At 70.8% G+C, this 57671-nt stretch carries 50 protein-coding genes and 1 riboswitch; of the genes, 17 read left to right on the plus strand and 33 right to left on the minus strand.

Features of this window, described 5'->3' with window-relative positions:
- The 5 genes from ACZ562_RS34140 to ACZ562_RS34160 all read left to right on the plus strand — a co-directional run.
- A partial coding sequence (locus ACZ562_RS34140; RefSeq protein ID WP_471187455.1) for an amino acid adenylation domain-containing protein occupies positions 1-2629 on the plus strand: 2629 nt, incomplete at its 5' end.
- Between the two features lie 22 nt (positions 2630-2651).
- Positions 2652-2777 (plus strand): FAD-dependent oxidoreductase, encoded by a 126-nt coding sequence (locus ACZ562_RS34145; protein ID WP_471187458.1) that lies wholly within the window; start codon positions 2652-2654, stop codon positions 2775-2777.
- Positions 2778-2932: 155 nt separating this feature from the next.
- Entirely contained in the window at positions 2933-4006 is a 1074-nt protein-coding gene (gene sbnB, locus ACZ562_RS34150; protein ID WP_471187461.1) for a 2,3-diaminopropionate biosynthesis protein SbnB, read from the plus strand.
- A gap of 5 nt (positions 4007-4011) precedes the next feature.
- A complete protein-coding gene (gene sbnA, locus ACZ562_RS34155) occupies positions 4012-5001 on the plus strand; it encodes a 2,3-diaminopropionate biosynthesis protein SbnA (RefSeq protein ID WP_471187464.1) in 990 nt (329 codons plus the stop codon).
- Between the two features lie 246 nt (positions 5002-5247).
- Positions 5248-5487, plus strand: coding sequence for a DUF6191 domain-containing protein (locus tag ACZ562_RS34160; RefSeq protein WP_471187467.1), 240 nt, complete (start codon positions 5248-5250; stop codon positions 5485-5487).
- Between the two features lie 207 nt (positions 5488-5694).
- Here the strand turns inward: ACZ562_RS34160 and ACZ562_RS34165 are convergent, their stop codons facing one another.
- The 9 genes from ACZ562_RS34165 to ACZ562_RS34205 all read right to left on the minus strand — a co-directional run bounded on the left by ACZ562_RS34165 (position 5695) and on the right by ACZ562_RS34205 (position 19367).
- Positions 5695-7023 (minus strand): hypothetical protein, encoded by a 1329-nt coding sequence (locus tag ACZ562_RS34165; protein WP_471187472.1) that lies wholly within the window; start codon positions 7021-7023, stop codon positions 5695-5697.
- 30 nt (positions 7024-7053) lie between these two features.
- Entirely contained in the window at positions 7054-8904 is a 1851-nt protein-coding gene (locus tag ACZ562_RS34170; RefSeq protein ID WP_471187475.1) for a caspase family protein, read from the minus strand.
- A gap of 38 nt (positions 8905-8942) precedes the next feature.
- Positions 8943-11333, minus strand: coding sequence for a CHAT domain-containing protein (locus tag ACZ562_RS34175; RefSeq protein WP_471187477.1), 2391 nt, complete (start codon positions 11331-11333; stop codon positions 8943-8945).
- Between the two features lie 25 nt (positions 11334-11358).
- Complete coding sequence (locus ACZ562_RS34180; protein WP_471187480.1) at positions 11359-12597, minus strand: hypothetical protein; 1239 nt, start codon at positions 12595-12597, stop codon at positions 11359-11361.
- Positions 12594-13367 (minus strand): hypothetical protein, encoded by a 774-nt coding sequence (locus tag ACZ562_RS34185; RefSeq protein ID WP_471187482.1) that lies wholly within the window; start codon positions 13365-13367, stop codon positions 12594-12596. The genes ACZ562_RS34180 and ACZ562_RS34185 overlap by 4 nt, the downstream gene beginning before the upstream one ends.
- A complete protein-coding gene (locus ACZ562_RS34190; RefSeq protein ID WP_471187485.1) occupies positions 13364-14527 on the minus strand; it encodes a TRAFAC clade GTPase domain-containing protein in 1164 nt (387 codons plus the stop codon). The genes ACZ562_RS34185 and ACZ562_RS34190 overlap by 4 nt, the downstream gene beginning before the upstream one ends.
- A gap of 210 nt (positions 14528-14737) precedes the next feature.
- Positions 14738-15499, minus strand: a complete 762-nt coding sequence (locus tag ACZ562_RS34195; RefSeq protein ID WP_471187488.1) for a Crp/Fnr family transcriptional regulator — start codon at positions 15497-15499, stop codon at positions 14738-14740.
- Positions 15500-15899: 400 nt separating this feature from the next.
- Positions 15900-17243 (minus strand): class I SAM-dependent RNA methyltransferase, encoded by a 1344-nt coding sequence (locus ACZ562_RS34200; protein ID WP_471187491.1) that lies wholly within the window; start codon positions 17241-17243, stop codon positions 15900-15902.
- Positions 17244-17318: 75 nt separating this feature from the next.
- Positions 17319-19367, minus strand: a complete 2049-nt coding sequence (locus tag ACZ562_RS34205) for an APC family permease (protein ID WP_471187494.1) — start codon at positions 19365-19367, stop codon at positions 17319-17321.
- A 408-nt stretch (positions 19368-19775) separates the two neighbouring features.
- Between ACZ562_RS34205 and ACZ562_RS34210 the strand changes: the two genes are divergently transcribed.
- Positions 19776-20447 (plus strand): potassium channel family protein, encoded by a 672-nt coding sequence (locus ACZ562_RS34210; RefSeq protein ID WP_471187497.1) that lies wholly within the window; start codon positions 19776-19778, stop codon positions 20445-20447.
- Entirely contained in the window at positions 20447-21124 is a 678-nt protein-coding gene (locus tag ACZ562_RS34215; RefSeq protein ID WP_150952693.1) for a potassium channel family protein, read from the plus strand. Before ACZ562_RS34210 ends, ACZ562_RS34215 begins: the two co-directional genes overlap by 1 nt.
- Before the next feature lie 210 nt (positions 21125-21334).
- Here the strand turns inward: ACZ562_RS34215 and ACZ562_RS34220 are convergent, their stop codons facing one another.
- From ACZ562_RS34220 to ACZ562_RS34255, 8 genes are all read right to left on the minus strand, one after another.
- The gene (locus tag ACZ562_RS34220) at positions 21335-22087 is read right to left on the minus strand and encodes a DUF3159 domain-containing protein (RefSeq protein ID WP_471187501.1); all 753 of its coding nucleotides are present in this window, start codon (positions 22085-22087) and stop codon (positions 21335-21337) included.
- A 3-nt stretch (positions 22088-22090) separates the two neighbouring features.
- Positions 22091-22489, minus strand: a complete 399-nt coding sequence (locus tag ACZ562_RS34225; protein ID WP_471187504.1) for an OB-fold nucleic acid binding domain-containing protein — start codon at positions 22487-22489, stop codon at positions 22091-22093.
- Positions 22490-22621: 132 nt separating this feature from the next.
- On the minus strand, positions 22622-23305 hold the full coding sequence (locus ACZ562_RS34230; protein ID WP_471187507.1) for a response regulator: 684 nt from the start codon (positions 23303-23305) through the stop codon (positions 22622-22624).
- Positions 23302-25842 carry an ATP-binding protein gene (locus tag ACZ562_RS34235; RefSeq protein WP_471187509.1) on the minus strand — a complete coding sequence of 847 codons (2541 nt, stop codon included), beginning with the start codon at positions 25840-25842 and terminating at the stop codon, positions 23302-23304. Before ACZ562_RS34235 ends, ACZ562_RS34230 begins: the two co-directional genes overlap by 4 nt.
- Before the next feature lie 18 nt (positions 25843-25860).
- Complete coding sequence (locus tag ACZ562_RS34240; protein ID WP_471187512.1) at positions 25861-26331, minus strand: hypothetical protein; 471 nt, start codon at positions 26329-26331, stop codon at positions 25861-25863.
- A gap of 392 nt (positions 26332-26723) precedes the next feature.
- Positions 26724-27482 (minus strand): DUF3710 domain-containing protein, encoded by a 759-nt coding sequence (locus ACZ562_RS34245; RefSeq protein WP_471187514.1) that lies wholly within the window; start codon positions 27480-27482, stop codon positions 26724-26726.
- A gap of 1 nt (position 27483) precedes the next feature.
- Positions 27484-28035 carry a dUTP diphosphatase gene (gene dut, locus ACZ562_RS34250; RefSeq protein ID WP_471187517.1) on the minus strand — a complete coding sequence of 184 codons (552 nt, stop codon included), beginning with the start codon at positions 28033-28035 and terminating at the stop codon, positions 27484-27486.
- Positions 28032-28616, minus strand: coding sequence for a PaaI family thioesterase (locus ACZ562_RS34255; protein ID WP_471187519.1), 585 nt, complete (start codon positions 28614-28616; stop codon positions 28032-28034). The genes dut and ACZ562_RS34255 overlap by 4 nt, the downstream gene beginning before the upstream one ends.
- A gap of 58 nt (positions 28617-28674) precedes the next feature.
- On the opposite strand from ACZ562_RS34255, the gene ACZ562_RS34260 reads away from it, so the two are divergent.
- A complete protein-coding gene (locus ACZ562_RS34260) occupies positions 28675-29136 on the plus strand; it encodes a DUF3093 domain-containing protein (protein WP_471187522.1) in 462 nt (153 codons plus the stop codon).
- 40 nt (positions 29137-29176) lie between these two features.
- On the opposite strand, the gene ACZ562_RS34265 is transcribed toward ACZ562_RS34260, so the two are convergent.
- From ACZ562_RS34265 to ACZ562_RS34280, 4 genes are all read right to left on the minus strand, one after another.
- Positions 29177-30103, minus strand: a complete 927-nt coding sequence (locus tag ACZ562_RS34265) for a hypothetical protein (RefSeq protein ID WP_471187525.1) — start codon at positions 30101-30103, stop codon at positions 29177-29179.
- Positions 30104-30116: 13 nt separating this feature from the next.
- Positions 30117-30413, minus strand: coding sequence for a DUF4193 domain-containing protein (locus ACZ562_RS34270; RefSeq protein ID WP_003997302.1), 297 nt, complete (start codon positions 30411-30413; stop codon positions 30117-30119).
- Between the two features lie 393 nt (positions 30414-30806).
- Positions 30807-32039 carry a sensor histidine kinase gene (locus tag ACZ562_RS34275; RefSeq protein WP_471187528.1) on the minus strand — a complete coding sequence of 411 codons (1233 nt, stop codon included), beginning with the start codon at positions 32037-32039 and terminating at the stop codon, positions 30807-30809.
- 5 nt (positions 32040-32044) lie between these two features.
- Entirely contained in the window at positions 32045-32698 is a 654-nt protein-coding gene (locus ACZ562_RS34280) for a response regulator transcription factor (protein WP_250071180.1), read from the minus strand.
- Positions 32699-33115: 417 nt separating this feature from the next.
- Here ACZ562_RS34280 and ACZ562_RS34285 point away from each other — a divergent pair, with 417 nt between their 5' ends.
- Entirely contained in the window at positions 33116-33283 is a 168-nt protein-coding gene (locus ACZ562_RS34285) for a hypothetical protein (protein WP_471187532.1), read from the plus strand.
- Between the two features lie 180 nt (positions 33284-33463).
- On the opposite strand, the gene ACZ562_RS34290 is transcribed toward ACZ562_RS34285, so the two are convergent.
- Positions 33464-34279, minus strand: a complete 816-nt coding sequence (locus ACZ562_RS34290; RefSeq protein ID WP_471187535.1) for an inositol monophosphatase family protein — start codon at positions 34277-34279, stop codon at positions 33464-33466.
- Between the two features lie 8 nt (positions 34280-34287).
- On the minus strand, positions 34288-35415 hold the full coding sequence (locus ACZ562_RS34295) for a ferrochelatase (protein ID WP_471187538.1): 1128 nt from the start codon (positions 35413-35415) through the stop codon (positions 34288-34290).
- 174 nt (positions 35416-35589) lie between these two features.
- On the opposite strand from ACZ562_RS34295, the gene ACZ562_RS34300 reads away from it, so the two are divergent.
- The 3 genes from ACZ562_RS34300 (at position 35590) to sepH (ending at position 39552) form a co-directional block, all read left to right on the plus strand.
- Complete coding sequence (locus ACZ562_RS34300) at positions 35590-36828, plus strand: MFS transporter (protein ID WP_471187540.1); 1239 nt, start codon at positions 35590-35592, stop codon at positions 36826-36828.
- Positions 36788-38116 carry a D-arabinono-1,4-lactone oxidase gene (locus ACZ562_RS34305; RefSeq protein WP_471187542.1) on the plus strand — a complete coding sequence of 443 codons (1329 nt, stop codon included), beginning with the start codon at positions 36788-36790 and terminating at the stop codon, positions 38114-38116. The genes ACZ562_RS34300 and ACZ562_RS34305 overlap by 41 nt, the downstream gene beginning before the upstream one ends.
- Positions 38117-38511: 395 nt before the next feature.
- On the plus strand, positions 38512-39552 hold the full coding sequence (sepH, locus tag ACZ562_RS34310; protein WP_471187545.1) for a septation protein SepH: 1041 nt from the start codon (positions 38512-38514) through the stop codon (positions 39550-39552).
- A 61-nt stretch (positions 39553-39613) separates the two neighbouring features.
- Here the strand turns inward: sepH and ACZ562_RS34315 are convergent, their stop codons facing one another.
- Positions 39614-40465, minus strand: coding sequence for a sulfurtransferase (locus ACZ562_RS34315; RefSeq protein ID WP_471187548.1), 852 nt, complete (start codon positions 40463-40465; stop codon positions 39614-39616).
- Between the two features lie 298 nt (positions 40466-40763).
- Between ACZ562_RS34315 and ACZ562_RS34320 the strand changes: the two genes are divergently transcribed.
- Positions 40764-41567, plus strand: a complete 804-nt coding sequence (locus ACZ562_RS34320; RefSeq protein ID WP_471187551.1) for a VOC family protein — start codon at positions 40764-40766, stop codon at positions 41565-41567.
- A 47-nt stretch (positions 41568-41614) separates the two neighbouring features.
- On the opposite strand, the gene ACZ562_RS34325 is transcribed toward ACZ562_RS34320, so the two are convergent.
- The 4 genes from ACZ562_RS34325 to ACZ562_RS34340 all read right to left on the minus strand — a co-directional run bounded on the left by ACZ562_RS34325 (position 41615) and on the right by ACZ562_RS34340 (position 47046).
- Complete coding sequence (locus ACZ562_RS34325; protein WP_471187554.1) at positions 41615-42262, minus strand: thymidine kinase; 648 nt, start codon at positions 42260-42262, stop codon at positions 41615-41617.
- A gap of 43 nt (positions 42263-42305) precedes the next feature.
- Positions 42306-43499 (minus strand): alkaline phosphatase family protein, encoded by a 1194-nt coding sequence (locus ACZ562_RS34330; protein ID WP_471187557.1) that lies wholly within the window; start codon positions 43497-43499, stop codon positions 42306-42308.
- Positions 43499-44095 (minus strand): DUF5998 family protein, encoded by a 597-nt coding sequence (locus ACZ562_RS34335; protein WP_471187627.1) that lies wholly within the window; start codon positions 44093-44095, stop codon positions 43499-43501. The genes ACZ562_RS34330 and ACZ562_RS34335 overlap by 1 nt, the downstream gene beginning before the upstream one ends.
- 65 nt (positions 44096-44160) lie before the next feature.
- The gene (locus ACZ562_RS34340) at positions 44161-47046 is read right to left on the minus strand and encodes a bifunctional acetate--CoA ligase family protein/GNAT family N-acetyltransferase (RefSeq protein ID WP_471187560.1); all 2886 of its coding nucleotides are present in this window, start codon (positions 47044-47046) and stop codon (positions 44161-44163) included.
- A 176-nt stretch (positions 47047-47222) separates the two neighbouring features.
- Between ACZ562_RS34340 and ACZ562_RS34345 the strand changes: the two genes are divergently transcribed.
- Positions 47223-47504 (plus strand): HPr family phosphocarrier protein, encoded by a 282-nt coding sequence (locus ACZ562_RS34345; RefSeq protein WP_067441040.1) that lies wholly within the window; start codon positions 47223-47225, stop codon positions 47502-47504.
- Between the two features lie 147 nt (positions 47505-47651).
- Here ACZ562_RS34345 and ACZ562_RS34350 read toward each other — a convergent pair whose 3' ends face one another.
- The 4 genes from ACZ562_RS34350 to ACZ562_RS34365 form a co-directional block, all read right to left on the minus strand.
- Entirely contained in the window at positions 47652-48347 is a 696-nt protein-coding gene (locus ACZ562_RS34350) for a GntR family transcriptional regulator (protein WP_471187564.1), read from the minus strand.
- 188 nt (positions 48348-48535) lie between these two features.
- Positions 48536-49342, minus strand: coding sequence for a M23 family metallopeptidase (locus ACZ562_RS34355; protein ID WP_471187567.1), 807 nt, complete (start codon positions 49340-49342; stop codon positions 48536-48538).
- 13 nt (positions 49343-49355) lie between these two features.
- Positions 49356-49518, minus strand: a riboswitch (cyclic di-AMP (ydaO/yuaA leader).
- A gap of 191 nt (positions 49519-49709) precedes the next feature.
- Positions 49710-51098: a M16 family metallopeptidase gene (locus ACZ562_RS34360; RefSeq protein ID WP_471187570.1), complete on the minus strand. Its 1389-nt coding sequence runs from the start codon at positions 51096-51098 to the stop codon at positions 49710-49712.
- Entirely contained in the window at positions 51095-52456 is a 1362-nt protein-coding gene (locus tag ACZ562_RS34365) for a M16 family metallopeptidase (RefSeq protein ID WP_471187573.1), read from the minus strand. The genes ACZ562_RS34360 and ACZ562_RS34365 overlap by 4 nt, the downstream gene beginning before the upstream one ends.
- 296 nt (positions 52457-52752) lie before the next feature.
- On the opposite strand from ACZ562_RS34365, the gene ACZ562_RS34370 reads away from it, so the two are divergent.
- The gene (locus ACZ562_RS34370) at positions 52753-55209 is read left to right on the plus strand and encodes a DNA gyrase/topoisomerase IV subunit A (RefSeq protein WP_471187576.1); all 2457 of its coding nucleotides are present in this window, start codon (positions 52753-52755) and stop codon (positions 55207-55209) included.
- On the opposite strand, the gene ACZ562_RS34375 is transcribed toward ACZ562_RS34370, so the two are convergent.
- Entirely contained in the window at positions 55206-56267 is a 1062-nt protein-coding gene (locus ACZ562_RS34375; protein WP_471187579.1) for a CobW family GTP-binding protein, read from the minus strand. The genes ACZ562_RS34370 and ACZ562_RS34375 overlap by 4 nt on opposite strands.
- Before the next feature lie 336 nt (positions 56268-56603).
- Between ACZ562_RS34375 and ACZ562_RS34380 the strand changes: the two genes are divergently transcribed.
- Together ACZ562_RS34380 and ACZ562_RS34385 are read left to right on the plus strand one after the other, a co-directional pair.
- Complete coding sequence (locus ACZ562_RS34380) at positions 56604-57140, plus strand: DUF6082 family protein (protein ID WP_471187581.1); 537 nt, start codon at positions 56604-56606, stop codon at positions 57138-57140.
- Between the two features lie 166 nt (positions 57141-57306).
- Positions 57307-57543: a hypothetical protein gene (locus tag ACZ562_RS34385; RefSeq protein WP_471187584.1), complete on the plus strand. Its 237-nt coding sequence runs from the start codon at positions 57307-57309 to the stop codon at positions 57541-57543.
- The last annotated feature ends 128 nt before the right edge of the window (positions 57544-57671 follow it).

Consider the following 57671-nt stretch of genomic DNA (forward strand, 5'->3'; position numbering starts at 1 on the left):
CCTCCTCCACACCCTCACCACCCACCCCGACCAGCACATCAACACCCTCGACATCCTCCAACCCGACGAACGACACCAGGTACTGGAGGAGTGGAGCACCGGGCACACCGTCGAGCCCGCCCCGCACACCCTGAGCCACCTGTTCGAGGCGCAGGCCGCCCGGACCCCCGACGCCGTCGCCGTGTCCTTCGAAGCGGAGGAGCTCACATACGACGAGCTCAACATGCGCGCCAATCGTCTGGCCCGGTGGTTGATCGGGCGTGGTGTCGGTCCTGAACAGCGGGTGGCGTTGGTGCTGCCGCGTTCGATCGAGCTGATCGTCGCGGTCCTCGGCGTGGCGAAGGCGGGGGCGGCGTTCGTCCCGGTCGATCCGGACTATCCGGCGGAGCGGATCGCCTTGATGCTGGATGACGCCGCCGCCGCCGTGGTGCTCGACCGCCCGGAGACGGTGGCGAAGGAGGCCGGGGAGAGGGCGGGTGACGTCACCGACGCCGAGCGGGTCAGGCCGCTGCGTGTGACGCATCCCGCGTATGTGATCTACACGTCGGGTTCGACCGGCCGGCCCAAGGGGGTCGTGGTCACGCACACCGGTCTGGCCAATCTCGCCTTCGGTCAGATCGAGCGTCTGGCGGTGACAGCCGGCAGCCGGGTCCTGCAGTTCGCCCCGACCAGTTTCGATGCCGCCGTCTCCGAGATCTGCATGGCCCTCTTCAGCGGTGCGGCCTTGGTGCTGGCGCCGACGCGGCGGCTGCGTGATCCCGGGCAGCTGCCCGAGGTCCTGGCGGGACGGGGCATCACGCATGTCACGCTGCCGCCGGCGTTGCTGGCCGCGCTGCCCGACGGTGCGCTGCCCGAGGGCATGACGCTGAACACCGCCGGGGAGGCGCTGCCCGTCCAGGCCGTGCGGCGCTGGGCGCCCGGACGGATGATGATCAACGCCTATGGGCCCACCGAAACGACGGTCTGCGCCACCATGAGCGATCCTCTGTGCGCGGATACGACCGGCGTGCCGCCCATCGGCCGTGCCCTGGGCGCGTCCCGCCTGTATGTGCTCGACGGCGCGCTGCGGCCGGTCCCGCCGGGTGTGGCCGGGGAGCTCTATGTGGCCGGTCCCGGTCTGGCCCGTGGCTACCTCAACCGTCCGGACCTGACCGCCGAGCGGTTCCTGGCCTGTCCGTTCACCGGTCCGGGCGAGCGCATGTACCGCACCGGCGACCTGGTGCGCTGGCGCGCGCAGGGCACCTTGGAGTTCCTCGGCCGGGCGGACGACCAGGTCAAGGTGCGCGGCTTCCGGATCGAGCCGGCCGAGGTCGAGGCCGCGCTCACCCGCCACGCTCCGGTCGACCAGGCCGTCGTCGTCGTCCGGGAGGACCAGCCCGGTGACCGACGTCTGGTCGCCTACGTCACCGCCCGCGCCGTGATCGACCCGGCGGGCACACGCCGCGACCTGGCCCGTGTTCTCCCGGACCACATGGTCCCTTCCGCCGTGGTCGTCCTGGACGAGCTGCCCCTGAGCCCTGCCGGGAAGGTGGACCGGCGGGCCCTGCCCGCCCCCGACCTGACCGCCCTGACCACCCACCGCTCCCCCCGTACCCCGCGCGAAGAGGTCCTCTGTGGCCTCTTCGCCGAGACCCTCGGCATCGAGCGCATCGGCATCGACGACAACTTCTTCGACCTCGGAGGCCACTCACTCCTGGCGATGCGCCTGGCGGCCCGAGTCGAGGAGATGCTGGGGATCGAACTGCGCGTCGCGGATGTGTTCGGCGCGCCAACCGTCGCGGAACTGGCGGAACGGCTCGGGATCGGTGACTCCCTGGCGGCACTGGAGGTGTTGCTGCCGCTGCGTACCGGCGGCACCCGGCCCCCGCTGTTCTGTCTGCACCCCGCGACCGGCCTGAGCTGGGCCTATGCCGGCCTGTTGCCGCATCTGAGCAAGGACCAGCCGGTCTACGGGCTGCAGGCCCGCGGTATCGCGCGCCCCGAGGAGTTCCCCTCCTCCGTGGAAGCGATGGCTGCGGACTACGTCGAGCAGATCCGCGCGGTCCAGCCGTCGGGTCCCTACCACCTCCTGGGGTGGTCCTCAGGAGGCTGTACGGCCCAGGAGATGGCCGCCCAACTGCGTGCGGCCGGGGAGGAGGTGGCGTTGCTGGCGCTGCTGGACACCTACCCGCCGGGGGACGAGACCGAGAAGGCCCGGACCATGCGCGACGCCTTCGCTCCGCTCCTGACGTCCATGGGCTTCGACCTCGGTCCGGACGAGGACGCGCCGCTCGACATTCCTCGTGTCCACGCCTTCCTCAAGCAGAGCGGGCACCCGCTGTCCAGCCTCGACGAGCGGGGACTCGAAGCGCTCGGGCTCGTCTACGAGCGACAGGCCGTGCTCCTCAAGGAGCAGCACGGCAAGCGCGCCGACGTGGACCTGTTGTTCTTCATGGCAACGCTCAGCCATCGCGACGACCCCGATTTCGCGCGGCGCTGGGAGTCGTGGACCGACGGGCGGATCGATGTACGGCGTGTTGACTGCACGCACGAACAGATGCTGGACCCCGGCCCGTTGAGCGAGATCGGCTCGATGGTCGAGAAGGAGCTGACACGGCTCGAAGAGCAGCGCCGTTCGGCGACGCGATGAGTGGGAGAGGAACGAACAGAGGATGCCCATGACCACGGAGGAGTTCGATGTCGTCGTCGCGGGGGGTGGGCCCGCCGGCTCCACCACCGCGGCCTTCGTCGCCAAGCAGGGACACCGCGTTCTCCTGCTGGAGAACTCGGCCTCCTGAGCACCGCGTTGTACTCCGGCCCGGCGGTGACGGCACTCGTGACGATCATCCTTCCGGCCGTGCCGGCCAACCCACGGGTGCGCGAACACCGGACCCGGCGGACACACGCGCCCACCCCGCCGCCCCGCTCCTCCGTCTCACCGCAAGGACAAGAAGTGACTTCCAAGGCTCAGATCCCGTCGTTCGCCGTGATCTCCGGTGCCCAGGTGCACCGCGCGCTGTCAGGGAACGAACAGCAGACCGTCGACCTGGTGGAAGCGGCCTACCGTGCGCACGGTACCGCCCAGACGGTGAATCCGCCGTCGTACTTCCTGCGCTTCCCGGACCGTCCCGACTCCCGGATCATCGCGCTGCCCGCCTCGATCGGCGGTACGACCCATATCGACGGCCTGAAGTGGATCTCCAGCTTCCCCGGCAACGTGGCCACCGGTCTCCCCCGCGCCTCGGCGGTGCTGCTGCTCAACGACCAGACGACCGGCTATCCCCTGGCATGTCTGGAGAGTTCCATCATCAGTGCCGCACGCACCGCGGCCTCGGCCGCGCTGGCCGCCGACCGGCTCACCCGGGCACGGCCGGAACGCCCGCGCAGGGTCGGCTTCGTCGGAACCGGCCTGATCGCGCGGTACATCCACACGTATCTCACCGGCACGGGCTGGACGTTCGACGAAGTGGGCCTGCACGACCTGTCCGCCGATCACGCCGACGGCTACCGCGACTACCTGGAGCGCTCCGGCGCGCAGGGCCGCGTCACGGTGCACGAGCGGGCCGAGGACCTGATCCGCTCCAGTGACCTGGTGGTCTTCGCGACCGTCGCCGCCGCCCCCCACGTCACCGACGCCTCCTGGTTCGCGCACAACCCCGTGGTGCTCAACGTCTCGCTGCGCGACCTTGCCCCCGAGGTACTGCTCGCCTCCGCCAACTTCCTGGACGACATCGAGCACTGCCTGAAAGCCGACACCTCCCCGCACCTGACCGAACAGGTCACCGGCGACCGTGAGTTCATCGACGGAACCCTCTTCGACGTGCTCACCGGACGCGTGCCGGTGCCGGCGGACCGTCCCGTGGTCTTCTCACCGTTCGGACTCGGGGTGCTTGATCTGGCGGTCGGCAAGTACGTGTACGACAAGGTCCGCGACGGCGGTGAACTGGTCGTCATCGACGGCTTCTTCCACGAGGTGGAGCGCTACGGCGCGGCTACGCCCCCGGCGACCGTCCCTGAAACGAGGTAACCACTGTGCCCGTGTTCCGTGCGCCGGAGGAGTTCCACGCCGATGACGTCTACCTGGACCTCCGGTCGTCCCTCGGCATCCCGCTGTACCTGAAGTGCGAGGGCTTCAACTTCGCCGGCTCGATCAAGCTGAAGGCGGCCGCGGCCATGGTTGCCGATGCGGAGCGCAGAGGGCTGCTCACCCAGGACTCGATTCTCGTGGAGTCCTCGTCGGGGAACCTCGGCGTGGCGCTGAGTACCATCGCCGCCGGGAAGGGCTACCGGTTCCTGTGCGTGACGGACACCCGGTGCAATCTGGCCACCCGGCGCCTCATGGAGGCCATGGGCGCGCAGGTGCACACAGTGACCGAACCGGACCCGCAGGGCGGCTTTCTCGGGGCGCGGCTCGCGTACGTGCGCAGCCTCTGCGAGTCCGACGACCGCCACGTATGGCTCAACCAGTACAGGAACCCCAACAACTGGAGAGCGCACTACGACACCACGGCCCCCACCATCGCCCGGCAGTTCCCGGACCTCGACGTGCTGTTCGTGGGCACCGGTACCGCCGGAACCCTCATGGGCTGCGCCCGCTACTTCAAGGAGGCGAGGCACCCGCCCACCATCGTGGCCGTCGACGCGGTGGGGTCGGTCACCTTCGGCGGTACGTCGGCCCCCAGGATGATTCCCGGGCTGGGCTCCGGCGTGCGGCCGCAGCTTCTGGACATCTCGTATGTGGACGACGTGGTCCATGTACCGGAGCCGGACACGGTCCGTGCCTGTCACCAGCTGGCCGCCAAGGGCTTCCTGCTCGGCGGTTCGACCGGCACGGTGGTCGCGGGCGCGACCGCCTGGCTCGCCGAGCGGGGGCTGGCGGAGGAGGTCACCGCCGTGGCGATCTCTCCGGACCTGGGAGAGCGGTATCTGGACTCCCTCTACCAGAGCACGTGGGTGGCCGACATATACGGCCCGGGTGTGATGCGCCAGAGCCCCGCCCAGCCCTCCCTAAGCCGTCCGTGACCGGCGGCCGGTCGGCATTGCCCGCCTGACGGGCTCCGGAGAGAATTCGGACGGTTCCGGCCGTCGGGCCGGACAGCACGCACACTTGGTGCCGACCGGCCCCGTCCGGGCGTCATCCAGAAAGGACAGAATGTCGTGGAAACGATATTTGCTGCATCGTTCCCCGTCCTCGTCTGTGCCTTGATCGCACTCGCCGTCACTGAGTGTGCTTTCAACTGGTTCACCGGGCTCGGCCTGATTCCCAGGATGAGAAGGCGGACGGGCCGGAGCCTGTCCGCCTCGGTGTTCGACGACTTCACCACGGTCATGCACGGTTCCAAGGCGGTGGAGCTGGAACACCGGCAGAGCATGACGATGCTGCGGGACGACGAGGGCGACGGTGCTCCCCCCATCAGCAGGATCGACCTCGACGGCGGGACCGCCCACATCGTCCTGCCGGAGCCCACCAGCGAGGCCCGCCACGAGCGGCACGACCCACGGCAGTGACCTGGCGGCTTCCGAAGGCGAGCGCCTCCGGTCCTCACCGGGCAACCGCCGGGCGGCGTCGCGCAGTCGACTGCACACTGGGGGACGCGCCTCCTCGCGCCCGCGCCTCCAAGTCCGAAAGAAGATCGTCGAGTACTGCCTCTTCCTCGACACGAACACGGTGTTCCCACCGCGGCGATGCTGCGGGCGCCGGGCCGCGGAGCGGATTCAGGGAGTCCCAGCGTGGTCGTGGAGAGCGGGGCCGATGTGTCCCTGCGACCTGATCCAGGCGACACCCGCGAACTGCTTGACCCTCACCTCCGTACGCACGAATCCGACGGGTGACAGGCCCTCGTACCCCTGCGCCACCAAATCCTGGTACGTCCGGTCGGAGAAGGCGACCACGAGATCCGTGGACTGGTCGTCGGCCAGGAGTGCGCGCAAGGGGCCGCAGTCCAGCATGCGGAAGAGCTCCACAACCGCGGAACCCGCGTAGCCGCTGTCCGCTTCGTGGACGATCCCGTGATGGAAGGCCGCCCGCATGCGGGTGCGCACGTGCGACCGGGAGTCGCTGCTCCCGTGCAGCTCCCGGTTCACCGCGGCCAGGGCCTCGGCGAGGCCGGCCAGCAGACGGGGGACGGCACGGGTGTCGTCGGTGTCCGGCGGCAGCACCAGCAGATAGCCGTCCCCCTGCGCCTGGCGGCCGCAGGCGTACCAGTCGACTGCCGCCCGTGCGCAGGCGGCGCGCACGACGCGCAGCAGTGCGCGCTGCAGCCGGATCATGTCCGCGTTGCCGCGGGTGCTGTACTTCTCGATGTCGATGGCCAGGCACAAGCGGCGCCGCCCGGGAGGCAGTTGGTCGTCCGGTGGGCCGGCACTCTCGAATCCGGTGAGTGCCCAGGCACCCGGCCGCGGTGTCTGTTGCGCGAGGGGCGCCCCGGTCCAGACGTCCGCACGGGACAGGAGGAAGGGCACGTCGTCACGGGTCTGCACCTCGCCCTCCGACCGGGTTCCGCTCAGCAGCGGGTGCTCGATCACCCCCCGTACCTGGATGTGGCCCGACAACTCAGTGAACGGCGACGGCGACGCGAGGACGGCCTGGGTCCAGCGGCCGTCCGGAGACAGCGTTCCGTCGGCGTGAGGCGCCTGGAAGATCCAGCGCAGCCGGTTGCGGCCGAGCCCGAAGGCGGTCACCCGCGCTCCGTCGGGGCCGGCCCACCCGGGTCCGGGTTGCAGGTCCAGGGCCCTCAGGTGCTCGTCGTCGAAGGTGACCGCCAGCTCGATCTTCCGGTAGCCGCACCCGGCCGGCATTTCCTCCAGGTCGAACGGGAAGCACAGCAGCAGCGTCGTCGTGTCGGCCGTCGGAAGGGTCCCCGCGGCGGCGGGGAGGGCGTAGGCCAGGGGGCGGGCGAGTGCAACCCCGGGGCGCAGTCGCCGGTCCCTGGCCTTCAGTGCGCCGCCGGCCACCAGGGCGGTGGTGGACAGCAGGTCATGCGGCACCTGGCTGCGGGAGATTTCGTGTCGTACAGGCGGGTTGGCGCCCACTGGCTCGCCCATGCCCTGCGCTCCTCGGCTCTCGTACACGCTTCAAGATGACGGCGGCTCGACGGTGGTGTGCCAGCCGAACACCCGGTACCGCAGCCCTTCCGCGGTGATCGACAGGCGTGGGTCCCTGACGCCCTCGCAGACCCCGTCCAGCAACGCGCTCAAAGAGGCGGGCTCCGACCGGCGACGGCGTGCGGCACCGCCCAGCGGGCTCAGGTCCAGTTCACGGTCGCCGACCAGCAACAGCACACTCTCGGGACGGCTGCCCACAGCCGGTACCTCCTCGGGCCACCAGACGTCCACCGGCGCGGACTGCCATACGAACTCGCCGTCATGCCCGCCCGCCGGTTCCACGGGGATGCCACTGGGCTGGTCGTGGGTCACCACATAGGTGCGGCCGCTCAGTCCCACACCCAACAGCCAGACGTACAGCGGCGTGCGGGTGTGGCCGGCGACGAAGACCCGGTAACGGTCCCCCGCACGCAGCCCGTCACCGTTCCGGAACTCACGGAAGTCATGGCTGCCCGGCCTGGTCTCCACCTCCATCCGGGCCCGAATGTTCCTTGAGGGGAAGCCGTCCGGCCCTGGGTCCGCGAGTCCGCGCAACCGCTCACCCCGGGCGATCGTCTCCAGCAGGCCGACGATCTTCCGGGCGGTGGACGGTGTCTCCGCCGGGCCGGGCGTCTCCTCCGGAATGCGGTAGGGACGCCCTGCGCTGTCGGCCACCTCAAGCCTTCCCCGCCCGATTCGGACCAGGCTCCGGACCTCGTCGTCGGCCTCCGTCAGCCGTGGGGACGACGCCAGCCGGTTGCGGAGGGCACCGGCCAGGGGACCGCCCACCTCGACGCGTACGGGATGACGCGTGTGGACCTGTACCGGAAGCGCGTACGAGCCGGGCGGCAGCGGGGACACGGGCGCGCCCGGCGGCGGGTCCAGCAGGGCGTCCGCCGCGTCGACCGTCGTCACCCTCGCCTCTGCCTCGCAGCGGGGACGGGCTCCGTCAGCGGGGAACACCAGCCGCACGCGATCCATGGTTTCCAGCCCGAACAAGGCACCTCCGAGCACGCGCAGTTCACCGCCGTGTGCCCGGAGCGGCAGCCGCTCGGGCTGTGGGGGCACCTCGAGCGAGAAGGGCAGACGGCCTGACGGCCCGCCCGCGTGGGGGCGTTGGAGCACCTCCGACATCTGGACGCGGTCGCGGATCCGCGCGATCAGCACCGACCAGGGCACAGGCTGTGAGCGAAAGTCCTCCAACGTCCGCGCCAGCGCGGCTGTGAACAGGCCCTGTCGCTCGTTCTCGTATGCGAAGCCCAGCCGCTGGCACGCGACCAGCCGCACCACGTCCGGATCGGGCAGGCGGGGTGCGGTGGCGAGTCGGGCCGACCGCTCCACACCTGCCTCGACGGGTACGTGGCACCTCACGGACTTGATCCGCCATCTGCCCGGGGCCCGAACCATCCCGCCGGAGTGGCAGCAGTCCAGGATGCAGGTGACGTTCGGGGTGATCCTCGTCAGACGCCGCAGTACCGCGGTGAGTTCCTCGGCCAGGTAGCCGCGGAAGTCGGTGGCAGTGCCGGCCTCGTGGTCGCTGGGCACCAGATACTGTAGGTGGGCGGGTCGGCCGGGATGGTGCTTGCGCAGGGCCGGGGGCAGTGGGAGGAGCGCACCGTGGCCCGAGTAGTAGACGACGACCGCGTCGCCCGTCTCCGTCTCCTCGGCCAGTTTCGTCAACGCCTCGTTCATGCTGTGGTAGCCCGTATCCGCGGCCTCCCGGCAGACACGCAGGTCCGTGAAGCCGCGGTCGGCCAGAAGCCGTTCCATGACGGACACGTCCTCGGCCACGCCGGTCAGGTCGTAGGACTGGGCTCCTATCAGCAGGGCACGCATCGTCATGCCGGTTTCCTCACCTCTCTGCCGCGGGTTGCCGCTCCTCATGTGCCCACGTGGATGAAGGGCGCCCAGTGGAACGGGTGGTGCGGGTCGGTCCCGGCCTGAGCGGGCCGGGGGCCGCTGTCGCGGGCCCGTATCCGTCGGGCGGTGGGATCCGGGGTCACGTCGGCACGCTCGGCGAGCCGGGCGTACTCCTCCTCCCGCTCGTCCGGGGAAGCCCTCATGACCTCGCGCTGGGCGCGGGCCAGCGCGGTCCCCACCGGCGGGCGGTCCGCCGACGTGAGGTGCCGGTACATCCGCGTGATCACCAGACACGCCGTCACGTCGTCGACCGGCCAGAGCGACACCACCGCGTGCCGGGCCCCGCTGATGACGGCCGTACGGGTCAGCCCGAGGACGTCACCACCGGCGGTCGCGGTGCCCCGTCCGGTCTCACAGGCGGACAAGACGAGGAGTTCGGGAGTGAGTTCCGGGCTCAACAGGTCGTCCACGCCGAGGTGGTCCTGCCCGGCGAGCGCCAGGCGGCTGAGGTAGGGAGTCAGCTCCTGGACGTCGCCGTGAGTCGCCAGATGCAGCACGGAGCAGCCCGCGGCCTGTTCCAGGATCCTCTCCCGGTCGGCGTCCGGCCCGGTGAGCACCCGGCACCTGGGGAGCAGCCGTTCGACGGTGGCGACCTCCGTCACGGTGCCGGGCAGACAGGCCAGGCGACGCTCGGGAGCGGTGGCGGGCGCGCCGACCAGCAGCGCCGTCGCCTCCCTCCAGTCAGGCTCCGGCGAGCTGTGACCGGACCGGGTGAGCAGGGACACCGCGGGCAGGTAGGAGACGTCGTGGGTCAGGCCGAGGACCGCATCGCCCATGGGCAGGGCGTGGAACGGCACAAGGGAGAGCCGAGCGGGAGGTACGACCACGATCCTGCGGTAGCGGGACAGGAGCGGCGCCCAGAAACCGAGCAGGGCGTCGGACAGTACCCGTCCGGCCTCCGTCCCGTCGGCGCCCGACGCGCACGCGGCGTGGAAGCGGCGGGCCGTTGCCACCAGGTCGTCCGCCGGCCGCTGACGACGGTCGGCGAGCAGTCCTTCGCGGGTCACCGCCCAGCTGACCAGGTCCTGGTCGAGGAGGTGGTACTGGAGGAGCACGGCGTCCGGTGGCAGTGCGCGTGCCACGGCGGCAGCGTCGGGCACCGCGCCGGGCTCCCGCCGGGCGGTGAGCGCACCTGGAGCGAGCCGGCGCACGTCGGCCTCGGCCGCGCCGAGGGTCCGTTCGGCCTCGGTGAGGCAGCGCCGCACGGAACGCTCATCGGCCGCGCCCGCCGGCTCCGCGGGCTGCTGCCCGGCCCAGGCCGGATCCCCGCCCCGCAGAGCGGCTGCCGCCTCCTCGAACCGCGCGGCCCACCGGGCTTCCGCCTGGAGCCAGCCCCGGACCGCTCGTCGCGCGGAGGGCCGTCCTCCGGCGCTGTCGAGGGCATGGACGGTGTCGAGGAAACCGGACCGGGCGCGCTCCGCGGTGGCGAACGTCATGGCCTTCCCACCGGGCAACTCCCACTGGGCCAGCACGGCGGTGTGATAGGCGCGGGCCACCACCGGGTCGTCGGCCGACGCCGCCCGCAGGGAGTCCCGTCCCATCCTCGACCGGTGTTCCTCGTAGGCGGTGACCGCTTCCAGAGCCCGCTCGGCGGCGCCCCGTGGGTCGCCGAGGGCGAGCAATGCCTCCGCCGCGATCGCGGGCCTGTCCCAGGGCTTCTCCGGCTCCGCGCCGTCCGCCCCGATACGTCGTTCCGCCTCGGCGGCCCGCTCGGGCTGTCGCAGTCGTAACCGGAGCGCCGCCGACTGCAGTTCCGTCAGCGCGCCTCGTGCCTCCAGCCCGTCGGCCTCTGTCTGCGCCTCCTCGATGCGGCCCAGCTCCACCAGGAGCGCACAACGCGCGACGGAGGGCGGTGCGCCTCGCTCGACGAGCGCCTCAGCCTCCCTTGCCGCCCGTTCCGCCAGGGCCGACAGACCTGCCGACCTGTGCCGACGCAGCCGGTGCAGTTTCTCGACGACGTGTGTGGAGTGCAGTCCGGCCTGCATCCCCTCCAGAAAATCACGCAGGACATGCGCCGCGGCCGCGGATCCGCCCTGGCCCCGCAGCAGTCGCTCACCGAGACCGATCACTCGCGCAAGCCGGGGCCGTGCGGCGGCGACGAGTTCCGGATCACCCAGCCCCACCGCCTCGTTGAGGAAGAGCTCGGCCGCGACCGCCGTGGACAGCCAGGTATTGACCATCTCGACCGTCACCTGCGACCGAACGGAACCGGGCCCCGTGGCCTGCCCGTCAGCAGCCTCCCGGCACTGGTCCTCCAGCTGTCGCTCCCGGGTGCGCAGTTCGATGTCGGCGAGTACGAGGGAGGCCAGCCGGTGGCGGGCGTGGTGGTACGCCCCCTCCGGGCTCGTCATCGGTCCGGTCGTCACGTGAACGGCATCAGGCACGGGCGCTCCCGTCGGCCGGTGCGACCGGTTCCGCGAGCCGCTGTGCCAGGTCGCCCGCCTCCCGGCCACGAACGATGTGGCTCTGCCGGGTCCAGTCGCCGGCCCGCACGGCGGCGAGGTGGGCCATGCCCCGAAGCCAGGAACCGCTGCCCAGGGTCGCCGCCCAGCGGCGGACCTCCTCCACATCGTCAAGGGGCAGTGGTCGGCCGTCCTCCACCGTGTCCAGCATGCGGTGCACCTTGAGCAGCGCCACGCACGCCCGGTCATCGGCGGCTGTGGCCAGAGCCAGCGCGCGGTCAACGCATGTGGCGCGGTCGGCCGGTTTCCGGCGGAGCCGGGCGACATGAGCCAGGCGCAGCACTGCCGCTGACCGGCCCCGGGCCGCGCCGGCCTTCCGGAACAGCGCATCGGCCGCCGCGTAGTGCTTCGCGGCGCGATCGAGTGTCCTCCGCCCGGCGAGGAGGGGCAGACAGCGTTCCGCGGCGCCGGGCGTCCCGAGTTCCGCGTCACCCGCCAGCAACGACGACATCGCGGCGAAGACCGGGTCCCCGGGCACGAGCCGCAGCGCTTCCCGGCGCAGCGCCTCACCCCGGCGTCGGTCCCCCACCCGCGCCCGCACGTCTCCCGCAACGAGCAGGTGGTAGGCGACCGGGGCCGCGAGGCCGCCCTCGGCGATCTCCCGTGGCACGTCGTCGAACCGCCGCACGGCCTCACCGACCTCCCCGGCTCCCCCGACCGCCGCGATCACATCGGGCGGCTGAGCGTTGAGGATCTCCCCGCTTCCCAGCACGGCACGGGCGACGAGCAGGTCGGGGAGGTACCGGGCGGCGAGGAAGGCCGCGAGCCGCAAACCGGGGTCCACGGCCAAGATGGTCAGGCGGGCGTGCGTTCCGTCCATGGCCTTCAGCAGGGCCGACTCGTCCTGGGCCGGCAGGGCCCAGCCGACCAGGCCGCCTGGACTCCAGTTGACGTCCATGGCGGTGGCCGCGGTGCGCAGGGTACGCGTCACCAGGTCGTCGTATGTCTCCTCTGGTTCGGGATCGTCCAGTACGGCCAGCGCCCGTCTGGGCTCACCGGCGGCGAGGGCGGCCCCCGCCGCCAGCCAGCCGCGCACGGGCTCGGCCCAGAGGTCCGGACTGACGGCGACGGGATCGACGCCCCGCAGGTCGGTCATCAGGAGATGCACGAGCAGACGGATGCCGTCCACCGTGTGCCGGCCTTCGTGGGTCACTTGAGCTTCCTGATGACCAGGACCACCAGGACGGTCAGCACGATCGCTCCGGCGGCTCGCGCCAGTCGCCGGGGCCGGCCTGGTGCGGGATGTCCCGTTCCGCCGCCGCGAGCCGGCTCAGGAGATACAAGAGCCTGTCCGCCCTCTCCCAGTACGGTTCCAGCTTGTCGACCAGTGCGCACACCGAGGGCCGACCGGACAGCGGACAGGGCCGCTGTGGCGAGTCGTCGGAGGCACGATGGGTGACGACCCTGGCGGGTCGTCGGAGTGCTCCCTTCCGTGAGGTACGGGTCGAGGTCCACAACCCGTACGCTCTCGCCGGTCTCCGGAGCGCCGAACGACGGGAAGGGGCTCACCGGACGGGTGGTCGTGTCGGCCTCGAAGAAGGCTCGTATGTCCGCTCCACATCGGCGATGCACTTCGGCGAAGAGCTCCTGTGTGGCGGGCGGCTCGGGAGACGTCCGGCAGACGACTCCCTCGATCAGGGGTGTGCGCCGGGGCCCGCTCATCGCGTATTCGCCGTCCAGGCCGACGTCGGAGGCCTTGAGGTAGACGACCCGGTACAGCAGGCACAACGACTCGGACCCACGCACCCGGTACTCGCGTCGGTAGACGGCGTCATCGGTGGGGTCGCCCGCAGTCACGTCGTGGAGCAGGGAATACCTGCCCTCGTCGATGAGGAAGTCCGGGGCGGCCACGATCCGGAAACCGGTGTTGACGGACCGAGTGAGAGCGAACGGCCATACCTGTGCGGGCGAGGAGTCTTTCATGCCGTGGTCCACGACGATTCCCCCTTGATGAGCCGCGAGCCCGGATGCTCGGCCTCGAACTCGGCGAGCTTGGCGTGGAACATTGCGACCAAACCGTTGAGCGCCTCCTTCTCGGACGTGGCCCGCAGCATGCGGTCCCGCAGCTGGGTGATGTCCTGTTCGACCCGGTCGCTGTAGGCGGACACCTGTGTCTCCACGAACTGGAGAAAGGCCTCGGCCATGTGGTCCCGCACCAGCCGCATCACGGGCGACGTCGTTGCGGCCGTGCGCAGGAACACCCGTACCAGCGGCATCCTGTCCTTGACCATGCGCACCCATGCAAGTCGCTGGCTGCTCTTCTCGATCTGCTGGGATTCGGGTGCGGCCTGCCGTGCCATCTCCTTCAGCTGGGCTTCGAAGAGGTCCATCAGCACCGCCATGAACGGGATCTCCACGTTCAACGGTGCGGGGAATCCGCCCTTTTTGACCATCGTCATGCCGTCGGGTCCGAGAGCGGCGAAGTCCAGCCCCACGGAACTGACCGGAATGAAGCGCACCCCCTTTGCACCGCCCGGGGACCGCAGCAGGGTCTCGACCGCGTCCCTGAAGTCCGGGTGCCGCAACAGGCAGTCCATGACCGCCTGGACGGTGTGCCCCGCCGCCGCGAGGACGTCCCACTTGGTGATGACGAAGTGCACGATCCCCCGGCTCTTCATCATGTGGCTGAAGATGGCGACGAGATCCTCAGTCAGCCGCGGGTCTCCGTCCAGGAAGCGCAGCACCTTGACTCCGTCCAGCAGGATGAGGAGGAACTCGGACTCCTCGATCCGGCTGAGGACCCGGTTGCCTGCTTCCACCCGCCCGTCCGGCTCGGTGAGATGCTCACCGGAGTAGTCCAGGTAGGTGATGGAGAAGGGGCTGTAGGTCTCGTTGCGCGCGGTGCGGACGGAGCACGCGAACTCCCACTCCGATATCTCGGACCGGCGTTGGGGGTCCGGCCAGGCGTCGGGGCTCGTGATCTGCTGGTAGATCCTGTTCAGCCTGGTCGACTGCTCCGGTGGCAGCTGGACGTGGAACCCCAGGTCCGGTCGCGGGATCGCGAGTCTGCGGAACAGACTGGCGAGGTAGACGGTCTTGCCGGACTCGGCGGGGCCGAGCACGGTGACGGGAATGGTCGGCATGCAGTGCCTCGCAGTGGCTTCACATGGTGGTCTCGCCTGACGCACAAGCGAGTACGGCGAACCGTGCGCGGCGCTCCCCCGTACCCCTGCCGGTAGTCAAGCGTTCCGATGGCCGTCCGAACCGGTCGCAGTGCGGGTTCGGGAGAACATCGGCCAAAGAAACGTTCCGGCCACACGCACCCGAGGGACTCGTCGCCGGCCGGCCCCCGGTCAGTGAGCGGCAGCGATCCTCCGCAGTGCCGGAACCGAGTGGACGGTGAGGCGGCAGCGTCCGTAGCTGACGGCTCGCACGGCCCTCAACTCCTGCAGCGCGTGCTGCACACGCCGCTCCCGCGCTCCTATGAACTCGCCCCATTCGGCGTGGGTCAGCCCGGGCCTGACGGACAGACCTTCTGGTGTCCGGGCACCGTACTGCTCTGTCAGATCCAGTACTGCGCGACACAGACGCGCGATGACGGGGCCACGTGTGAACTGGGTGCGGCGACGGACCGCGGTACGGCTGCGATGGGCCAAGCTCCGGCTGGCAGCCAGACCGGCGGCCCGGTACCGGGCCAGCCAGCCCAGCCACTCGTCCTGCGACACCCGCCGGACGGACACCCGTTCGGCTGCCGTCACCGTGGCCGAACGGGGCTCGTTGTCGAAGGCCGCGGTCTCCCCGATGACGTCACCGGCGGCACGGATGTCCACGAGGGCGGTCGTGCCCTGATCATCGGCCGTCGTCACTTTGGCGAAGCCATCCAGCAGTACGAGCACGAACGTGTCCGTGGCACCTTCGAGCAGCATGATCTCGCCGGCCTCGTACGTGCGCGCGGTGCCGGCCTGCAGCAGGGCCGACCGCGCATGGTCGGCGGATACCGGGTCCGTCCCGGCCACGCCGTTCAGCTCCCACAGCAGGGTGCCTCGCGGATAGTCGGTCCGTGCCGGACGAATCTCCGACTCGTGCCCCCCACCTGGTTCCCGCGCACTGAGCACACCGTCCCCCTCCCGGATGTCCAGCCTGCGCGAAACCTACCCAGACAGAGGGACATACGACTCAAGGTGTGAACTTGCCTATGAATTGGTGGGGTTCTGTCTACACGTGGCTACGACGTCGACCGATACTGATCACCTCGTGGCGGTCACCGCCAGCGCTCCGTCCCTGTTTCGCATGGGCCCCCGGTACCCCGGGCCGGCGGCGCGGGCGTCGTCGCCGTGCGCTCTGCCGGCCCTCACGACCGTTCCACCCACGGCGTCATCGGAGAAGGCCGTGGCGGTCGCCCACGCCCGCCAGGCAGCCGCCGACGCGCTGAGCGTCAAGACGCCGCGGCAGTTCCCGACCGCCCCAGCCCGCACACCCGCTTCGCTGAGACGCGTCGACCGCCGAAAACGCGGCTCACACCCGCTTCGCGACCGGCTCAAGAATCGCCACGCACTCCACATGATGCGTCATCGGGAACAGGTCGAACGCCCGCAGCGTCCGCACCCGGTATCCCCCGTCCCGGAAGTACGCCAGGTCACGCGCCAGCGCAGCGGGGTCGCACGCCACGTACGCGATCCTCCGTGCCCCGAGGGACGACAGGTGCTCGACCGTCCTGCGGCCCGCGCCGGCCCGCGGCGGGTCCAGGACGATCAGGTCGACCTCGGTGATGCCGGTGCGCGGGAGGACTGACTCGACCTTGCCGTGCTCGATGCGGACTCGTTCGAAGTCGGCGAGGTTGTGCCGGGCGTCCTCCACGGCGCGCTTGCCGGACTCGACGCCGAGCACCGCGCCCTTGTCGCCGAGCCGGTCTGCGAGCGCGCCCGCGAAGAGGCCGACGCCGCAGTACAGGTCCAGCGCCATCTCGCCCTTGCGCGGCAGCAGGCCCTGCATGACCGCTGTGACCAGGGTGTCCGCCGCCTTCGGGTGGACCTGCCAGAAGCCGCCGCTGGCGACCCGGTGGGTGCGGCCGTCGGCGCGCTCGCGGACGAAGGGGCGGCCGTGGACGCGGTGGATGCCGCCGTCCTTCTCCTCGACGCGCATGACGGAGACGGGCCTGTCGAGTTCGACGAGGGGCAGGCGGGCGCCGGGCCGGGGCTCGAGGATCACCATGCGGTCCTGCGAGCCCGTCGCCGCGATCGCCTCGACGGACGCCATGCCCGTCCAGTCCCGCTTCTCGATGCCCAGCTCGCTGACGCCCTCCGCCGCGATCATGCAGTGGTCGATCGGCTCCACCTCGTGCGAGCGATGACGGCGCAGGCCCGCCCGGCCGGTCGAGGCGTCGACCGCGTACTGCACGCGCGTCCGCCACGGCGGCACCTGGCCAGCCGGCAGCTTGTCGCCCTCGGCCGGCATCACGGTTCCGTCCCAGCCGGCCTCTTCGGGAGTGAGGCCCGCGAGCCGCTGGAGCTGTTCGGCGATCACCTCGCCCTTCAGGCGGCGCTGGGCGCCCGGCTTGGCGTGCTGCCAGTCGCAGCCGCCGCAGCGGCCGGGGCCGGCGTACGGGCACGGCGCCTCGACCCGGTCCTTGGACGCCGACAGCACGGTCACCGCGTCCGCGCGCAGGAACCGGGCACCCTCCTCGCCCTCGGTCACCCGCGCCACGACCCGCTCACCGGGCAGCGTGTGCCGCACGAACAGCACCTGCCCGGTGGACGTACGGGCGATGCAGTGCCCGCCGTGGGCGACGGGGCCGACCTCGACCTCGTACTCCTCCCCCACGAGCGACCCCGCCTGCGACTTCTTCGGTTCTGCCTGCATGGCGGGGTGACTCCACAACATCAAGAGGGATACGGCCGGACAACAGCCCACCAGTCTACGTGCTGGCGGGGCACGTCAGTTCTTCGCGCTGGGCTCCTTCGGCCGCTCCTGGGCGGGCCCCCGCCGCACCGAACCCGGCGCGTTCCAGTCCTGCCGCTTGCGGGCCCGGTTCTTCGCCGCCTCGGAGGACTGCAGCTGGTAGGGCACCGAGGTCACCATCACACCGGGCGTGAAGAGCAGCCGGCCCTTCAGGCGCAGTGCGCTCTGGTTGTGCAGCAGATGCTCGTACCAGCGGCCGACCACGTACTCGGGGATGATCACGGACACCGCGTCGCGCGGCGACTCCTTGCGCAGACCCTTCACGTACTCGATGATCGGCCGCGTGATCTCGCGGTACGGCGAGTCGAGCACCTTCAGCGGTACGTCGATGCTCCGCCGCTCCCACTCCTCGCGCAGCGCCTTGGTCTCCGCCGGGTCGACGTTGACGCTGAGCGCCTCCAGCGTGTCCGAGCGCATCAGCTTGGCGTAGGCCAGTGCCCGCAGCGTGGGGCGGTGGATCTTCGAGATCAGTACGACGGAGTGGACGCGGGACGGCCTTACGCTGTCGTCGCTCGGGCCCTCGGGGGCCGCGATCTCCTCGGCCACCCGGTCGTAGTGGCGCCGGATCGCCGTCATCGTCGCGTAGAAGATCACCATGCCGAGCAGCGCGACCCAGGCGCCGTGTGTGAACTTCGTGCCGAGGACGACGACCAGCACCAGTCCGGTGAAGAAGGCACCGAAGGTGTTGATGGCGCGCGAGCGGACCATGTGGCGGCGCTTGGCCTGGTCCTTCTCCGTCCTCAGGTGGCGGTTCCAGTGGCGGACCATGCCGGTCTGGCTGAGCGTGAACGACACGAACACGCCGACGATGTAGAGCTGGATCAGCCGGGTCGAGTCGGCGCCGTAGATCCACACGAGGAGTACGGCCGCACCCGCGAGCAGCACGATGCCGTTGGAGAAGGCGAGGCGGTCGCCGCGGGTGTGCAGCTGGCGCGGGAGGTAACGGTCCTGCGCGAGGATCGAGCCGAGCAGCGGGAAGCCGTTGTACGCGGTGTTCGCGGCCAGGAACAGCACCAGCGCGGTGGCCGCGGCCAGCACGATGAACAGGAAGCTGTCCTTGCCGAAGACGGCTTCGGCGACCTGGGAGATCACCGGGTTCTGGACGTAGTCGGCGCCGACCGCGACGCCGTTGTGGATCAGGTCGACGGCCGGGTTCTCGGCCATGCGCACCTTGGTCACCATGGCCAGCACGATGATGCCGCAGAACATGGTGACGGCGAGCAGGCCCATCATCGCGAGCGTGGTCGCCGCGTTCTTCGACTTGGGCTTGCGGAAGGCCGGGACGCCGTTGGAGATCGCCTCGACGCCGGTGAGCGCGGCACAGCCGGAGGAGAAGGCGCGCAGCAGCAGGAAGACAAGCGCGAAACCGGCCAGCCCCTGGTGCTCGGCCTTGATCTCGTACGACGCGGTGGGCGCCCGCATGGTGTCGTCGAGGACGAGCCCGCGGAACGCGCCCCACGCGACCATGATGAAGACGCCGGCGACGAAGACGTAGGTCGGAATCGCGAACAGCGAACCCGACTCCTTGACCCCACGCAGGTTCATCAGCGTGAGCAGCACGATCACGGCGACCGCGCAGAACACCTTGTGCTCGACCACGAAGGGGACCGCGGAGCCGAGGTTCTCGATGCCGGAGGAGATCGAGACGGCGACGGTGAGGACGTAGTCGACGAGCAGCGCGCTGGCGACCGTGAGGCCCGCCTTGGGGCCGAGGTTGGTGTTCGCCACCTCGTAGTCGCCGCCGCCGCTCGGATAGGCGTGGACGTTCTGCCGGTAGGAGGCGACCACTGTGAACATCAGCACGACGACCGCGGCGGCGATCCAGGGGCTGAAGTGGTACGCCGACACGCCCGCGATGGACAGGACCAGCAGCACCTCTCCCGGCGCGTACGCCACGGAGGAAAGCGGGTCGGAGGCGAAGACAGGCAGTGCGATGCGCTTCGGCAGGAGCGTTTCCCCGAGCCGGTCACTGCGCAGTGCGCGCCCGATCAGGATCCGTTTGGGCACGTCGGTCAGTTTGGACACAACAGAGGATCGTAGGCCTTCGAACAGGGGAGCGCCCACCCGCCACCCTGCATCTGCCCTTCCTCTGCCTGAAGAGTGAATTAACCGACGGTCCTCGCTGCGGATTCCGCAGGTGCGCGGGCGCCCATGCCTATATGACAAACCCCGCCTCTACCCCGCCCTTCGCCGCCCCTCGGAGGTTCCATGCACACGACCGCAGAGCTGATCGGCGCCACCGCCACCCTCGTCGGCCTCGGAATCCTGACTCTGGCCAGCGTCCGCAGCATCAGCCGCCGCTGACCACCCCGAACGGATCCGGGAGCAACCGTGCACGGGGGTGCCGTCGTCCTACCGCGCGTGTGTAGCTTGGGCGTCGGTCTGAGACCCTGATGTGGCTGAGCAGTAACTCTTGACACCGGAAGGACGGTCGTGCACATCGTCATCATGGGCTGCGGAAGAGTGGGTTCCGCTCTTGCCCAGACCCTGGAGCAACAGGGGCACACGGTCGCCGTGATCGACCAGGACCCCACCGCCTTCCGACGACTGGGCTCCGGGTTCGGAGGCCGTCGCGTCACCGGCGTCGGCTTCGACCAGGACACCCTGCGCGAGGCGGGCATCGAGGAGGCCGGCGCCTTCGCCGCCGTCTCCAGCGGTGACAACTCGAACATCATCGCCGCACGCGTGGCCCGCGAGATGTTCGGCATCGAGAACGTCGCGGCCCGCATCTACGACCCCCGGCGCGCCGAGGTCTACCAGCGCCTGGGCATCCCCACCGTCGCGACCGTCCGCTGGACGGCCGACCAGATGCTGCGCAGGCTGCTCCCCTCGGGCGCCGAGCCGCTGTGGCGCGATCCCACCGGTGGCGTCCAGCTCGCCGAGGTGCACGCCTCCGCGTCCTGGGTCGGCCACAAGATCAGCAAGCTGCAGGAGGAGACGGGCGTCCGGGTCGCGTTCCTGACCCGGCTCGGCGAGGCGATCCTGCCCACCTCGCAGACCGTGCTGCAGGAGGGCGACCTGGTGCACGTGATGATGCGCACCGACGAGATCGACAAGGTCGAGGCGGCGTTCGCCAAGGGTCCCGAAGAGGAGGGCGGTCACTGATGAGGGTCGCCATTGCCGGTGCCGGCGCGGTCGGCCGCTCGATCGCGGGCGAGCTGCTGGAGAACGGCCACGAGGTCCTGCTGGTCGACAAGGCGCCGACCGCCATCTCGGTCGAGCGCGTCCCGCAGGCGGAGTGGCTGCTGGCCGACGCCTGCGAGATCACGTCCCTGGACGAGGCGGCGCTCCAGCGCTGCAACGTCGTGATCGCCGCGACCGGCGACGACAAGGTCAACCTGGTCGTCTCGCTCCTGGCGAAGACGGAGTACGGCGTTCCGCGCGTCGTCGCCCGTGTGAACAACCCGAAGAACGAGTGGCTGTTCAACGAGTCGTGGGGCGTGGACGTGGCGGTCTCCACTCCCCGCCTGATGTCGGCCCTGGTCGAGGAGGCGGTGAGCGTCGGCGACCTGGTCCGTCTGCTCCGCTTCAGCCACGGCGACGCCAACCTCGTCGAACTGACCCTGCCCGAGGAGTCGGCCCTGGCCGGCACCCAGGTCGGCGACGTCGAGTGGCCCGAGGACACGTCCCTGGTCACCATCATCCGCGGCACGCGTGTCCTCACCCCGTCCCAGGAGGACTCCCTGGAGGCGGGCGACGAACTCCTCTTCGTGGCCGCCCAGGCCCGCGAGGAACAGCTCGAGGACCTGCTGTCGGTGCGCCGGGAGGATGCGGCGGGCTGATCCGGCCGGGGATACGACGGCGAAGGGCGCCCCGAAATCCTGGGGCGCCCTTTCCTGTCAGTCCGGCGTTCCTGTCCAGCCCGTACGGCGTTGGGGGAACAGGCCCGTTCAGGGCCGAAGCGGGGTCCGGGGGCGGCAGCCCCCAGGGACGGGAAGGGCAACCGGGGGACTGGCGCGAGGTGACCCGAAGCCCCACGCGCGCGCCGGGTCCTACGCCTCCCGACGGTGACGCCCGCCCGCCGCCTCGCGTCCCTCGGCCGCAGCCTTCCGCTCCTCCTCGGCCGTCTCCCGCGCCTCCATCTCCGCGAAGACGTCGATCGGCGGCGGCGCCTTCGCCAGGAAGACCCAGGTGAGCCAGACGGCGAGCAGGAACGGCGGGATCTTCAGGGTGACCAGCACCCAGCCCAGCTGCGCGGTGTTCGCCCACCAGTACAGCGGGAAGAGGATCGCGCACTTGGCGAGCAGGATCAGGCCCCAGGCCCAACTGGCCTTTGCGTACGCCTTCTTGCGGCCCGGGTTTCGCTTGCGCCAGGAGAGGTTCTCCTTGAAGACGGGCCCGAGGATCAGGCCGATCAGCGGTACGCCGCACAGGGTCGTGATGATGTACGCCAGCGCCAGGCCCAGCGTGTAGAGCATGCCGGGCAGGTAGAAGTCCTTGGCGTTGCCGGTCATCATCGCGAAGACCACACCGAAGGCGACGCCGAAGACCCCGCTGAAGGCGTGCTTGACGGTGTCCTTCCGCACCAGCCGGACCACGACCAGGACCAGCGACACGGCGAGCGCTGCGATGGCCGACCAGTGCAGGTCCTTGTTGATCGTGTAGATGGTGACGAAGAGGAGACCGGGCAGCACCGTCTCGACCATGCCCCGCACTCCGCCGAACGCCTCGAACAACGCGGCCTCGGTCACCGCCCGGGCGTCATGCTGCTGAGTGTCTTCGGTCGGCTTGTCGAGCGACGTCACCGGCTACTCCCGTCCGAGGGGTCTCAGTTCGTACTTCGGATTGAACAGCACCCGGCGGCCCCGGCTCATCGAGACCCGGCCCGATGCGATCAGCTTGCGCCCGGGCTCTATCCCCACGATGGAGCGTCTGCCGAGCCACACCACGTCCAGGGCGGCGGAGCCGTCGAACAGCTCGGCCTCCAGGGCCGGGACCCCGGCCCGCGGCCGCAGGGTGACGGTGCGCAAGGTACCAGTAACCGTCACGACCTGCCGGTCATGACAGTCGCCGATGCGTGTACAGCCCGCGGTTTCGGCGTCCTCCCGCAGCTCCTCCGACTCCAGGTCCTCCTGCGACGAGGAAAGCCGGTCGAGCATGCGCCGGAACCGGCCCGCCGGCTTTTCGGAACGAGGAACAGCACTCATGTCTGAAGCGTACCGGGGTGCACTGTCAGCAACGTACCCGTGGGCCCCGCGCCCGAACCGGGCGGCCCCAGGCCCTGTCCCCACCTGCCCCGCCCTCCGGGCGGACGACGGGAACGGGCCGAGTACACCGGGCTAGCGCTCGAACCGGTAGCCCATTCCCGGCTCGGTGATGAAGTGCTTCGGGTGCGAGGGGTCCGCCTCGAGCTTGCGCCGCAGTTGGGCCATGTACACGCGCAGGTAGTTCGTCTCCGTACCGTACGACGGCCCCCACACCTCCTGCAGCAGCTGCTTCTGGCCGACCAGCCGGCCGGTGTTGCGCACCAGCACCTCCAGCAGGTGCCACTCCGTGGGGGTGAGCCGTACATCCTTGCCGTCCCGGCTGACCTTCTTGGCGGCCAGGTCGACGGAGAACCCCTCGGTCTCGACCACCACGTCGTCCTCGCCGCCCCCGGTGGGCTCGGCGCGGCGGACGGCGGCCCGCAGCCGGGCCAGCAGTTCGTCCATGCCGAAGGGCTTGGTGACGTAGTCGTCGGCGCCCGCGTCCAGCGCCTCTACCTTCTCGTCGGAGGAGTGCCGGGCGGACAGCACCAGGATCGGCACCCGGGTCCAGCCGCGCAGGCCCCGGATCACCTCGACGCCGTCCATGTCCGGCAGGCCCAGGTCGAGGACGACCACGTCGGGGTGGCGGGCGGCGGCGAGCCGGAGGGCGGTGGTGCCGTCGTGGGCCGCGTCGACCTCGTACGCGCGCGCCTTGAGGTTGATCACGAGGGCGCGCACGATCTGCGGCTCGTCGTCGATCACGAGCACCCGGGTCATGAAGCCTGCCTTTCCGGTTCAGCCGGGGAAAGCTCCGGCCGCGTTCCTGCCGCCCGGAGGGTGAGGACCATGGTGAGGCCGCCGCCGGGCGTGTCCTCGGCGGTGAGGGTGCCGCCCATGGCCTCGGCGAAGCCGCGGGCGACCGCGAGGCCGAGTCCGACGCCCGCTCCGCGCGGGGCGTCCCCGTAGCGCTGGAAGGGCTCGAAGATGCGTTCCTTGGCCTCGTCGGGGACGCCCGGCCCGCGGTCGACCACTCGTACCTCGACCCGGTCCGCGATCGCGCTGGCGGACACCAGGACGGCCTTGCCGGACCGGTTGTACTTCACGGCGTTCTCGACCAGGTTGGCCGCCGCCCGCTCCAGGAGTCCGGCGTCCACCCGGACCATGGGCAGGGCCTCCGGGATGTCCAGGTGCACGCTGTCCTCGGGGACCCCGCCGAGCGCCATCGGCACCACCTCGTCGAGGTCGGTCTCGCGGATCAGCGGGGTGACCGTGCCGGTCTGCAGCCGGGACATGTCGAGCAGGTTGCCCACCAGGTGGTCGAGGCGGTCGGCGCCCTCCTCGATGCCCGCCAGCAGTTCCGCCTGGTCCTCCGCGGACCACGCCACGTCGTCGGAACGCAGGCTGGAGACGGCCGCCTTGATCCCGGCCAGCGGTGTGCGCAGGTCATGGCTGACCGCGGCCAGCAGGGCCGTGCGGATGCGGTTGCCCTCGGCCAGCTTTCGCGCCCGGTCGGCCTCCTCCTGAAGGCGGCTGCGGTCCAGGACCACCGCGGCCTGGGCGGCGAAGGCGGCCAGCACCCGGCGATCCTCCGCGGGCAGTACCCGGCCGGTCAGCGCGAGCGCCATGTGGTCCCCGACCGGCATGTCCACGTCCGCGTCCTCCGGCCGCTCCACCGGCCGCCCCGGTCCCACCCGCGCGGCGCAGGTCCAGGGCGCGACGTCGCTCTCCCGCTCCAGCAGGGCCGCCGACTCCATGCCGAAGGTCTCGCGCACCCGTTCCAGCAGCTCCTCCAGGCCGGTTTCACCGCGCAGCACGTTGCCGGCGAGGAAGGAGAGGATCTCCGACTCGGCGCGCAGCCGGGCCGCCTGGTGGGTGCGGCGGGCGGCCAGGTCGACCACGGACGCCACAGACACGCCCACCGCGACGAAGATCGCGATGGCGACGATGTTCTTCGGGTCGGCGATCGTCCAATGGTGCAGCGGCGGTGTGTAGAAGTAGTTCAGCAGCAGGGAGCCGGCCGCCGCCGAGGCCAGCGCCGGGAAGAGCCCGCCGAGCAGCGCCGCCGCCACCGTCACCGTCAGGAACAGCAGCATGTCGTTGGCGAGGCCGAGGTGGACGGTGTTCAGCAGCACCGCCAGGACCACCGGCCCCACCACGCCCACCAGCCAGCCCCACACGAGCCGGGACCGGCCGAGCCGAGCGCCCCGCACCACCGGCAGTCCGTGCCCCTTGGCGACCTCGTCGTGGGTGACGATGTGCACGTCGAGGTCGGGCCCCGACTCGCGGGCGACCGTGGCGCCGACGCCCGGTCCGAAGACGTACTGCCAGGCCTTGCGGCGCGAGGAGCCGAGCACGATCTGGGTGGCGTTGACACCGCGCGCGAAGTCCAGCAGCGCGGCCGGTATGTCGTCGCCGACGACGTGGTGGAAGGTGCCGCCCAGGTCCTCCACCAGCGTGCGCTGCACGGCCAGTTCCTTGGGCGAGGCCGAGGTCAGAGCGTCGCTGCGGGCTATGTAGACCGCAAGCACCTCGCCCCCGGCGCCCTTCTCCGCGAGGCGCGCGGCCCGGCGGATCAGCGTGCGTCCCTCCGGACCGCCGGTCAGCCCGACCACGATCCGCTCGCGCGAGCCCCAGATCTTCGACACCCGGTGGTCGCTGCGGTACTGCTTCAGGTGCTCGTCGACCCGGTCGGCCACCCACAGCAGCGCCAGCTCGCGCAGCGCGGTGAGGTTGCCGGGCCGGAAGTGGTGGGACAGGGCGGCGTCGACCTTGTCCGGCTGGTAGACGTTGCCGTGCGCCATCCGGCGACGCAGCGCCTGCGGCGACATGTCGACCAGCTCGATCTGGTCCGCCCGCCGCACGACCTCGTCCGGTACGGTCTCCCGCTGCCGTACGCCCGTGATCGACTCGACGACGTCACCCAGTGACTCCAGGTGCTGGATGTTCACCGTCGAGACCACGTCGATGCCGGCCGCCAGCAGCTCCTCCACGTCCTGCCAGCGCTTGGCGTTGCGGGATCCGGGGATGTTGGTGTGGGCGAGCTCGTCCACCAGGGCGACGGCCGGGGCGCGCCGCAGCACGGAGTCCACGTCCATCTCACGGAAGGCTGCGCCGCGGTACTCCAGTTCCCTGCGGGGTGTCTGCTCCAGACCGTGCACCATCACCTCGGTGCGCGGCCGGTCGTGGTGCTCCACGAAGGCGACGACGCAGTCGGTGCCCCGCTCGACACGGCGGTGCGCCTCGGACAGCATCGCGTACGTCTTGCCGACGCCCGGTGCCGCACCCAGGTAGATCCGTAGCTTGCCGCGTCCCATGGCCCCATTGTCTTCCGGTCACTCCTGCCTACGCAGCGTCGACCTTACGGCCGGCATTCGCGGCAAAAGGCTGCCTGGCGCGGCGTCACCGCCGTCTTTGACGCAACTCTGACGCCCGGGACCGTCACCGCGGGAGGATCTCCCCTCACTCGGCTCCAGCACCCGGTCGGCCAGGTCGAGCAGGGTCGCGTCGTGCGGGGCGACCAGCGCGGTGACACGTTCACCGGGTACGACCGCGCACAGCGGCTCCATCACGGAGTGACCGGTTTCCGCGTCGAGCCGGCCCGTCGGCTCGACGGCGACGAGGAGGGCGGGGAGGGCGGGGAGCTCCAGCAGCACCTTGAGGGCGACGAGTGCACCGCGCGGGACCTGGCAGGAGACACCGCGCAGCGCGTGGACCGCGGCGGTCAGCGACCGTACGCCTTGCGGACGTTCTCTTCGCTGCCGGCCGGTCGGTTCCGGTTCGGTCGGCGCCTGGGTGTTGGTCATGGCGATGCCGAGGCGGTTCTGCAGGGCGTCGCAGCCGACCCGGGTAACGGGTCCGGGACCCGGTCCCAGCGACCCGCCGCACACCGGAAGCGCCTTTATGAACAGACGCGTCGGGCGGTGACCGCAGGTACAGACCAATACGCCGTCAAGGGGTCGTGTACGCAAGCAGCCGCACCCGTCGGGGTGCGGCTGTCAAACGGTTCTCCCGGCGCAGCGCCCAGGCCCTGTCGCACATTCCCGCCCGCTCGCGACGCCGATAACACACACTCGCCGCACCTGGCCCTTGCCCGCGTACAACCGGTACGAGGGCCAGGGCCCGGCACGCCGAGAGCACGCACCTGACGCCGCGGGGCCCGCCCTCCGGGCGGACGACGGGGATGTGACGACAGGACCTAGCGGACCTCGGTGATCTCCGGTCCGCGCTGGAGCTGTCCCATGCCGCCGGAGAAGCGGGAACCCTCCTCCTGCTGGACACCCTCGGGCACCATCTGCGCGTCGTTCGGCAGCTTCAGGACGATCGGGTCGCGGGGCGCCATCGGGCCTTCCCCGCGGACCACGACCGTGTCCCGGAAGATCTGCTCCAGCAGGCCGGCGGCCTGCGGCTGCACCGCGCCCTGGCCGGAGATCACCCCGCGCAGGAACCAGCGGGGACCGTCCACGCCGATGAACCGCACGACCTGGAAGCCGCCCGTGCCGTCCGGCAGCTGCACCGGCACCTGAGCCCTGAGCTCCCAGCCCAGCGGACCCTCGACCTCGTCGACGATGCCGCCCTGCTGGGTGATGCCGGAGCCGATCTCCTCGCGGACCTCGCCCCAGATGCCCTCGCGCTTGGGGGCGGCGAAGGCCTGCAGCTGAACGGCGCTGTCGCGCAGCACCACGGTCGCCGCGACGATCGCGTCGCCCGCTACCTCGACCCGCAGTTCCATGCCGTCGACGCCCGGCACGAACAGACCGCCCAGGTCCACCCGGCCCTCGGCCGGGTCACGGACCTCGGTGCTGTCCCAGGGCCCGTCGGGCCGCGGCTCCGGCTCGAGCCGCACGCGCTCACGCGTCCCGTCCACGTCCGCCTCAGTGTCGACGCTGTCGACGACCTGCTCGGCCTCGCCGGCCGCGCCCTCGGCGGCATCCGTCTTCTTGCGACGTCCGAACACGTCACTGTCCTTCCCGGTCGGATACGACCGAAGCGTATCGATTCCCACCCACCCCGCCGCCCGCGGCGGCCGGGCCACTTGTGCCGCTTGCGCCGTCCACCGCGGCATGCCCGCCGGTGGACCCGAAGCCCCCCTCGGCCCGTGCCGAGCCGGGAAGCTCCGCGACCTCCTGGAAGCGGACCCTCTCGACCTGCTGGACGACCAGTTGGGCAATCCGGTCGAAGCGCTCGAACCGCACGGACTCGCGCGGGTCGAGATTCACCACGATCACCTTGATCTCCCCACGGTACCCGGCATCAACCGTCCCCGGGGCATTGACGAGAGCGACACCGCAGCGCGCGGCAAGACCGGATCTTGGGTGCACGAAGGCCGCGTACCCCTCCGGGAGCGCCACAGACACCCCCGTGGGCAGCACGGCCCGCTCGCCCGGCTTCAGTTCACAGCTCTCGGTGGTCCGCAGATCGGCTCCCGCGTCGCCGGGATGCTCGTACGCCGGAAGCGGTACGTCCGGGTCGACGCGCCGGATCAGCACGTTCAGGGGGGCACCGCTCACGGGTTCACCTCGAAGGCCCGGGCACGCCGGAGCTGGTCCGGGTCACTCATGGCCGCCTGGATCTCCTCCTGACGGCCGTTGTCGATGAAGTGGTCGACCTTCACCTCGACGAAGAGCGCGTCGGCGCGGACGGCGACGGGCCCGTCGGGGCCGCCGATGCGTCCGGTGGCGGTCGAGTAGATCTTCCGCCGGGCCACCGCCGTCACCTCGGCCTCCAGGTAGAGGAGGGTGTCCACGGGCACCGGCAGCACGAAGTCGGTTTCCAGCCGCCCGGTCACGGCGATCGTCCGCAACAGCCAGTTCAGGGAGCCGAGGGTCTCGTCGAGAGCGGTCGCGAGCACACCTCCGTGCGCGAGGCCCGGAGCGCCCTGGTGGGCGGGCCGGACGGTGAACTCGGCGGTGAGCGACACGCCCTCCCCGGCCCGTGCTTCCAGGTGCAGCCCGTGGGGCTGCTCGCCGCCACAGCCGAAACACTGGCCGTAGTGCGCACCGAGAAGCTCACCGGGCGCGGGAGCGTCGGGGTGTCGCACCGGTTTCACGGCGTCGGCGGGAGGCTGAAGAGCGGCGGAAGTACGACTCACAGCCGCAGACCTTACCCGCGCGTCGGCAACATCCGGACACCGTGCCAAGCTTGGCTTCATGCAGCTCTCCGCCACCCCGTACGAAGAACGTCTCACCGCCCCCCGTTCCTGGTGGCTGATCTCGTTCCTGGTCGGGGTCTCCATGGCCCTGATCCTGCTGCCCTTCGGCACCCTGCCCCTCCTCGGCGGCCTGGTCGGCGGCACCGCGGCCGCGGCGGTCGTCGCCAGCGCCTACGGCTCGCCGCGCATCCGGGTCGTCGGCGGTTTCCTGATCGCGGGCGACGCGAAGATCCCGGTGACGGCGCTCGGCGACGCGGAGGTGCTGGACGCGGAGGAGGCCCGCGCCTGGCGGACGTACAAGGCCGACACCCGCGCCTTCCTGCTGCTGCGCGCCTACATCCCCCGGGCCCTGCGCGTGGAGGTCACCGACCCGGACGACCCGACGCCGTACCTGTACCTCTCGACGCGGGAGCCGGAGCAGCTCGCCGAGGCACTGGAGAAGGCCCGGACGACGCCGTAGACCGTGCACGTGGGCGTCGCCCGGCGGGCCCGCGGCCGGGTCAGTGCCCGAGGTCCTTGGGCCCGGGTCCGAGTTCCTTGGCGATGTCGCCCAACTGCAGCGGGTCCGCCGGACGTTCCAGTGGCGGAAGTTCGGGAAGGGCGTCCCACGGCACCTGGATCCGGCGCAGATCGGCGCGGATCCGCGCCGCGAGTTTCCTGGTGTCCCGGCGGTTCATCACCGCCCCGACGGCGGCACCCACCAGGAAGGGCATCAGGTTCGGCAGGTTCCGTACCGTCCGCTTCATGATCTGCTGGCGCAGTTCGCGCTTCATGTGGCCGTTCAGCGCCGCGCTCACCGTCGACGGCTTGGTCACGTCGATCCCGCGCTCCCCCGACCAGGAGTTCAGGTACGCGGTGCTGCGCTCCTTCAGATTGCCCGGCGGCCGCACGCCGTAGACCTCGTAAAGCTCGGCGATCAGCTTCAGCTCGATCGCGGCCACGCCGGTGATCTCGGCGGCCAGTTCCGTCGGCATCGCGGGCGGCACGGGAAGCATCGCCGCCGCCCCGATCCCCGCTCCGACCGTCGACGTCGCGTTCGCCGCGCCCGCCACGAGCTTGTCCGCAAGGTGCTCGGGGCCGAGGCCCGGGAACTGCCGGCGGAGCGTCGCGAGGTCCCGGACGGGGACGCGCGGGGCTATCTCGATGATCCGGTCGGCAAGGTACGCCAGGCCCTCCCTGGCGCGGCTGCCGCCCTTGCGGACGCCTTCCCTGACCTTGTCCCGGATCACCGCCGCCCGTCGTCCGGCGACGGGCGCGGGGGCCGATGACGGGAGCTCGCCCCGGCCGGCCGCCGGTTCGAGCGAGGCCGCTCCGGTACCGGATGAGCCCCGCTCGTCGTCACGCGCGCCGTGAGAGCCGTCGGACGGCCCTTGGTCCGCCTTCCGCAGGGGAAAGCGGCGCTTCCGAGGAGGGGTCGAGCCAATCACGGCCGACCCGTCCTCAGTCGCAGTCGCGGCAGATCGGCTGGCCGTTCTTCTCCCGGGCCAGCTGGCTGCGGTGGTGCACCAGGAAGCAGCTCATGCAGGTGAACTCGTCCTGCTGCTTCGGCAGCACCCGGACGGCCAGCTCCTCGTTGGACAGGTCGGCACCGGGCAGTTCGAGACCCTCGGCGGCCTCGAACTCGTCGACGTCCACCGAGGAGGTCGACTTGTCGTTCCGCCGGGCCTTCAGTTCTTCAAGACTGTCCGAGTCGACGTCGTCGTCGGTCTTGCGTGGGGTGTCGTAATCCGTTGCCATGTCGCTCTCCCCCTCTGGGTGTCTGCGGTGTCTCCAGCGCACGTAACGCGTGAGAGGCCGGACTTGTGCCCGACCCGAGGCGGAGATTTTGCCTCACATCAAGGTCTGTTACTCAATCGACACCCAACCGGACTCCTCAAGAGTGATCGGCTTGGATGGCGAACGGGACCGTACACGGTCCCTGTGCCGCTCTTCAAAGGCGTCTCACCCTGTACTTCCCGTGATCAGGACCCCCGAAAACCCGGATTTTCCCGGCTTTCCGACCGCTCGCATGATCACGGAGAGTGGATGGCTGGAAAATCGCCCTTGTGATCGATCACACACGGAGTGCCCATTTCGGCAGACTGAAAATTCCGCGCAAAGCGAACATCCCCGTATGTCGGGGCAATGATCTCAGATGGGCAGGGTGACCCTCATCAGGAGCCCACCCCCTTCGCGCGGCTGGGCCGAGATGTGCCCGCCGTGCGCCCGGGCCACGGACCGGACGATGGACAGACCGAGTCCGACGCCCTTGTCGCTGCCCGTGCGCTCCGTTCGCAGCCGCCTGAACGGCTCGAAGAGATTGTCGATCTCGTACGCCGGCACGACCGGCCCCGTGTTGGCCACCACGAGCACCGCCTGACCGTGCTGGACGTCCGTGTTCACCTCGACCCAGCCGTCCTCGGGCACGTTGTACCGCACGGCGTTCTGCACGAGGTTCAGCGCGATCCGCTCCAGGAGCACGCCGTTGCCCTGCACGACCGCGGGCTTCTGCTCGCCGCGGATGACCACGCCCTTGGCCTCCGCCTCGGCGTGCACCTGGTCGACGGCCTGCTCCGCCACCTCGGCGAGATCGACCGGCTTGCGCTCGACGATCTGGTTGTCGCTGCGGGCGAGCAGCAGCAGGCCCTCGACAAGCTGCTCGCTGCGCTCGTTGGTGGCCAGCAGCGTCTTGCCGAGCTGCTGCAGTTCCACCGGCGCGGTCGGGTCCGACAGGTGCACCTCCAGAAGCGTCCGGTTGATCGCCAGCGGTGTTCTCAGCTCGTGCGAGGCGTTGCCGACGAAGCGCTGCTGGGCGGTGAAGGCGCGCTGCAGCCGCTCCAGCATGTCGTCGAACGTGTCGGCCAGCTCCTTGATCTCGTCGTCCGGGCCGTCCAGCTCGATACGGCGGGACAGGTCCGAGCCCGCCACCGCGCGCGCGGTGCGGAGAATCCGGCCGAGCGGGGCCAGCACGCGGCCGGCCATGGCGTAGCCGAAGGCGAAGGCGATGATCGCGAGGCCGAGCAGGGCCAGCAGCGAGCGGCTGAGCAGGTTGTCCAGGGCGTGCTGGCGCTGCTCGTTGACGCACTCGCTCATCGCGCGGTTGAACACGTCGGGCGAGGCCTGGGAGGGCAGGTCGCAGACCTGGCTGGTGACCTTGCCCTCCGTGATCTTGAAGGGCAGGTCACTGCCCACGTTCAACGCCTGCGCGGCCAGCAGATAGATGATCGACAGCAGCAGGATGCCGGCGATCAGGAACATGCCGCCGTACAGCAGGGTGAGCCGTATGCGGATGGTCGGGCGCAGCCACGGGAAGGGCTGCTCCGGCCTCCGGGGGTCCCAGGTGGGCTTCGGGGGTGCCTGGGGAGGCGCGGGTGTCGTGGCCACGGCGGTCAGATCCGGTAGCCCGAGCCGGGCACAGTGACGATCACCGGGGGCTCGCCCAGCTTGCGGCGCAGCGTCATGACGGTGACCCGCACGACGTTCGTGAACGGGTCGGTGTTCTCGTCCCACGCCTTCTCCAGGAGCTGCTCCGCGGAGACGACCGCGCCTTCACTGCGCATCAGCACCTCCAGCACGGCGAACTCCTTGGGCGCGAGCTGGACCTCCTTGCCGTCCCGGAAGACCTCGCGGCGGTTGGGGTCCAGCTTGATGCCGGCGCGCTCCAGGACCGGCGGCAGCGGCACGCTGGTGCGTCGGCCGAGTGCACGCACGCGTGCCGTCAGCTCGCTGAACGCGAAGGGCTTGGGCAGATAGTCGTCGGCGCCGATCTCCAGGCCCTCGACACGGTCGCTGACGTCACCGGACGCCGTGAGCATCAGCACGCGCGTGGGCATGCCGAGCTCGACGACCTTGCGGCAGACGTCGTCGCCGTGCACCAGCGGGAGGTCACGGTCGAGGACGACCACGTCGTAGTCGTTGACGCCGATGCGCTCCAGGGCGGCCGCACCGTCGTACACGACGTCGACGGCCATGGCCTCCCGGCGCAGTCCGGTGGCCACCGCATCGGCGAGCAGCTGCTCGTCCTCGACGACGAGTACGCGCACGTCGCTTGTCCTTCCTGTGTCCACCCGCGTAGCGCTCTCGGGCATGCGCGGGCAGGGGTCTTTGGTGAGTGTGTAGACCTCCATCCTGCCCTTTTCGGCCATAAGTCGGCTGTAAGACGGGTGAGCGGGCCAGGAAGGACGGGTGTGAGGCCCGGGAATGCGAGATTTTCTCGTGCGGTTGAGGTTTCCGTGGAAGGGACCGGGGGGAGGACGGCTTTACACCCCGCGATCACGCTCTGCATGTACCGCACCACCATGCGGTACACCGCGATCTGCTTCCCGCAGAGTGGGCGTGGGTGTCCGGCACCGTCGCCGCCCGGCAGGGCGGCGCTGGGCACCTACTGGAGACGTGATCGCCTCTTCCGAACGGCACACCCCCGTGCCACCGACCCACGACCCAGGACGAGGGGGCGCAGCATGGACGCATTCACCACAGGACTTCTGCAGCGCATAAGGGCGACCGAGTCCGACCTGACGCGGGCTCGCGACGAGGGCGACGACTTCCTCGTCGAGGTGGAGCAGGGCGAGCTCGACGACCTGCACCGCCTCGCCGCCGAGCACGGTGTGGAGGTCGGCGCGTTCTAGCGTCTGTTCAGCTTGCTCGCATGGCAGCGGGGCCCGGCGAATCCAGCGCCGGGCCCCGCTGTTTTGCTCGTTCGCCGGCGGGGGCGCACGAGCGGCCGACTCGTGGGGACAACGGGCCTTGGCGGGCCCTCACCGTCACCGCCGGACCGTCACCGCCGGTCAGGCGGTGTCCGGTCGGCGTCAGTCGTGCCAGGCACCGAAATCCTCCAGGAGGCGCTGGAGGGGCTCGAAGACGCCGGGGGTGGCCGCGACCGCCAGATCGCGTGCCGGGCGCTCTCCGGGGCGTCCACCGGTCAGTGCGCCCGCCTCCCGGGCGATCAGGTCGCCCGCGGCGAGGTCCCAGGCGTTCAGGCCGCGCTCGTAGTAGCCGTCGAGGCGGCCGGCAGCGACGTCGCACAGGTCGACGGCGGCCGAGCCGCTGCGCCGGATGTCACGGAGGAGGGGAATCAGTCTGCGGGCGACCTCGGCCTGGTGGGCGCGGACCTCCGAGACGTAGTTGAAGCCGGTCGAGACCAGGGCCTGGTCCAGGGGTGGTGCGGGACGGCAGGCCAGTCTGCGTTCGCCGTCCCGGGCTCCGGTGACCCAGGCGCCCTCACCCCGGACCGCGTGGTACGTCTCGCCGCGCATCGGGGCCGCGACGACGCCGACGACGGTCTCGCCGTCCTGCTCGGCGGCGATGGAGACGGCCCAGGTGGGCAGCCCGTACAGGTAGTTGACCGTGCCGTCGAGCGGGTCGATCACCCAGCGGACCCCGCTCGTGCCCTCCGTGGAGGCGCCCTCCTCGCCGAGGAAGCCGTCGTCCGGGCGGTGCCCGGAGATCAGGTCGGTGATCAGCTTCTCCGCCGCGATGTCCATCTCGGTGACGACGTCGATCGGGCTGGACTTGGTGGCGGCGACCGCGAGGTCGCCCGGGCGGCCGTCCCTCAGCAGTTCGCCCGCGTGGCGGGCGGCGTCCCGGGCCAGCTTGAGCAGGTCCGTGTGCAGGGTGTCGGTCACTTGGGTCCTCACGCGTAGGGGCTGTCGGCGCCCGCGGCGGCGGGCCGGGGGGCGCGGGCCGGGCAGCAGCCAACGGGGCAGAGGTTGTGGCCGGCGCCCAGCGCGCCCAGGGCACACGGCGTGACCTGCTGCCCGCGCTCGACGGCGGCGCGCTCCAGGACGAGGTCGCGGATCGCGGCGGCGAACCGCGGGTCGGCGCCGACGGTGGCCGAGCGGCGTACCGGCAGACCGAGCTCCTCGGCCCTGGCTCTGGCCTCCGTGTCGAGGTCGTAGAGGACCTCCATGTGGTCGGAGACGAAGCCGATCGGGGCCATCACGACGGCGGGGGCCCCGGCGGCGTGCCGCTCCTCCAGGTGGTCGCAGATGTCGGGCTCCAGCCACGGGATGTGCGGGGCTCCGGAGCGGGACTGGTAGACGAGCTGCCAGGGGTGGTCGACGCCGGTGCGCTCACGGACGGTGTCGGCGATCAGCTGCGCGACGCCCAGGTGCTGCTTCACGTACGCGCCGCCGTCGCCGTGGTCCTCGACCGGGCCGGAGGTGTCCGCGGAGGCGTTCGGGATCGAGTGGGTGGAGAAGGCGATGTGCGCGCCGTCGCGGACGTCCTCGGGGAGGTCGGCGAGGGACTGGAGGACGCCCTCGGCCATGGGCTCCACGAAGCCCGGATGGTTGAAGTAGTGACGGAGCTTGTCGGTCTTCGGCAGCTCCAGGCCCTCGGCCTCCAGGGCCGCTAGCGAGTCGGCGAGGTTCTCGCGGTACTGGCGGCAGCCCGAGTACGAGGCGTAGGCGCTGGTGGCGAGGACCAGGATGCGACGGCGGCCGTCGGCGGCCATCTCGCGCAGGGTGTCCGTCAGGTACGGGGCCCAGTTGCGGTTGCCCCAGTAGACCGGCAGGTCCAGGCCGTGGTCCGCGAAGTCCTTGCGGAGCGCGTCCAGCAGGGCCCGGTTCTGGTCGTTGATCGGGCTGACCCCGCCGAAGAGGAAGTAGTGCTGCCCGACCTCCTTCAGGCGTTCCTTGGGGATGCCGCGCCCGCGCGTCACGTTCTCCAGGAACGGAACCACGTCGTCCGGGCCTTCCGGGCCGCCGAACGAGAGCAGGAGCAGGGCGTCGTAGGGGGTGGCATCGAGCGCGTCTGGCATGAGTCGATCCTGCCACCCGGGGCTGACAGCCGGGAAACGGCGGGGTGCGGGGCGGGATTCCCGGGCCGTTCGAGGGGGTGCATTAGGGTCACCTAACTCGTAAGCTGTATCGGGCGCATTCACGCCTTACTGAGCCTGCCCAGCCGCCGCATTCCCCGCCCGACGGAGACCCACGTGCCCAGCCCCTATCCCGCCCTGTTCGCCGCCCCAGGCTCCAAGGGCTTCTCCGCCGCAGGCTTCGTCGGCCGGATGCCGCTGTCGATGATGGGCATCGGCGTCGTCACGATGGTGTCCCAGCTGACCGGACGTTACGGGCTGGCCGGTGTCCTGTCGGCCACCATCGCGCTCGCCGCCGCGGCGATCGGCCCGCAGATCTCCCGGCTGGTGGACCTGTACGGGCAGCGGCGCGTGCTGCGCCCCGCGACGCTCGTCGCGCTCGTCGCGACGGCCGGGCTCCTGTTCGCCGCGCACTACGGGTGGCCGGACTGGGTGCTCTTCGTGTGCGCCGCCGGCATCGGCTCGGTGCCGAGCCTCGGCGCGATGATCCGCGCCCGCTGGGCGGCCCTGTACCGGGGGACCCCGAAGCTGCACACCGCGTACTCCTTCGAGTCCGTGGTGGACGAGGTCTGCTTCATCTTCGGGCCGATCATCTCCATCGGGCTGTCGACGGCCTGGTTCCCAGAGGCCGGCCCGCTGCTCGCCGGATGCTTCCTGGCCGTCGGTGTCTTCTGGCTGACCGCACAGCGCGCCACGGAGCCCGCCCCGCACCCGCGCGAGGACGACGGCGGTGGCACGGCGCTCCGCTCCCCCGGTCTCCAGGTCCTGGTGGCCACGTTCGCGGCGACCGGCGCGGTCTTCGGGGCGGTCGACGTGGTCACCGTCGCCTTCGCCGAGGAGCAGGGGCACAAGGCCGCCGCGAGCGTCGTGCTCGCGCTGTACGCGGCGGGCTCCTGCGCGGCGGGGATCGTGTTCGGGCTGCTGCACTTCAAGGGGGCGCCCGAACCTCGCTGGCTGCTGGGCGTGTGTGCGATGGCCGTGAGTATGATCCCCCTCCTACTGGTCGGAAGCTTGCCGTTTCTGGCCGTGGCGCTGTTCGTTGCGGGTCTGGCCATCGCTCCCACGATGATCACGACGATGTCCCTCATCGAAAAGCACGTACCACGCGCGCAACTGACCGAGGGCATGACGTGGGTGAGCACGGGGCTCGCGGTCGGGGTCGCGCTCGGCTCCTCCGTGGCAGGCTGGGCTGTCGACGCGGCCGGGGCGCGCGCCGGGTACGGGGTTCCGGCGGTGGCCGGGGCCGTCGCGGTCGCGGTCGGTTTCCTGGGGTACCGCCGGCTCAGCAGGCCGGCTCCACGTCGGGGAGGCACCGTTGAGCAGCACAGCGAGCGGGAAGAACGGCACGTGGCGTAACTGGGGAGGCAACGTCGCCGCCCGCCCCGCGCGGGAGGTCACTCCCGCCTCGGTCGACGAACTCTCCGCGGCCGTACGGAGGGCCGCCGAGGACGGCCTGAAGGTGAAGGCCGTCGGCAGCGGGCACTCCTTCACCTCCATCGCCGCAACCGACGGTGTCCTGATCCGCCCTCAGCTGTTGAGCGGTATCCGCAACATCGACCGTGAGGCCGGCACCGTCACGGTGGGGGCCGGCACCCGGCTCAAGAGGCTCAACATGGCTCTCGCGCGCGAGGGCCTGTCGCTCACCAACATGGGCGACGTCATGGAGCAGACGGTCTCCGGGGCCGTCAGCACCGGCACCCACGGCACGGGCCGCGAATCGGCCTCCATCGCCGCCCAGATCAAGGCCCTTGAGCTGGTCACGGCCGACGGCTCGGTGCTCACCTGCTCCGAGAAGGGGACCGAAGAAGAGCGCGAGGTGTTCGCGGCGGCCCGCATCGGCCTGGGCGCCCTCGGCATCGTCACCGCGATCACGTTCGCCGTGGAGCCGGTCTTCCTGCTCACGGCCCGCGAGGAGCCGATGCCCTTCGACAAGGTCCTCGCGGACTTCGACGAAATGTGGGCCGAGAACGAGCACTTCGAGTTCTACTGGTTCCCGCACACCGGCAGCACCAACACCAAGCGCAACAACCGCAGCGCGGGCCCGGAGAAGCCGGTGGGGCAGCTGGCGGGCTGGTTCGAGGACGAGTTCCTCTCCAACGGCGTCTTCCAGGTGGCCCAGTGGGTCGGCCGCGCGGCGCCCGCGACCGTCCCGGCGATCGCCCGGGTCTCCAGCAAGGCCCTGTCCGCGCGGACTTACACCGACATTCCATACAAGGTGTTCACCTCGCCGCGCCGGGTGCGCTTCGTGGAGATGGAGTACGCCGTCCCGCGCGAAGCCGTCACCGAGACGCTGCGTGAGGTGAAGGCCATGGTCGACCGCTCCCGCCTCAGGGTCAGCTTTCCGGTAGAGGTGCGCACCGCCCCCGCCGAGGACATCACTCTTTCCACGGCAACGGACCGCGACAGCGCGTACATCGCCGTCCATATGTTCAAAGGCACCCCCTATCAGGCGTACTTCACCGCCGCCGAACGCATTTTCACCGCGCACGAGGGCCGGCCGCACTGGGGCAAGGTGCACACCCGGGACGCCGATTACTTCGCCCGGGTCTACCCCCGCTTCGGCGAGTTCACAGCCCTGCGTGACCGGCTGGATCCTGACCGGCGGTTCCAGAACGACTACCTGCGAAGGGTGTTGGGGCCGTAGTTCCGTTTCCGGCGATTGCGTGAAGTACACCACTTTCAAGATCTCGAACACCCCGCCGGGAACGGCCGACTACCGCCTCTTGCGAGAATTCGGACGGCGTGCCAATCCACGCACGTGGTCCGAATGGAGTACTGTTGCGAGCCCTGGGTCCGGTCTCCCGCCAGGGCGTCCGCGACCTTCAAGGACCGCCGGGAGGGAGCTAGTTGCACAGGGTGACGGAGTTGGTCACTTAGCGTTGCGAATAGGTAACCGTGCCATAACGGCGATCCAGGGCCCGCGCCCGACACGCCGGGCAACTCGGCAAGGTTGTGGCAGGCTGCACCCGGGCAGGCCACACTCGACTAGCGGAAGCAGCGACGCACGTGACGTCGGCAGGCACCACCCGGGAGGTCCCCATGCCCGAACTGCGTGTCGTGGCCGTCTCGAATGACGGCACACGGCTGGTGCTGAAGGCTGCGGACAGCACGGAGTACACGCTTCCGATTGACGAGCGTCTGCGCGCCGCCGTCCGCGGCGACCGTCCCCGCCTCGGCCAGATCGAGATCGAGGTGGAGAGCCATCTCCGCCCCCGAGACATCCAGGCGCGGATACGTGCGGGTGCGACCGCGGAAGAAGTCGCCCAACTCGCCGGTATCCCCGTCGATCGCGTACGGCGCTTCGAGGGCCCCGTGCTGGCCGAGCGCGCCTTCATGGCCGAGCGGGCCCGCAAGACCCCGGTCCGCCGGCCCGGCGAGAACACCGGGCCGCAGCTCGGCGAGGCGGTCCAGGAGCGGCTGCTGTTGCGCGGCGCCGAGAAGGACACCGTCCAGTGGGACTCCTGGCGCCGCGACGACGGCACCTGGGAGGTCCTGCTGGTCTACCGGGTCGCGGGCGAACCGCACTCGGCGAGCTGGACGTACGACCCGCCCCGGCGGCTCGTTCAGGCCGTCGACTCGGAAGCCCGCTCGCTGATCGGCGAGTCCGAGGACCTCGCCGCGCCGGAGCCCAGCTTTCCCTTCGTACCGCGTATCGCACGGCTGCCGCGCGACCGCCCGCTCGACCGCGCCCTGGAACGCCAGGAGCGTCCCGTCCTGCCGTCGCCGTCGCCGGAACCCGCCGAGGAGAGCACGGGCGAACGGGACTCGCTGACCAGCCTGCTGGAGGCGGTGCCGAGTTTCCGGGGGGACCTGGTGGTCCCGGAACGCCCGTCGGAACCCGTCGCCCCGGAGGAGCCCGCCCCCGAACCGGAGGCGGAGGAGCCCCCGGCGCCCGCGGCCTCGGCCGGTTCCGCGTACGCGGACGTCCTCATGCCCCGCTCCGTCGGCAGCCACCGCGACCGTCTCATCGGCGCGACCGACCGTCAGGCCGAGGCGGACGGCGTCCGCCCGGGCCGCCGCGCGGCGGTCCCGAGCTGGGACGAGATCGTGTTCGGGACGCGGCGCAAGAAGCAGGAGTAGTCGGCTCCGTGTGACAGGGCCCGCTGCCGGTCGGCAGCGGGCCCTGTCACACGGGCTACGGCTACTGCGGATCGGGCCCCACGGCAACGGGCCGCTCCGGGTCCGACGACCACTCCGACCACGACCCCACGTACAGCGCGGCCGGAATCCCTGCCACTGCGAGCGCCAGCACCTCGTGCGCGCCGGAGACGCCGGAGCCGCAGTACACGCCGACGTCCGCCGCGTCCGACACCCCGAGTTCCTTGAAGCGCGCCGTCAACTCCTCGACGGGCAGGAACCGCCCGTCCGCCCCGACGTTCTCCGTCGTGGGCGCGGACACGGCCCCCGGGATGTGGCCGCCGACCCGGTCGATCGGCTCCACCTCACCCCGGTACCGCTCGCCCGCCCGAGCGTCGAACAGCACGCCGGACCGCGCGAGCGCCGCGGCCCCGTCCGCGTCGAGCAGCCCCACGGCCCCCGGCTCCGGCTCGAAGTCGCCCTGCGCCGGTGCGGGCACGGACGTGTCCAACGCACCCTTCCAGGCCGGCAACCCGCCGTCGAGCACCCGCACGTTCGGGTGACCCGTCCAGCGCAGCAGCCACCACGCGCGCGCCGCCCCCCAGCCCTGCCCGCCGTCGTACACCACCACCGGCGTCCCGGACGACACGCCGGCCCGGCGCATGGCAGCGCCGAACTCCGCGACGTCGGGCAGCGGGTGCCGGCCGCCCGCTCCGGCAGGAGAGGCCAGTTCCCTGTCCAGGTCGACGAAGACGGCCCCGGGGATGTGCCCGGCCTCGTACTCGGCCCGGCCGTCGAAGGGCGGCTCGCCGGCCGCCTTGGCCACGCTCAACTGCCAGCGGACGTCGAGCAGCACCGGCCGGTTCTCACCGTCCAAGTCGCTCGCGAGTTCGGATGCGGAGATGATGGCGTCCATGGCCATCATCCTTGCGTACGGGTAGCCGCATCGTCCATGTCCGGCTACTGTGCTCGGCCGGACGGCACCGATCACGAGGCGTACGGGACCGGGCACGTGCTGTACAGCCGGACGACACCCGTCGGCCATCGCACGGAAACGGACGAGATACCGCACACGGGGCATTCTCCGGTCATGGGCCCCCGCGCACGTGCGGCGCGCCCGGAGCGCGCGGCACCGCGGTGGTGCGAGCATCTGCTCGGGGTCCGGAGAGCGGACGCAACACGGCCACCGCGAGGGCCGAGGAGAGAGAGTGGCGATGACCGAGGCACGGGGGCCGGCCGGCATGAACGGCGACACGCACGCTCGGCGCCCGCCCGGCACGCCCTGCTGGGTGAGTCTGATGGTGCACGGGATGGCCGCGACCCAGGACTTCTACGGATCGCTGTTCGGCTGGGAGTTCCAGCCCGGCCCCCAGCAGCTCGGCCCCTATGTGCGGGCACTGTTCGACGGCCAGGACGTGGCGGGCATCGGGCAGCTGCCGCCCGACCGCCATCTGCCCATCGCCTGGACCCCGTATCTCGCCTCGGACGACGTCGACCTGACAGCGGAAACGGTACGCCTGTGTGGCGGCACACTCGGCGTGGGCCCTCTCGACGCCGCCGAGGCGGGGCGCCTGGCGATCTGTTCCGACCCGTCCGGCGCCGTCTTCGGCATCTGGCAGGCGGCCGCGTACCTGGGTACGGCCATCACGGACGTGCCCGGCACTCCGGCCTGGAACGAACTCCTGACGTTCGAGACGGCCGGCGTCACCAAGTTCTACGAGACCGTGTTCGGCTACGAGGAGGAAGCGGTGGTCTCCGCCGACTTCGACTACGTGACCCTGCACGTCGGGGGCCGCCCGGTCGCCGGCATCCACGGCGTGGGCACCGCCCTTCCCCGCGACCGGGGCCCGCACTGGATGACGTACTTCGAAGTGGCCGACACGGACGACGCGGTCACCCGCGTCGTGGACCTGGGCGGGCACGTCCTCAAGCCGCCCCGGGACAGCGCCCACGGGCGTGTGGCCGAGGTGGCGGACCCCGAAGGTGCCAGGCTCTTCCTGCTCCAGAGCCCGCACTGACCGCGGCGGAGCGTGACCCCGGGAGTGGCTCCGGCCCGGGACCGGTCCTAGAGGGCCGACACCGGCAGCACGTCCGGCGAGAGCGCCGCAGCCCGTGCCGTCGTGGCCGTCATACGGCGCCGGTGGTGCCGTCGGCACAGCACCTCGTAGCCGATGGCCTCCGCCTGGTTGACGTCGCCTACGACCACCTGCGCGCCCTCGACGACCATCTCGCCCCCTATCGTGCGGGCGTTGTGCGTGGCGCGGGCGCCGCACCAGCACAGGGCCTCGACCTGGAGCACCTCGACCCGGTCCGCCAACTCCACCAGGCGCTGGGAGCCGGGGAACAGCTTGGAGCGGAAGTCGGTCGTGATGCCGAAGGCATAGACGTCGAGGCCCAGGTCGTCGACCACGCGCGCGAGCTGGTCGATCTGGGCCGGCGCGAGGAACTGCGCCTCGTCCGCGATCACGTAGTCCGCGCGCCCGCCCTGCGAGAGGTGGTCGACGAGGTAGGCGTACAGGTCCTGCCCGTCCTCGACCTCCACCGCGTCCGTGACCAGGCCGAGGCGCGAGGAAAGCTTGCCCACGCCCGCCCGGTCGTCCCGGGTGAAGATCATGCCCACGAGGCCGCGCGCTGAGCGGTTGTGCTCGATCTGGAGAGCCAGCGTCGACTTCCCGCAGTCCATGGTTCCGGAGAAGAACACCAGCTCGGGCATGGGGAGTTGAGCACCTTTCGGCAGGCAGGTCGCAGGGCGGGCTTCAGGAGCGTACTTCGAGCAGCGGGACCAGCTGCTCGGCAGGGGTCATCGAACCGTGGTTGCCGACCATCGCCGACTCCTTCGGCTCCCGCTCGGAGGCGATGATCAGGACGTCGTCACGCGCCGCGGCGACCACGTCGCCGATGCGTGCGTACACACGGTCGTCGACGCGCGGCCCGAACCAGCCCGCCGCGATCGCCTCGTCCCGGGAGGCCACCCAGAACTGCTCGCCGAGGACCTCCCGCCAGCAGGTCAGCACGTCGTTCTCGGCGCCCGGCACCGCGTAGACGTGACGGGCGCGACCCTCGCCGCCCAGCAGGGCGACGCCGGCGCGCAGCTCCCAGTCCTGGTCGAAGTCGATGCGGTGCTGCTCGTCGAAGGGGACGTCGACCATGCCGTGGTCGGCGGTGACGTAGAGCGCGGTGCGCGGCGGGAGCTGTTCGGCCAGGCGCTGGACCAGACGGTCGACGTACATGAGCTGGCCGACCCAGGTGTCCGAGGCGACGCCGTAGCGGTGGCCGGCGCCGTCCAGTTCGGCGTAGTACGTGTAGACCAGGGAGCGGTCGCCGGCGGCCAGTTGTTCGGCAGCGAAGTCCACACGGTCCTCGCCGGACAGCCGCCCGTGGAAGGTTCCGCCGCTGAGCGCCACCTGGGTCAGCGGGGTGTTCTGGAAGGTGGGCGACGACACCTGCGCGGCGTGCACACCCGCCGCATCGGCCAGCTCGAAGACCGTGGGATACGGCTGCCAGACGCCCGGCGGGGTCCAGGGCTGCCAGCGCAGCTGGTTCATCAGCTCGCCGGTGGCCGGGTCGCGCACGGTGTACCCGGGCAGGCCATGGGCGCCCGGCGGCAGGCCGGTGCCGACGGAGGCGAGGGAGGTCGCGGTGGTCGCCGGGTAGCCCGCGGTCAGGGGGCGGCCGGTGCCGCCGCGCGAGCTGCCGAGGAGCGAGGTCATGAAGGGGGCCTCGTCCGGGTGGGCCCTGAGCTGCTCCCAGCCGAGACCGTCGATCAGGAACACGCAGTTCCGGTCGGCGGGGGTCAGCTCGGCGATCGCGGGGGTCATGTCCGGTACGGCCATGCCCGCTGCCAGTGTGGGCAGCAGATCGGCGAGGGAGCCGGAGCCGTACTCCGGCACGGGCGCGGAGTCGACGGCGAGGGGTTCCGGGTGGGAGTCCCAGGTGGTGGGCTGCGCCATCAGCGTGTGACGTCCGCGGTCGCCTCGGAGATGGCCTGCGCGAAGACGAGCGTCTGACGCACCGTCTCCGGGCCGTCCCCGGCCTCGCTGACCCGCAGGCTGAGGTCGTCCGCCGTCGAGTTGCCGGTGTAGCCGTGGTCGGCCTCGCAGTTGGGGTCGCCGCAGGCGGCGGGCTCGAGGTCGATGCGGGAGACGGCGCCCCAGCCGATGGTCAGCACGACCTCGCGGGGCGGCGTGCCCGGGGTGTACGACTCCGGGTTGGCAACCACGCGGCTGACCACGACGGACGAGATCCGGCCAAGCTTCACGGACTCCGTGGACGTCGTGGCGTACGGCGTCGGGGAGGTGGTGTCCGCGGCCTGCTCGTCGGTGTGGCTGACGATGAAGCGGTTACCGGTGAGAACGAGCACGGTCACGTGCCGCCGCACCTCGTTCTGGTCGAACGTCGTCTCTTGGTGGACCAGGTACGACCGGATGGGCTCGCCGCCCACAGCGGCCTCCACCGCCTCGGCCACGAGGGCCGGGTAGTAGCCGCTGCGCTCGATCGCCGCTCGCAGCCCCTGGGTCGTCGTACTGGTCTTGGCCATGACGTCCATCCTACGGGGGCGCACTGACTGCGAGGCACCGCTCCGTGCACAGGAGGCGTCGCTCGGTAGATCACTCAGTAGACCGGCAGCGTCCTCGGGCCGAGGTCGTCGCGGGCGGGCGGCTGTGCCAGGCGCACGGAGGCACCGAGCACGCTCAGCCCGTGCGGGGCGACGACGACCGGCTCCAGGGTGACCGCGACGACCTCCGGGTGGTCGTCGACCAGCCGCGACACGCGCAGCAGCAGGTCCTCCAGCGCAGGCGTGTCGACCGGCGTCGAGCCGCGCCAGCCGAACAGGAGCGGTGCCGTGCGGATCGACCGCACCAGCGAGGCGGCCTCCCGGTCCGTGACGGGAACCAGCCGGTGCGCCATGTCCCCGAGCAGCTGCGAGGCGGCCCCGGCCAGCCCGAACGAGACCACCGCGCCCGCCGCCGGGTCGATGACGGCCCGCACCACCGTGTCCACTCCACGCGGGGCCATCCCCTGCACGACCGGACGCAGCTGTTCCGGCTCCCCGAACAGCTCGGTCAACTCGGCGTAAGCCCGGTGCAGTTGCTCCTCGTCCGCGAGATCCAGGCGTACGCCGCCCAGGTCGGCTCGGTGGCGCAGGTGCGGGGAGGTGGCCTTGAGGGCCACGGGATAGCCGAGGGTGCGGGCGGCTTCGGCGGCGGCTTCCGGGGTGGGGGCGGGCAGGGCGCGGTGCACCTGGATGCCGTACGTGCCGAGCAGGTCGCACGTCTCGTCGCTGCCGAGCGTGAACCCCTGCCCGCGCGCGAGCAGCCCGCCGATCAGCTCGGCGGCCCCCTTCTCGTCGATGTCCTCGTACTCGGGCACCTTCCCGGGCTCGGCGGCCTCCCGCCGCCACTGCGCGTACTTCACGGCTTCGGCAAGGGCCCGAACGGCGCGCTCGGCGGCGGGGTAGGCGGGGATGAGGCGAGAGCAGAAGGGTGGCCCTTCCCCGCCGGCCGGCTTCGCCGCCGACGCGGCGGGCGGTCGTTCCGCAGGGCGGATCAGGTGGGCACCGCCCGCGGCGCCGGGATGGGAAACCGCGCCGGGTGCGTGGGAAACCGCGCCCGGTGCGTGGGAAACCGCCTGTGGTGCGGTACTGGCCGCAGCCGACAACGCCTCCGCAAGCCCCCCGAGCTCCACATGCACCACCAGCACCGGCTTCCCGGGAACCTCGTCCGCGGCCGACCTCAGAGCATCGGCCAACGTCGCGTCTCCGGCCGACCCCTCCCCCACCGCCGGTATCGCCGTGATGACCACCGCGTCGCACGAGTCGTCCCTCAACTCCCGGAGCAACGCCGCGTGGAAGTCCTCCGCGGACGCCCCCGTCGTCAGGTCCAACGGCGCCAGCGGCCTGAGCCCCTCGGAGAGGCACGCGTCGTACGTCAGCAGCCCCAGCGACTCGGAGTTCCCCAGGATCGCCACCCGGGGCCCCGCCGGCAGCGGCTGCCGCGCCAGCAGCAGCCCCGTGTCCACCAGCTCCGTGATCGTGTCCACGCGGATCACCCCGGCCTGCCGGAGCAGCGCGGACACCGTCGCGTGCGGCAGCCGCGTCGCCCGGACGGCATGCCCCTGCGGAGCGGAGCCCGCGCCCTGCACCACGACCAGCGGCTTCGCCGCCGCCGTCCGCCGCGCGAGGCGGGTGAACTTGCGCGGGTTGCCGATGGACTCCAGGTACATGAGGACGACGTCGGTGTCCGGATCGTCGTACCAGTACTGGATCAGGTCGTTGCCGGACACGTCCGCCCGGTTGCCCGAGGACACGAAGGTGGACACGCCGGTGTCCCCGGTGACCCCTCCCCCGCGCCGGTGCAGCCGGGACAGCAGCGCGATGCCGATGGCGCCGGACTGCGCGAACAGCCCGATCCTCCCGGGCCGCGGCATCTCGGGAGCGAGGGAGGCGTTCAGCCGTACGTCCGGGGAGGTGTTGACGACGCCGAAGGCGTTCGGCCCGATGATCCGCATGCCGTACGTGCGCGCGTGGCGCACCAGTTCGCGCTGGCGCTCGCGCCCCTCGGGGCCGCTCTCGGCGTATCCGGCGGAGACGACGACGAGGCCCTGCACGCCGTGCGCACCGCACTCGGCGACGACTTCGGGGACGTGCTCTGCCGGCACGGCGAGGACCGCAACGTCCACGGGTCCGCCGATGTCGCCCACCGAGCGGTACGCGGGGACCCCGTCGAGCACCTTCTGTTCCTCGGGGAAGGCCTTGTTCACGGCGTACAGGCTGCCGGTGAACCCGGCGTCCCGGATGTTGCCGAGGACGCTGCGGCCCACGCCGCCGGGGGCGCGGCCGGCCCCGATGACGGCGACGGAGCCGGGCGCCAGCAGCCGCCGTACCGACCGCGCCTCGGCGCGCTGTTCCCGCGCGCGCTGCACGGCGAGCGAGCGGTCGGTGGGTTCGAGGTCGAACTCCAGGCGTACGACGCCGTCCTCGAAGCTGCGCTTCTGCGTGTACCCGGCGTCCGTGAAGACCTTGATCATCTTGGTGTTGGCGGGCAGCACCTCGGCGGCGAAGCGGCGGATGTCGCGCTCGCGCGCGACGGCGGCGATGTGTTCGAGGAGGGCCGAGGCGACCCCGCGGCCCTGGTGGGCGTCCTGCACGAGGAAGGCGACCTCGGCCTCGTCCGCGGGCGCGGAGGCGGGCATGCCGCCGGCACCAATACGGTCATAGCGTACGGTGGCGATGAAATCGCCGCCGATCGTGGCCGCGAGTCCCACCCGGTCCACGAAGTCGTGGTGCGTGAAGCGGTGGACGTCCTTGGCGGACAGACGAGGGTAGGGCGCGAAGAAGCGGTAGTACTTCGATTCGTCCGAGACCTGCTCATAGAAGCTGACCAGGCGGTCTGCGTCATCGACGGTGATCGGGCGGATGTGTGTGGTGCCGCCGTCGCGCAGCACCACGTCGGCCTCCCAGTGGGCCGGGTACTCGTGCCTGTCCGACGGGGTCTGCATGGGCCCCAGAGTACGGCTCGCGTACGACAACGGGGCGAGGCAGTCTGTGGAGAACGGATGCCGGACCGAGGCCGCGGTCCGACGCCACCCGGGGCGGGACGAGGGCCCGCTCCGGCATGCTTCACGATGTGGGAAACTGGTCTAGACAACCCTGAGACAGTGAAGGGCAGCATCACATGGCTGAGCGCCGCGTCAACGTCGGCTGGGCCGAGGGCCTCCACGCCCGCCCCGCTTCCATCTTCGTCCGGGCCGCCACGGCCGCAGGTATCCCGGTGACGATCGCCAAGGCCGACGGCAACCCCGTCAACGCGGCCTCCATGCTGGCCGTTCTGGGCCTGGGCGCCCAGGGCGGCGAGGAGATCGTCCTCGCCTCCGACGCCGAGGGTGCGGACGTCGCGCTCGACCGCCTCGCGAAGCTGGTCTCCGAGGGCCTCGAGGAACTCCCCGAGACCGTCTGAGCACCCCACGCAATTGATGGCCGCGGCCGTCGCCGATTCACAGAAGGGCTCGTCCGAATTACCGGGCGAGCCCTTCGCATTTCCCTCTCACGGGCAGCAAAAATAATCCCCCTCGAATTACCCACCTCTTTGTATACGGCGCCCGTGTTAATGCCGCAGGCCCGACATGTTTACGGGATGTTGCGAGTTCCTCACACGGTCGGTCCGGTCCCCTCCCCCGTTGAAGCGCAACCGGTGCGCGGCCGTCGAGCGCTCCGTGTGCAGCGTCGTGACCGACCGCGCGCGCTCACTGTCGCCGCGCGCCACCGCATCCACGATCGCGCCGTGCTCCACCCAGGACTCCACCGGGCTGGCGGGCGCCTCCACCGTGTACATCCAGGCGATCTTGTGGCGCAGCTGGGTCAGCATCGAGGACAGCGCGGGGCTGCCGGACGCCTGGGCGAGCGTCTCGTGGAACCAGCCCCCCAGGGAGCGCAGATCCTCGCTGTTGCCCCTCTTGGCGCGCTCCTGGCCCAGCCTCACGAGGCCGCGCAACACCTTGAGATGTGCCTCGGTGCGCCGCTGGGCGGCGCGCGAGGCTCCGAGCGGTTCCAGAAGCATGCGCATCTCCAGGAGGTCGGCACCCTCCTGCTCGGTCGGCTCCGCGACGCACGCGCCGGCGTGCCGCCGGGTCACCACGAAGCCCTCGGCCTCCAGCGTGCGCAGGGCTTCGCGGACGGGGACGCGGGAGACGCCGTAGCGGCGGGCGAGCAGTTCCTCGGTGAGCCGGCTGCCGCGCTCGTAGACACCGGCGACGATGTCGTCCCGGATCGCGGTGCATACCGAGTGCGCCGGAATACGCATGACCGACCTCCGCCTTAATCCCCGTGAAACGTCGATGATTGACGTGTGTTCAATGACTCTATTGCAACGAGCCGGAATATCCGACGGCGGGCCTGAATCCAGGCCTATTTTTTGGACAACGCGGCCCCCGAAACGCCGAAAGCCCCGGCTCGGTGAGCCGGGGCTTCGGGATGCCGTGCCGTGGGTCGTCAGATCTTCACACCGTGCGATCGGAGGTAGGCGACGGGGTCGATGTCCGAGCCGTACTCCGCGGTCGTACGGGCCTCGAAGTGCAGGTGCGCTCCGGTGACGTTGCCGGTTGCGCCGGAGAGGCCTATCTGCTGGCCCGGGGTGACCTTCTGGCCCACCGAGACACCGATGGACGACAGATGGCCGTACTGGGTGTACGTGCCGTCGTTCATCTTGATCACGATGTTGTTCCCGTAGGAGCCGCCCCAGCCGGCCTCGACGACGGTGCCGGAGCCGACCGCGTGCACGGAGGTGCCGCTCGCGGCGTGGAAGTCGACACCGGTGTGGCTGCCGGAGGACCAGACGCCTCCGCCCGCCTTGTAACCGGTCGAGACGTAGGAGCCGGAGACCGGGGCGACGAAGGTGTTGAGGCGCTCGCGCTCGGCCTCGCGCGCGGCACGCTCCTTGACCTCGCGCGCCTCCTTCGCCTCCTCGCGCGCCTCCTTCGCCTCCTCGCGCGCCTTCTCGGCCTCCTCCGCCGCCTTCCTGCGCGCTGCCTCCTCGGCCGCCTTCTTGTAGGCGGCTTCCCGGGCGGCCTCCCGCTGTGCGTCGGCCTGTGCGTCGATCTGCTCGGCGACCGTGTCGCCGATCTTGATGACCGGGGTGAGGCCGGTCTGCTCGGCGGAGGTCTCCGCGGCGAGCGCCGGGGCGGCGATAGTGCCGATGGCGCCGGTGGTGGTGAGGGCCGCGACGCCCGCCACACGGGCGGTGGTGCGGTGCATCCTGCTGGGACGACGGTGCTTCCCGGTGGCGCGGGTGAACGCCATGTAGTGGCTGGTCCTTTCCTTCCTTCTCGCCTACCGGGTTAGCTGACGGGTTCGGAGCAGGAAGGTCTCCTACGGACACCCTCGCGGTGCGCGCGGGCGTCCGATTCACCCCAGGGACTGCGTGGGTCCCCGGCTCCCCTGGCTCGCGCCGTACGGGGACTCGGCGATGACTGTCCGGTGCCGCGGGCGCGGCGCACTGCCTGACGAACAGCCGGACCGACGCTAGACGCGGCGTCTTTCAATCCCCAAACGGATCACGCCTTTTGTAGCGCACGCCACAGGGCAGACAGGCAACCACTCCCTCAATTCGGACATACGCGGGCCCTGATGACGCTTCAGTCACCAGGGCCCCAGTGCGCGTGTGCTTCTACTCGGCCGACACGACGGTGACTTCACCGATGCCGAGGGCCTCGACGGGCTCCTTGATCTGCGCCGCGTCGCCGACCAGGATCGTCACCAGACGGTCCACCGGGAAGGCGCTCACGGCCGCCACGGTGGCCTCGACGGTGCCGGTCGCGGCGAGCTGCTGGTACAGCGTCGCCTGGTAGTCGTCGGGCAGCTGCTGCTCGACCTGGTCCGCCAGCGTGCTCGCCACGGCAGCGGCGGTCTCGTACTTGAGCGGCGCCACACCGACGAGGTTCTGCACGGCGACGTCGCGCTCGGCGTCGGTGAGGCCCCCTTCGGCGAGCGTGCGCAGCACCGTCCACAGGTCCTGCAGCGCCGGGCCGGTGTTCGGGGTGTCGACCGAGCCGCTGATGGCGAGCATGGCGGCGCCCGTGCCGTCCGGGGCGGACCGCAGGACCTGGCCGAACGCCCGCACGCCGTAGGTGTAGCCCTTCTCCTCGCGCAGGACGCGGTCCAGGCGGGAGGTGAGCGTGCCGCCGAGGCAGTATGTGCCGAGCACCTGCGCGGGCCACACGCGGTCGTGCCGGTCGGGGCCGACGCGGCCGATGAGCAGCTGCGTCTGGACCGCGCCGGGGCGGTCCACGATGACGACCCTGCCGGTGTCGTCGGCGGTGACCGGCGCGACCGGCCGCGGCTGGGCCGAGGAGCCGGTCCAGGCGCCGAGGGTGTCGCCGAGCAGCGCGTCGAGGTCGATCCCGGTGAGGTCGCCGACGACCACGGCGGTGGCGGTGGCCGGGCGGACGTGCTTCTCGTAGAAGGCGCGTACGGCCGCGGAGTCGATGGCGGCGACCGTGTCCTCGGTGCCCTGGCGCGGGCGCGACATGCGCGCGGTGGCCGGGAACAGCTCCCTGGAGAGCTCCTTGGCGGCCCGGCGGGACGGGTTGGCCAGCTCGTGCGGGATCTCGTCGAGCCGGTTGCGGACGAGGCGCTCGACCTCGCTGTCGGCGAAGGCGGGCGCCCTGAGGGCGTCGGCCAGCAGGCCCATCGCCTTGGGCAGGCGCGAGGCCGGCACTTCCAGGCTCAGGCGGACACCGGGGTGGTCGGCGTGCGCGTCGAGGGTGGCGCCGCAGCGCTCCAGCTCGGCGGCGAACTCCTCCGCGGAGTGCTTGTCGGTGCCCTCGGAGAAGGCCCGCGCCATGATCGTGGCCACGCCGTCGAGGCCGGCCGGCTCGGCGTCCAGGGGAGCGTCCAGGAGTACCTCGACGGCGACTACCTGCTGGCCGGGGCGGTGGCAGCGCAGGACCGTCAGACCGTTGCCGAGCGTCCCGCGCTCGGGGGCCGGAAACGCCCACGGCCTGGCCTCGCCGGCCTGGGGCTGGGGGTGGAAATGCATCGTGGCGAGCTCGGTCACTTGGCCGCCTCCTCGTTCTCGTCCTCGTCGGCGGTGTTGTCGGTGCTCTCAGTGCCCTCGACGGGCTCGTAGACCAGGACGGCTCGGTTGTCGGGGCGCAAGCGGGCCTGGGCGACCTCCTGGACCTCCTCGGCCGTCACGTCGAGCACACGCTGGACGGCGGTGAGGGCGAGCTGCGGGTCACCGAACAGGACGGCGTAGCGGCACAGTTCGTCGGCGCGGCCCGCGACCGTGCCGAGGCGGTCCAGCCACTCGCGCTCCAACTGGGCCTGGGCGCGCTCCATTTCCTCGGCCGTGGGGCCCTCCGCGGCGAACCGGGCGAGCTCCTCGTCGATGGCGGCCTCGATGACCGGCACCTCGACGTCGCCGGAGGTCTTCACGTCCAGCCACCCCAGGGACGGCGCGCCCGCCAGCCGCAGCAGGCCGAAGCCGGCCGCGACGGCCGTACGGTCGCGTCGTACGAGCCGGTTGTAGAGGCGGGAGGACTCGCCGCCGCCGAGGACGGTGAGCGCCAGGTCGGCCGCGTCGCACGCGCGCGTGCCGTCGTTCGGCAGCCGGTAGGCGGCCATCAGGGCGCGGGCCGGGACCTCCTCCTCGACGACCTCGCGCAGCTGTTCGCCGATGATCTCGGGCAGCGCCCCGTCGCGCGGGGCGGACTTGCCGTCGTGGGAGGGGATGGAGCCGAAGTACTTCTCGATCCAGGCGAGGGTCTGCTCGGGATCGATGTCGCCGACGACCGACAGGACGGCGTTGTTGGGCGCGTAGTACGTACGGAAGAACGCGCGCGCGTCCTCCAGGGTCGCCGCGTCCAGGTCGGCCATCGAGCCGATCGGGGTGTGGTGGTAGGGGTGGCCCGCCGGGTAGGCGAGGGCGGTCAGCTTCTCGAACGCCGTGCCGTACGGAACGTTGTCGTATCGCTGCCGGCGCTCGTTCTTGACGACGTCCCGCTGGTTCTCCATCGACTCGTCGTCGAGAGCGGCGAGCAGCGAGCCCATGCGGTCGGCCTCCAGCCAGAGGGCGAGCTCCAGCTGGTGGGTGGGCATGGTCTCGAAGTAGTTGGTGCGCTCGAAGCTGGTGGTGCCGTTGAGCGAGCCGCCCGCGCCCTGGACGAGCTCGAAGTGTCCGTTGCCCTTCACCTGGGCGGAACCCTGGAACATCAGGTGCTCGAAAAGGTGAGCCAGGCCGGTACGGCCCTTGACCTCGTGGCGCGAGCCGACGTCGTACCAGAGGCACACCGCCGCGACCGGGGTCAGATGGTCCTCGGAGAGCACCACGCGCAGGCCGTTGGCCAGGCGGTGCTCGGTCGCTGTCAGGCCGCCGGAGCCTGCCTGGGCTGTGGCCGTGTGACCCATGGGCATGTCGTCCCTTCGATCGCGGATGCGGTTGTTGAAAACCGCGGTTTTCCTGCTGTCCTGCCACTGTATGCAAGCGCGCGCGGCCTCGGCGAAGTTCCCGCAGGACGTACGCCGACAGCGGATCGCGTAGCCTGCGGACGTGCCGTCCCGCCGAACGCGGGGGGGGCACCTGCGAACGCCGGGCGGGACAGCTGAGGTCGGGTCGTCGTCCGGGTTGTCAGTGCCGCGGTCCACAATGGTCCGCGTCAGATCCCGTCACACGCTTCAGCACGATCAGAAATCAGGAGGAGCCGGCAGCGATGGCCCGCCGCAGCACGAAGACCCCGCCGCCCGACGACTCGTACGAGGAGAAGATCCTCGACATCGACGTCGTCGACGAGATGCAGGGCTCCTTCCTCGAGTACGCGTACTCGGTCATCTACTCCCGCGCCCTGCCGGACGCCCGCGACGGCCTGAAGCCGGTGCACCGCCGCATCGTGTACCAGATGAACGAGATGGGACTGCGCCCCGACCGCGGGTATGTGAAGTGCGCCCGCGTGGTCGGCGAGGTCATGGGCAAGTTGCACCCCCACGGCGACGCGTCGATCTACGACGCGCTGGTGCGCATGGCCCAGCCCTTCTCGATGCGCGTGCCGCTGGTCGACGGCCACGGCAACTTCGGCTCACTGGGCAACGACGACCCGCCGGCCGCCATGCGGTACACCGAGTGCCGGGCGGCCGAGCCGGCCAGCCTGATGACGGAGTCGATCGACGAGGACACGGTCGACTTCGCACCCAACTACGACGGCCAGGAGCGGGAGCCGGCGGCTCTGCCCGCCGCCTTCCCGAACCTGCTGGTCAACGGCGCGTCGGGCATCGCTGTGGGCATGGCGACGAACATGCCGCCGCACAACCTCGCCGAGGTCGTCGCGGCCGCCCGTCATCTGATCCGCCACCCGAACGCGGACCTCGACGCCCTGATGAGGCACGTCCCCGGCCCCGACCTGCCCACCGGCGGCCGGATCGTCGGTCTCGCCGGCATCCGGGACGCGTACGAGACGGGCCGCGGCACCTTCAAGATCCGCGCGACGGTGTCGGTGGAGACGGTGACCGCGCGCCGCAAGGGCCTCGTCGTCACCGAGCTGCCCTTCACGGTCGGCCCGGAGAAGGTGATCGCCAAGATCAAGGACCTGGTCGGCTCGAAGAAGCTGCAGGGCATCGCCGACGTCAAGGACCTGACCGACCGCGCGCACGGTCTGCGCCTGGTCATCGAGATCAAGAACGGCTTCGTGCCGGAGGCGGTCCTGGAGCAGCTCTACAAGCTGACGCCGATGGAGGAGTCCTTCGGCGTGAACAACGTGGCGCTGGTCGACGGCCAGCCCCTCACGCTGGGCCTCAAGGAACTCCTGGAGGTCTACCTCGACCACCGCTTCGAGGTCGTACGCCGCCGCTCCGAGTTCCGACGGGCCAAGAGGCGCGACCGTCTGCACCTGGTCGAGGGCCTGCTCACCGCGCTGGTGGACATCGACGAGGTCATCCGCCTCATCCGCTCCAGCGAGAACTCCGCGCAGGCGAAGGAGCGCCTGATGGAGCGCTTCTCGCTGTCGGAGATCCAGACCCAGTACATCCTCGACACCCCGCTGCGCCGCCTCACCAAGTTCGACCGCATCGAGCTGGAGTCGGAGAAGGACCGGCTCAACGCGGAGATCGCGGAGCTGACCCGGATCCTGGAGTCGGACGCCGAGCTGCGCAAGCTGGTCTCCGGGGAACTTGCCGCGGTCGCCAAGAAGTACGGCACCGAGCGGCGGACGGTGCTGCTGGAGTCGGCCGGCGCGCCGGTCTCCGCCGTACCGCTCCAGGTGGCGGACGACCCGTGCCGGGTGCTCCTGTCCTCGACGGGACTGCTTGCGCGTACGGCGAACGGAGAGCCGTTCCCCCAGGACGTCGACGCCCGGCGCGCCAAGCACGACGTGATCGTCTCGGCGGTGCCGGCGACGGCGCGCGGCGAGGTCGGCGCGGTGACGTCGGCCGGCCGCCTGCTGCGGCTGAACGTCGTCGACCTGCCGCAGCTCCCGGACACGGCGACGGCGCCGAACCTCGCGGGCGGCGCACCGCTGGCGGAGTTCGTCTCCCTGGAGGACGACGAGACGGTGGTCTGCCTGACCACCCTCGACGAGTCGTCCCCGGGCCTGGCGCTCGGCACCGAGCAGGGCGTCGTCAAGCGTGTGGTCCCCGACTACCCCGCCAACAAGGAGGAGTTGGAGGTCATCACTCTCAAGGAGGGTGACCGGATCGTCGGCGCGGTGGAGCTGCGCACCGGCGAGGAGGACCTGGTCTTCATCACGGACGACGCTCAGCTGCTGCGCTACCAGGCGTCACAGGTGCGTCCCCAGGGCCGCCCGGCCGGCGGCATGGCGGGCATCAAGCTCGCCGACGGCGCGAAGGTCATCTCCTTCACGGCGGTCGACCCGGCGGTGGAGGCGGTGGTGTTCACGGTCGCCGGCTCCCGCGGCACACTGGACGACTCCGTCCAGACGACGGCCAAGCTGACCCCGTTCGACCAGTACCCGCGCAAGGGCCGGGCGACCGGCGGCGTCCGCTGCCAGCGCTTCCTGAAGGGCGAGGACTGTCTGTCCCTGGCCTGGGCGGGGGCGACCCCGGCACGGGCCGCCCAGAAGAACGGCACCCCGGCCGAACTGCCGGAGATCGACCCGCGCCGTGACGGGTCGGGCCTGTCCCTGGCGAAGACGGTGTCGGTGGTGGCGGGGCCGGTCTAAGGCCCTGTCGGAAGATCCTCGGGATCCGGCTCCTCCGGCTCCCCCACGTAGCGCAGGACGCCCCACATGCCGTGTTCGTCGGCGTGCGGGGCGTCGCTCGTGCACGCCTCGAGTTCCTTGGCGAGGGTGGGCGCGTCGATGCCGGAGCCGATGAGGACGAGCTGCGTGAGGCGTTCGACGCCGGGCGCCCAGGCCTCCGGGTAGAAGCGGAGGAACCGCCCGACGGCGTGGACGGCGTACCGGTTCCCCCGGTCGTACGGGCCGAAACCGGCGTACCCCTTGATCCGGTACAGGCCCTCCGGCCTGCTGTCGAGGAACTGCATCAACCGCCGTGGGTCCAGGGGGACCTCGGTGGTGAAGGACAGGCTGTCGTAGGCGGTGTGAAGATGACCGGCGTGCTCGTGGCCGGAGGCCGTGGCGCGGTCGTGCAGGTCGTCGAAGGACAGCTGGCCGATGCGCTCCTCGCTCGGCTTGCAGTCGAAGAGAAACCCGGGGTCGATGCGTCCGTAGGAGGCCGGCACGACGGCCGCCCGGTCGACGAGGGACCGGACGAGTCCGAGGACCCGTTCGCCGTCGGCGGCCCGGTCGACCTTGTTGACCACGACGAGGTCGGCGAGGGCCAGATGCCGGTCGAGTTCGGGATGCCTCGCCCGGGTGTCGTCGAACTCGGCGGCGTCGACGACCTCGACGAGGCCGCCGTACACGATCCCCGGATGTTCACTGGCGAGGACCATGCGCACGAGTTCCTGCGGCTCGGCAAGACCGCTGGCCTCGATGACGATCACGTCGACGCCGGCCGAGGGCCGGGCGAGCCGCTCCAGGTAGACGTCCAGCTCGGTGGCGTCGACGGCACAGCACAGACACCCGTTTCCCAGGGAGACGGTGGAGTCGCCGAGCGCGCCCGCGACGGCCATCGCGTCGATCTCGATGGCACCGAAGTCATTGACGACGGCTCCGATGCGGCTGCCCCCGCTGCGGTGGAGGAGGTGGTTGAGGAGAGTGGTCTTGCCGGAGCCGAGGAAACCGGCGAGGACCACGACCGGGATCTGCCGGCTCAATGTGCGACCTCTCACGATGTGCGACCTCTCTCACGCCGACGCGTGCACCGGATCGCGGGTTCGGCGCACGTACGGAGGTTGAATGCCGACCCAGGATACGAGCAGGAAGAACCACTGCGAAGTGAACGATTGTTAGCAGCACTTGCGGGGCAGACGTTGGGCAAGGCGCCGGTGCGTGCGACCCTCGCTTCCCTCCGTGCGCCTCCTCTCCGCCTCCCTGCCGATCAGAGCCGCTCGGCATCCTGGGAGACGGCAAGCGCCGCCCACCGCTCGCCGGTCCGCTCCCCGTTGCCCACACCGACGACCGGCGGACGGCCGCCTGACTCGGGGGTTGACATGTCCACTTATGGAATGAGGGGGTGGGGCTCTGCGGCGACGGCAGGCCTCGCCTTCGCAGCGGGGGCTCTCGCGGCACTCGCCGTGCAGCGCCTGCACGGGGAGGCGCTGTTGCTCGCGCGACTCGAGCTCATGCACGAGGAGCAGCGGCAGCACCACTGGCGCACCGACATGACAGACAAGCACCGGCTCCACTTCGACCTGTTGTGCAAAGCGGTCCAGGATCCGGACCTGGCGGCCGTGCTCGACACCTACGAAATGGAGATGACTCCGGCCCAGTTGAAGCGGTATCTCTTCGCGAACGCCCTCTACGGGAACCTGTTGCACGCCTTCCGCATGGGCACGGTGAGCCTCGAAGAAGCCCTCGGCCATATGCGCGGCATATGCCAGAGCTCGATCTTCCGCGAGTACTGGGAAGCCACGGGACACCACCGGCAGAGCCTGCCGGCCGATTCGCAGGAACGATTGCTCGCCCGACACGTGGACGAGATCGTCGCCCGAGCCGGCGACGAGGACGACCAGTGGTGGGTCGCCTGACGACTCCCGGCGGCCAGGGATGGCTTCACCCGCTCTGGCCCAGGTTACGCACCCTTGCGGCTGAAAAATGTCGTCACATGCCACATGGTCAATTACCTTTGGTCAGAATTCCTTTCGGGGCAAATGCCCACAAGTCGGCACAACTCACCCGAATGGAACTCCCCCGTTGAAAATCGTCCGCAGAATCGGCGTCCCTCCCACGGCAAGGGGAAGCATGTCCGGGCAGACCTGCCCCGACATCTTCGAGCTCAGCGATGGAAATTTCGCCATTATCGGCACAGACGCCACGGAGACCCTGGACGGGAAGCTTCCTCCAGACGCCGCGCGAGCCGATTACGAACGCATTGTGGTCATTGACCGCAAAACGCTGATTCACGCCAAGACGGACATCCCCGATGTGTGACCGGCCGATCAAGGCCAAAAGCCGTCCGCGGCAGACAGAGGCGCAATGACACCACCGGACGTCGAGGTCCGCGTTGCTTCCTTTCGAGACGTCACAACGTCATGGCACCCCTCGCGGGAGCCGCTCCA

This window comes from Streptomyces sp. NPDC040410 (assembly GCF_055595715.1).

Bases quoted from the DNA above. Each gene is read 5' to 3' on its own strand.
- ACZ562_RS34325 (WP_471187554.1), bottom strand. From the start codon at position 42,262: ATGCCCGAGCTGGTGTTCTTCTCCGGAACCATGGACTGCGGGAAGTCG.
- ACZ562_RS34370 (WP_471187576.1), top strand. From the start codon at position 52,753: ATGGCCCGCCGCAGCACGAAGACCCCGCCGCCCGACGACTCGTACGAG.
- ACZ562_RS34350 (WP_471187564.1), bottom strand. From the start codon at position 48,347: ATGCGTATTCCGGCGCACTCGGTATGCACCGCGATCCGGGACGACATC.
- ACZ562_RS34175 (WP_471187477.1), bottom strand. From the start codon at position 11,333: ATGACGAGCCCGGAGGGGGCGTACCACCACGCCCGCCACCGGCTGGCC.
- ACZ562_RS34160 (WP_471187467.1), top strand. From the start codon at position 5,248: ATGAGAAGGCGGACGGGCCGGAGCCTGTCCGCCTCGGTGTTCGACGAC.
- ACZ562_RS34270 (WP_003997302.1), bottom strand. From the start codon at position 30,413: ATGGCAACGGATTACGACACCCCACGCAAGACCGACGACGACGTCGAC.
- ACZ562_RS34335 (WP_471187627.1), bottom strand. From the start codon at position 44,095: ATGGACGTCATGGCCAAGACCAGTACGACGACCCAGGGGCTGCGAGCG.
- sepH (WP_471187545.1), top strand. From the start codon at position 38,512: ATGCCCGAACTGCGTGTCGTGGCCGTCTCGAATGACGGCACACGGCTG.
- ACZ562_RS34235 (WP_471187509.1), bottom strand. From the start codon at position 25,842: ATGGGACGCGGCAAGCTACGGATCTACCTGGGTGCGGCACCGGGCGTC.
- ACZ562_RS34145 (WP_471187458.1), top strand. From the start codon at position 2,652: ATGCCCATGACCACGGAGGAGTTCGATGTCGTCGTCGCGGGGGGTGGG.
- ACZ562_RS34380 (WP_471187581.1), top strand. From the start codon at position 56,604: ATGTCCACTTATGGAATGAGGGGGTGGGGCTCTGCGGCGACGGCAGGC.
- ACZ562_RS34260 (WP_471187522.1), top strand. From the start codon at position 28,675: ATGCAGCTCTCCGCCACCCCGTACGAAGAACGTCTCACCGCCCCCCGT.
- ACZ562_RS34230 (WP_471187507.1), bottom strand. From the start codon at position 23,305: ATGACCCGGGTGCTCGTGATCGACGACGAGCCGCAGATCGTGCGCGCC.
- ACZ562_RS34190 (WP_471187485.1), bottom strand. From the start codon at position 14,527: ATGCCGACCATTCCCGTCACCGTGCTCGGCCCCGCCGAGTCCGGCAAG.
- ACZ562_RS34315 (WP_471187548.1), bottom strand. From the start codon at position 40,465: ATGGACGCCATCATCTCCGCATCCGAACTCGCGAGCGACTTGGACGGT.
- ACZ562_RS34340 (WP_471187560.1), bottom strand. From the start codon at position 47,046: ATGCAGACCCCGTCGGACAGGCACGAGTACCCGGCCCACTGGGAGGCC.
- ACZ562_RS34165 (WP_471187472.1), bottom strand. From the start codon at position 7,023: ATGGGCGAGCCAGTGGGCGCCAACCCGCCTGTACGACACGAAATCTCC.
- ACZ562_RS34215 (WP_150952693.1), top strand. From the start codon at position 20,447: ATGAGGGTCGCCATTGCCGGTGCCGGCGCGGTCGGCCGCTCGATCGCG.
- ACZ562_RS34185 (WP_471187482.1), bottom strand. From the start codon at position 13,367: ATGAAAGACTCCTCGCCCGCACAGGTATGGCCGTTCGCTCTCACTCGG.
- ACZ562_RS34320 (WP_471187551.1), top strand. From the start codon at position 40,764: ATGACCGAGGCACGGGGGCCGGCCGGCATGAACGGCGACACGCACGCT.
- ACZ562_RS34170 (WP_471187475.1), bottom strand. From the start codon at position 8,904: ATGACGATGCGTGCCCTGCTGATAGGAGCCCAGTCCTACGACCTGACC.
- ACZ562_RS34365 (WP_471187573.1), bottom strand. From the start codon at position 52,456: ATGCCCATGGGTCACACGGCCACAGCCCAGGCAGGCTCCGGCGGCCTG.
- ACZ562_RS34330 (WP_471187557.1), bottom strand. From the start codon at position 43,499: ATGGCGCAGCCCACCACCTGGGACTCCCACCCGGAACCCCTCGCCGTC.
- ACZ562_RS34225 (WP_471187504.1), bottom strand. From the start codon at position 22,489: ATGAGTGCTGTTCCTCGTTCCGAAAAGCCGGCGGGCCGGTTCCGGCGC.
- ACZ562_RS34355 (WP_471187567.1), bottom strand. From the start codon at position 49,342: ATGGCGTTCACCCGCGCCACCGGGAAGCACCGTCGTCCCAGCAGGATG.
- ACZ562_RS34345 (WP_067441040.1), top strand. From the start codon at position 47,223: ATGGCTGAGCGCCGCGTCAACGTCGGCTGGGCCGAGGGCCTCCACGCC.
- ACZ562_RS34240 (WP_471187512.1), bottom strand. From the start codon at position 26,331: ATGACCAACACCCAGGCGCCGACCGAACCGGAACCGACCGGCCGGCAG.
- ACZ562_RS34295 (WP_471187538.1), bottom strand. From the start codon at position 35,415: ATGCCAGACGCGCTCGATGCCACCCCCTACGACGCCCTGCTCCTGCTC.
- ACZ562_RS34285 (WP_471187532.1), top strand. From the start codon at position 33,116: ATGGACGCATTCACCACAGGACTTCTGCAGCGCATAAGGGCGACCGAG.
- ACZ562_RS34200 (WP_471187491.1), bottom strand. From the start codon at position 17,243: ATGCAGGCAGAACCGAAGAAGTCGCAGGCGGGGTCGCTCGTGGGGGAG.